General features: G+C 72.1%; 50 protein-coding genes, 1 pseudogene and 1 riboswitch (2 of these 52 cut by a window edge). Of the genes and pseudogenes, 27 read left to right on the top strand and 24 right to left on the bottom strand.

The window, feature by feature from the left end; all coding sequences use genetic code 11:
* Positions 1-251 carry the 3' portion of a rhomboid family intramembrane serine protease gene (locus J8403_RS31180; protein WP_211126083.1) on the top strand. Its footprint begins 484 nt before the window's first position, so the window shows 251 of its 735 coding nt (coding positions 485-735); its start codon lies off the left edge, out of view; the stop codon is at positions 249-251.
* Positions 248-529: an Lrp/AsnC family transcriptional regulator gene (locus J8403_RS31175; protein WP_093461169.1), complete on the top strand. Its 282-nt coding sequence runs from the start codon at positions 248-250 to the stop codon at positions 527-529. Before J8403_RS31180 ends, J8403_RS31175 begins: the two co-directional genes overlap by 4 nt.
* A gap of 211 nt (positions 530-740) precedes the next feature.
* On the opposite strand, the gene J8403_RS31170 is transcribed toward J8403_RS31175, so the two are convergent.
* The 6 genes from J8403_RS31170 to ctaE all read right to left on the bottom strand — a co-directional run bounded on the left by J8403_RS31170 (position 741) and on the right by ctaE (position 8,030).
* Complete coding sequence (locus J8403_RS31170) at positions 741-2,165, bottom strand: aminotransferase class V-fold PLP-dependent enzyme (protein WP_211126082.1); 1,425 nt, start codon at positions 2,163-2,165, stop codon at positions 741-743.
* Positions 2,166-2,370: 205 nt separating this feature from the next.
* Positions 2,371-2,489: riboswitch (SAM riboswitch) on the bottom strand.
* A gap of 115 nt (positions 2,490-2,604) precedes the next feature.
* Positions 2,605-3,678 carry an anthranilate phosphoribosyltransferase gene (gene trpD, locus J8403_RS31165; protein ID WP_211126081.1) on the bottom strand — a complete coding sequence of 358 codons (1,074 nt, stop codon included), beginning with the start codon at positions 3,676-3,678 and terminating at the stop codon, positions 2,605-2,607.
* A gap of 166 nt (positions 3,679-3,844) precedes the next feature.
* Complete coding sequence (gene qcrB, locus J8403_RS31160; protein WP_211126080.1) at positions 3,845-5,482, bottom strand: cytochrome bc1 complex cytochrome b subunit; 1,638 nt, start codon at positions 5,480-5,482, stop codon at positions 3,845-3,847.
* A complete protein-coding gene (qcrA, locus tag J8403_RS31155; RefSeq protein WP_211126079.1) occupies positions 5,479-6,534 on the bottom strand; it encodes a cytochrome bc1 complex Rieske iron-sulfur subunit in 1,056 nt (351 codons plus the stop codon). Before qcrA ends, qcrB begins: the two co-directional genes overlap by 4 nt.
* A complete protein-coding gene (gene qcrC, locus J8403_RS31150; RefSeq protein WP_211126078.1) occupies positions 6,531-7,340 on the bottom strand; it encodes a cytochrome bc1 complex diheme cytochrome c subunit in 810 nt (269 codons plus the stop codon). Before qcrC ends, qcrA begins: the two co-directional genes overlap by 4 nt.
* A gap of 69 nt (positions 7,341-7,409) precedes the next feature.
* Entirely contained in the window at positions 7,410-8,030 is a 621-nt protein-coding gene (ctaE, locus tag J8403_RS31145) for an aa3-type cytochrome oxidase subunit III (protein ID WP_211126077.1), read from the bottom strand.
* Positions 8,031-8,241: 211 nt separating this feature from the next.
* Between ctaE and J8403_RS31140 the strand changes: the two genes are divergently transcribed.
* Positions 8,242-8,643, top strand: a complete 402-nt coding sequence (locus J8403_RS31140; RefSeq protein ID WP_211126076.1) for a DNA-binding transcriptional response regulator — start codon at positions 8,242-8,244, stop codon at positions 8,641-8,643.
* A gap of 21 nt (positions 8,644-8,664) precedes the next feature.
* Here J8403_RS31140 and J8403_RS31135 read toward each other — a convergent pair whose 3' ends face one another.
* The 4 genes from J8403_RS31135 to ctaC all read right to left on the bottom strand — a co-directional run bounded on the left by J8403_RS31135 (position 8,665) and on the right by ctaC (position 13,188).
* Positions 8,665-9,915, bottom strand: a complete 1,251-nt coding sequence (locus tag J8403_RS31135; RefSeq protein WP_211126075.1) for a L,D-transpeptidase — start codon at positions 9,913-9,915, stop codon at positions 8,665-8,667.
* A gap of 179 nt (positions 9,916-10,094) precedes the next feature.
* Positions 10,095-10,493 carry a cytochrome c oxidase subunit 4 gene (locus tag J8403_RS31130; protein ID WP_208521924.1) on the bottom strand — a complete coding sequence of 133 codons (399 nt, stop codon included), beginning with the start codon at positions 10,491-10,493 and terminating at the stop codon, positions 10,095-10,097.
* Positions 10,490-12,229: an aa3-type cytochrome oxidase subunit I gene (gene ctaD, locus J8403_RS31125; RefSeq protein WP_211126074.1), complete on the bottom strand. Its 1,740-nt coding sequence runs from the start codon at positions 12,227-12,229 to the stop codon at positions 10,490-10,492. The genes J8403_RS31130 and ctaD overlap by 4 nt, the downstream gene beginning before the upstream one ends.
* Complete coding sequence (gene ctaC, locus J8403_RS31120) at positions 12,226-13,188, bottom strand: aa3-type cytochrome oxidase subunit II (protein ID WP_211126073.1); 963 nt, start codon at positions 13,186-13,188, stop codon at positions 12,226-12,228. The genes ctaD and ctaC overlap by 4 nt, the downstream gene beginning before the upstream one ends.
* A 1,365-nt stretch (positions 13,189-14,553) precedes the next feature.
* On the opposite strand from ctaC, the gene J8403_RS31115 reads away from it, so the two are divergent.
* Positions 14,554-15,972, top strand: coding sequence for a cysteine desulfurase/sulfurtransferase TusA family protein (locus tag J8403_RS31115; RefSeq protein WP_211126072.1), 1,419 nt, complete (start codon positions 14,554-14,556; stop codon positions 15,970-15,972).
* Between the two features lie 205 nt (positions 15,973-16,177).
* On the opposite strand, the gene J8403_RS31110 is transcribed toward J8403_RS31115, so the two are convergent.
* Positions 16,178-17,152, bottom strand: a complete 975-nt coding sequence (locus J8403_RS31110) for a carbohydrate kinase family protein (protein WP_211126071.1) — start codon at positions 17,150-17,152, stop codon at positions 16,178-16,180.
* Positions 17,153-17,322: 170 nt separating this feature from the next.
* Here J8403_RS31110 and J8403_RS31105 point away from each other — a divergent pair, with 170 nt between their 5' ends.
* Together J8403_RS31105 and J8403_RS31100 are read left to right on the top strand one after the other, a co-directional pair.
* Entirely contained in the window at positions 17,323-17,547 is a 225-nt protein-coding gene (locus J8403_RS31105; RefSeq protein ID WP_161561594.1) for a hypothetical protein, read from the top strand.
* Between the two features lie 91 nt (positions 17,548-17,638).
* Positions 17,639-19,153, top strand: a complete 1,515-nt coding sequence (locus tag J8403_RS31100; RefSeq protein WP_211126070.1) for a hypothetical protein — start codon at positions 17,639-17,641, stop codon at positions 19,151-19,153.
* 94 nt (positions 19,154-19,247) lie between these two features.
* Here the strand turns inward: J8403_RS31100 and J8403_RS31095 are convergent, their stop codons facing one another.
* Entirely contained in the window at positions 19,248-19,601 is a 354-nt protein-coding gene (locus tag J8403_RS31095; protein WP_020871998.1) for a HesB/IscA family protein, read from the bottom strand.
* A gap of 238 nt (positions 19,602-19,839) precedes the next feature.
* Here J8403_RS31095 and nadA point away from each other — a divergent pair, with 238 nt between their 5' ends.
* Positions 19,840-21,027 (top strand): quinolinate synthase NadA, encoded by a 1,188-nt coding sequence (gene nadA / locus J8403_RS31090; RefSeq protein ID WP_211126069.1) that lies wholly within the window; start codon positions 19,840-19,842, stop codon positions 21,025-21,027.
* Between the two features lie 344 nt (positions 21,028-21,371).
* Here nadA and J8403_RS31085 read toward each other — a convergent pair whose 3' ends face one another.
* The 4 genes from J8403_RS31085 to J8403_RS31070 all read right to left on the bottom strand — a co-directional run bounded on the left by J8403_RS31085 (position 21,372) and on the right by J8403_RS31070 (position 24,521).
* On the bottom strand, positions 21,372-22,049 hold the full coding sequence (locus tag J8403_RS31085) for a response regulator transcription factor (RefSeq protein ID WP_211126068.1): 678 nt from the start codon (positions 22,047-22,049) through the stop codon (positions 21,372-21,374).
* Positions 22,049-23,326: a sensor histidine kinase gene (locus J8403_RS31080; RefSeq protein WP_211126067.1), complete on the bottom strand. Its 1,278-nt coding sequence runs from the start codon at positions 23,324-23,326 to the stop codon at positions 22,049-22,051. Before J8403_RS31080 ends, J8403_RS31085 begins: the two co-directional genes overlap by 1 nt.
* A gap of 103 nt (positions 23,327-23,429) precedes the next feature.
* Positions 23,430-23,708: a PspA-associated protein PspAA gene (pspAA, locus tag J8403_RS31075; RefSeq protein WP_211126066.1), complete on the bottom strand. Its 279-nt coding sequence runs from the start codon at positions 23,706-23,708 to the stop codon at positions 23,430-23,432.
* Positions 23,709-23,747: 39 nt separating this feature from the next.
* Positions 23,748-24,521, bottom strand: a complete 774-nt coding sequence (locus tag J8403_RS31070) for a PspA/IM30 family protein (RefSeq protein ID WP_161561592.1) — start codon at positions 24,519-24,521, stop codon at positions 23,748-23,750.
* 259 nt (positions 24,522-24,780) lie between these two features.
* On the opposite strand from J8403_RS31070, the gene J8403_RS31065 reads away from it, so the two are divergent.
* Entirely contained in the window at positions 24,781-25,377 is a 597-nt protein-coding gene (locus J8403_RS31065) for a DUF3043 domain-containing protein (protein WP_211126065.1), read from the top strand.
* Between the two features lie 83 nt (positions 25,378-25,460).
* On the top strand, positions 25,461-26,171 hold the full coding sequence (locus tag J8403_RS31060) for a class I SAM-dependent methyltransferase (RefSeq protein ID WP_211128521.1): 711 nt from the start codon (positions 25,461-25,463) through the stop codon (positions 26,169-26,171).
* Between the two features lie 97 nt (positions 26,172-26,268).
* Here J8403_RS31060 and J8403_RS31055 read toward each other — a convergent pair whose 3' ends face one another.
* Positions 26,269-26,472 (bottom strand): hypothetical protein, encoded by a 204-nt coding sequence (locus J8403_RS31055; RefSeq protein WP_059143388.1) that lies wholly within the window; start codon positions 26,470-26,472, stop codon positions 26,269-26,271.
* A gap of 140 nt (positions 26,473-26,612) precedes the next feature.
* Between J8403_RS31055 and J8403_RS31050 the strand changes: the two genes are divergently transcribed.
* The 3 genes and pseudogenes from J8403_RS31050 (at position 26,613) to cobT (ending at position 30,024) form a co-directional block, all read left to right on the top strand.
* Positions 26,613-27,812, top strand: a complete 1,200-nt coding sequence (locus J8403_RS31050; RefSeq protein ID WP_211126064.1) for a bifunctional adenosylcobinamide kinase/adenosylcobinamide-phosphate guanylyltransferase — start codon at positions 26,613-26,615, stop codon at positions 27,810-27,812.
* 169 nt (positions 27,813-27,981) lie between these two features.
* Positions 27,982-28,341, top strand: a pseudogene (locus J8403_RS31045) (3-oxoacyl-ACP synthase); the annotation flags it as partial.
* 543 nt (positions 28,342-28,884) lie between these two features.
* Positions 28,885-30,024, top strand: a complete 1,140-nt coding sequence (cobT, locus tag J8403_RS31040) for a nicotinate-nucleotide--dimethylbenzimidazole phosphoribosyltransferase (protein WP_211126062.1) — start codon at positions 28,885-28,887, stop codon at positions 30,022-30,024.
* Between the two features lie 215 nt (positions 30,025-30,239).
* Here cobT and J8403_RS31035 read toward each other — a convergent pair whose 3' ends face one another.
* The gene (locus J8403_RS31035) at positions 30,240-30,995 is read right to left on the bottom strand and encodes an adenosylcobinamide-GDP ribazoletransferase (RefSeq protein ID WP_211128520.1); all 756 of its coding nucleotides are present in this window, start codon (positions 30,993-30,995) and stop codon (positions 30,240-30,242) included.
* Positions 30,996-31,461: 466 nt separating this feature from the next.
* Here J8403_RS31035 and J8403_RS31030 point away from each other — a divergent pair, with 466 nt between their 5' ends.
* The 6 genes from J8403_RS31030 (at position 31,462) to J8403_RS31005 (ending at position 41,462) form a co-directional block, all read left to right on the top strand.
* A complete protein-coding gene (locus J8403_RS31030) occupies positions 31,462-33,015 on the top strand; it encodes a leucyl aminopeptidase (RefSeq protein ID WP_211126061.1) in 1,554 nt (517 codons plus the stop codon).
* A 403-nt stretch (positions 33,016-33,418) separates the two neighbouring features.
* On the top strand, positions 33,419-34,807 hold the full coding sequence (gene lpdA / locus J8403_RS31025) for a dihydrolipoyl dehydrogenase (protein ID WP_014060097.1): 1,389 nt from the start codon (positions 33,419-33,421) through the stop codon (positions 34,805-34,807).
* A 52-nt stretch (positions 34,808-34,859) separates the two neighbouring features.
* On the top strand, positions 34,860-36,614 hold the full coding sequence (gene sucB, locus J8403_RS31020) for a 2-oxoglutarate dehydrogenase, E2 component, dihydrolipoamide succinyltransferase (RefSeq protein WP_211126060.1): 1,755 nt from the start codon (positions 34,860-34,862) through the stop codon (positions 36,612-36,614).
* A 125-nt stretch (positions 36,615-36,739) separates the two neighbouring features.
* A complete protein-coding gene (locus J8403_RS31015) occupies positions 36,740-37,363 on the top strand; it encodes a GntR family transcriptional regulator (protein WP_211126059.1) in 624 nt (207 codons plus the stop codon).
* Positions 37,364-37,455: 92 nt separating this feature from the next.
* Entirely contained in the window at positions 37,456-40,131 is a 2,676-nt protein-coding gene (aceE, locus tag J8403_RS31010) for a pyruvate dehydrogenase (acetyl-transferring), homodimeric type (protein WP_211126058.1), read from the top strand.
* Between the two features lie 365 nt (positions 40,132-40,496).
* Positions 40,497-41,462 carry a helix-turn-helix transcriptional regulator gene (locus J8403_RS31005; RefSeq protein ID WP_211126057.1) on the top strand — a complete coding sequence of 322 codons (966 nt, stop codon included), beginning with the start codon at positions 40,497-40,499 and terminating at the stop codon, positions 41,460-41,462.
* A gap of 228 nt (positions 41,463-41,690) precedes the next feature.
* Here J8403_RS31005 and J8403_RS31000 read toward each other — a convergent pair whose 3' ends face one another.
* Positions 41,691-42,611: an SDR family oxidoreductase gene (locus J8403_RS31000; RefSeq protein ID WP_211126056.1), complete on the bottom strand. Its 921-nt coding sequence runs from the start codon at positions 42,609-42,611 to the stop codon at positions 41,691-41,693.
* Positions 42,612-42,843: 232 nt separating this feature from the next.
* On the opposite strand from J8403_RS31000, the gene J8403_RS30995 reads away from it, so the two are divergent.
* Entirely contained in the window at positions 42,844-43,365 is a 522-nt protein-coding gene (locus J8403_RS30995; protein WP_211126055.1) for a DUF4240 domain-containing protein, read from the top strand.
* Positions 43,366-43,420: 55 nt separating this feature from the next.
* On the opposite strand, the gene J8403_RS30990 is transcribed toward J8403_RS30995, so the two are convergent.
* Entirely contained in the window at positions 43,421-44,014 is a 594-nt protein-coding gene (locus J8403_RS30990; protein ID WP_425519843.1) for a GNAT family N-acetyltransferase, read from the bottom strand.
* Between the two features lie 58 nt (positions 44,015-44,072).
* Here J8403_RS30990 and J8403_RS30985 point away from each other — a divergent pair, with 58 nt between their 5' ends.
* Positions 44,073-44,963, top strand: a complete 891-nt coding sequence (locus J8403_RS30985) for a TIGR01777 family oxidoreductase (protein ID WP_211126054.1) — start codon at positions 44,073-44,075, stop codon at positions 44,961-44,963.
* Between the two features lie 236 nt (positions 44,964-45,199).
* Positions 45,200-46,546: an NAD(P)/FAD-dependent oxidoreductase gene (locus J8403_RS30980; protein WP_211126053.1), complete on the top strand. Its 1,347-nt coding sequence runs from the start codon at positions 45,200-45,202 to the stop codon at positions 46,544-46,546.
* A 988-nt stretch (positions 46,547-47,534) separates the two neighbouring features.
* On the opposite strand, the gene J8403_RS30975 is transcribed toward J8403_RS30980, so the two are convergent.
* Positions 47,535-48,992 carry an MFS transporter gene (locus J8403_RS30975; protein ID WP_211126052.1) on the bottom strand — a complete coding sequence of 486 codons (1,458 nt, stop codon included), beginning with the start codon at positions 48,990-48,992 and terminating at the stop codon, positions 47,535-47,537.
* A gap of 296 nt (positions 48,993-49,288) precedes the next feature.
* On the opposite strand from J8403_RS30975, the gene J8403_RS30970 reads away from it, so the two are divergent.
* A complete protein-coding gene (locus J8403_RS30970) occupies positions 49,289-50,050 on the top strand; it encodes an ArsR/SmtB family transcription factor (protein ID WP_211126051.1) in 762 nt (253 codons plus the stop codon).
* 117 nt (positions 50,051-50,167) lie between these two features.
* Here J8403_RS30970 and J8403_RS30965 read toward each other — a convergent pair whose 3' ends face one another.
* Positions 50,168-51,865: an NsdA family TPR-like regulatory protein gene (locus J8403_RS30965; protein WP_211126050.1), complete on the bottom strand. Its 1,698-nt coding sequence runs from the start codon at positions 51,863-51,865 to the stop codon at positions 50,168-50,170.
* 204 nt (positions 51,866-52,069) lie between these two features.
* On the opposite strand from J8403_RS30965, the gene lipB reads away from it, so the two are divergent.
* The 4 genes from lipB (at position 52,070) to J8403_RS30945 (ending at position 55,150) form a co-directional block, all read left to right on the top strand.
* A complete protein-coding gene (gene lipB / locus J8403_RS30960; protein WP_211126049.1) occupies positions 52,070-52,894 on the top strand; it encodes a lipoyl(octanoyl) transferase LipB in 825 nt (274 codons plus the stop codon).
* Between the two features lie 165 nt (positions 52,895-53,059).
* Entirely contained in the window at positions 53,060-54,010 is a 951-nt protein-coding gene (gene lipA / locus J8403_RS30955; protein WP_211126048.1) for a lipoyl synthase, read from the top strand.
* 251 nt (positions 54,011-54,261) lie between these two features.
* On the top strand, positions 54,262-54,459 hold the full coding sequence (locus J8403_RS30950) for an SCO2195 family GlnR-regulated protein (RefSeq protein WP_014060111.1): 198 nt from the start codon (positions 54,262-54,264) through the stop codon (positions 54,457-54,459).
* Between the two features lie 10 nt (positions 54,460-54,469).
* Positions 54,470-55,150 carry a DUF4191 domain-containing protein gene (locus J8403_RS30945; protein WP_059143230.1) on the top strand — a complete coding sequence of 227 codons (681 nt, stop codon included), beginning with the start codon at positions 54,470-54,472 and terminating at the stop codon, positions 55,148-55,150.
* 113 nt (positions 55,151-55,263) lie between these two features.
* Here J8403_RS30945 and J8403_RS30940 read toward each other — a convergent pair whose 3' ends face one another.
* Entirely contained in the window at positions 55,264-55,731 is a 468-nt protein-coding gene (locus J8403_RS30940) for an RDD family protein (RefSeq protein WP_211126047.1), read from the bottom strand.
* Between the two features lie 254 nt (positions 55,732-55,985).
* Here J8403_RS30940 and glnA point away from each other — a divergent pair, with 254 nt between their 5' ends.
* On the top strand, positions 55,986-57,395 hold the full coding sequence (glnA, locus tag J8403_RS30935) for a type I glutamate--ammonia ligase (RefSeq protein WP_211126046.1): 1,410 nt from the start codon (positions 55,986-55,988) through the stop codon (positions 57,393-57,395).
* A 76-nt stretch (positions 57,396-57,471) separates the two neighbouring features.
* Here glnA and J8403_RS30930 read toward each other — a convergent pair whose 3' ends face one another.
* On the bottom strand, positions 57,472-57,671 hold the final stretch of the coding sequence (locus tag J8403_RS30930) for an Ig-like domain-containing protein (RefSeq protein ID WP_211126045.1). Its footprint extends 391 nt past the window's final position; 200 of the gene's 591 nt are visible here — the last part of the coding sequence; the start codon falls outside the window, past its right edge — the gene reads right to left on this strand; its stop codon occupies positions 57,472-57,474.

Here is a 57,671-nt window from a genome sequence, read left to right as displayed (position 1 = left end):
GAGCCAGGGTGACCAGTCTCTTTCCGTTTCTGTTCTTTCTGCCGCTGCGCTTTCCGGCCTGGGCGGTGCTGATCTTCTGGGTGGCCCTCCAGTGGCTGGCCGCCCGGCAGGCCGACGACCGCCCCGGCGTCGCCTATCTCGCCCATCTCGTGGGCTTCACGCTCGGCTTTCTCTACGCGTGGGGGCGGTTCGGGCGGAGAGCTAGAGTGGGCGGCGCAGCCAGGGCGAGTGAGGGAGAAAGCCAGCCGTGATCACTTCGATCGTGCTCATCAAGACCAGCGTGGACCGGATTCCGGAGACCGCCGAGAAGATCGCCGCGCTGGAGAACGTGAGCGAGGTCTACTCGGTCACGGGTGCGCACGATCTGATCGCGATGGTGCGGGTGACCCGGCACGACGACCTCGCGGACATCATCACCGGCCAGATCAGCAAGCTGCCGGGGGTGGCCTCCACCGAGACCCACATCGCCTTCCGGACGTACTCGCAGCACGACCTCGAGGCGGCGTTCGCGATCGGCCTGGACGGCTGAGCGCTCCGCGGAAGTGCCCCGAGATGCGGTCGTTCATCCGCGGCTGTGTCGTGGCTGGTCGCGCCCGTGCGGCGGAGCCGCACATCGACACAGCCCCGCGCCCCTTCGGGGCGCACCCGAACCGCAGCGGACGTCATCGAGGCCGCTTGGCGCCACGCCCCGGGGCCCGGAGGCCCCCCCGGCGCCCTGGGACTCAGTCCTGCCCTAGAACTCAGCCGCGGTCCGGGACGCAGCGGCCGTCCTCGGTGCGGTAGCTCCACCGGGCACCCTCGCGCACCAGCTCCTTCACGGCACCGACGAACCGCTCGACATGCTCGTCCGGGGTGCCCGCCCCGAAGCTGACCCGGATCGCGTTCAGCGAGCGCTCCCCCGGCGCGGCCTCCGGCGCACCGCACTCGCCCGGCTCGTCGGGCTCGCTGTCCAGCAGGGTGCGGACCAGCGGATGCGCGCAGAAGAGCCCGTCCCGCACGCCGATGCCGTACTCCGCGGAGAGCGCCGCCGCGAAGTGGGAGCTGTTCCAGCCCTCCACCACGAACGACAGCACACCGACCCGGGGGGCGTCGTCGCCGAAGAGCGAGAGCACCCGCACCTCGGGCACCTCGGCCAGCCCCGTCCGCACCCTCTCGATCAGCTGCCGCTCACGGGCGACCAGGCCCTCGAAACCGGCCTCGGTCAGCGCCTTGCACGCCGACGCGATCGCGTAGACGCCGATGACGTTCGGCGAGCCCGCCTCGTGCCGGGCGGCGGTGGTGTGCCACTCGACGTCGACACCACCGTCGTCCCTGCGCGTCACCTTACGGCTGGCGCCACCGCCCGCCAGATACGGCCGGGCCTCCCGCAACCAGTCCGCCCGCCCGGCCAGCACACCGGCGCCGAAGGGCGCGTACAGCTTGTGCCCGGAGAAGGCCACCCAGTCGACGTCCGCCTCCGCGATGTCCACGGGGTGGTGCGGGGCCAGCTGCGCGGCGTCCAGGACGATACGGGCACCGTGTGCGTGCGCGGCCTCGGCCAGCTCCCGCACCGGCCACAGCTCACCGGTCACATTGGACGCGCCGGTCACGCAGACCAGCGCCGGGCCCTTGGCGCGCCCGGCGAGCGCCTTCTCCAGCGTCTCCACCGCCTGCCGCGGGGAGCGCGGGGCGCTGAGGTAGCGGACGGTGACGTCCTCCCGCTGCTCCCAGGGCAGCAGCGAGGCGTGGTGCTCGGTCTCGAAGACGAAGACCTCGGTGCCCCGCGGCGCCACGGCGGCCAGGAGGTTGAGCGAATCGGTGGTGGAGCGGGTGAAGACGACCTGGTCGTCCTCGCGGCAGCCCAGGAAGGCGGCGACGTCCTTACGGCTGTTCTCGAAGAGGTCGGTGGACAGCTGCGAAAGGTAACCCGCCCCGCGGTGCACGCTGCCGTAGTAGGGCGCGTAGGCGGCGATGTCGTCCCAGACCCGCCGCAGCGCGGGGGCGCTGGCGGCGTAGTCGAGCGCCGCGTAGGTCACCTCGCCGCCGGTGACCAGGGGCACCAGGACATCGCTGCCCAGCACGGGCAGCGGCTCACAGCCGGCGACGGAGGACTCGGCGCAGGCGGCAACGGAGGAATCGGCGGCGACGGAGGCGGCGGAAGCGGTGGCAGCAGGGCGCGCGGACATGGCGAAGTCTCCCGGGAGGGTCGAAGGCGTGGGAATGCGTGACGCGCACGACGACGGCGGTGAGCCGGCCGTCAGGGCGCGGGAAATCGCTCGACGCACGGCACCACCGCGCGGAGCACACAAGGGGAAAACGGGCCGCTCGGCCCTAGCGCATTCGCTGCATCACGGAAGAACTCCCTCGACCACCAGGACCCCTAGTGCGAGGGGTCCGCGCTTGCCGCCGGCCTCGCTGCCTGGCGGCCTGGTCATCACCCGGGGCACCCCGCCACGGACGGAGGGTTGCCGGACAGCGGGCCGGGGCCGTAGTCGCTGTCACTCGTGACCTGGTCAGGAGTATGCCATGCCGGACGGCGGCGCCCATGCCCTGTCCGCATCCCGGACAGGACACGGACGGAACATGGGCGCCGTAAGGGCAACGCCTAACCGTTAAGGGCAACGCCTAGGCGTGGGTGGCCCGTACCCACCGTTCCAGGACGTCGCGCGCCGCGCCCGAGTCGATCGACTCGGCGGCCCGCGCCACACCCGCCGCGATCCGCTCCGCCAGGGGCTTGTCCCCCGGCTCCGGCTCGAGTGCCACCAGCGCCGCCGCCGAGTTCAGCAGCACCGCGTCCCGGACCGGGCCCCGCTCGCCCGCCAGCAGCCGGCGGGCCACATCGGCGTTGTACGAGGCGTCCGCGCCGCGCAGGGCCTCCACGGGGGCCCGCTCGATGCCCACGTCCCGCGGGTCGAGGGTCTCCTGGCGCACGGCGCCGCCCCGGACCTCCCACACCTGGGAGGTCGTGGTCACGGTCAGCTCGTCCAGCCCGTCGTCACCGCGCACGACCAGCGCGGTGGAGCCCCGCTCGGCCAGCACCCCGGCGATGATGGGCGCCATCCGGGCGTCGGCGACGCCGGTCGCCTGGCACTTCACCCGCGCCGGGTTGGTCAGCGGGCCGAGCAGGTTGAACGGGGTGGCGACGCCCAGCTCGCGGCGGGCCGAGGCGACATGCCGCAGCGACGGGTGGAACTTGACCGCGAAGCAGAAGGTGATCCCCGCCTCCTCCGCGACCTCGACCACCCGCTCCGGGGTGATGTCCAGGTTGACGCCGAGCTTCTCCAGCACGTCGGAGGCGCCGCTGGCGGAGGACGAGGCGCGGTTGCCGTGCTTGACGACCCGCGCGCCGGTACCGGCGACGACCAGCGCGGACATGGTGGAGATATTGACCGTCTTGGCGCGGTCGCCGCCGGTGCCGACGATGTCCACGGTCTCCCCGGGCACCTCGATCACCTTGGCGTGCTCGTACATGGCCCGCACCAGGCCGGCCACCTCGGAGACCGTCTCGCCCTTGGCGCGCAGCGCGATCGCGAAACCGGCGATCTGGGCGTCGGTGGCCTCGCCCCGCATGATCCGGTCCATGGCCCAGGCGGTGTCGTCGGCATCGAGGTCCCGGCCGGCGATCAGCGAGGTCAGTACGTCCGGCCAGGTGCGGGCCGTCGCGGTGCTGTCGCCTCCGGCGGGGGTCACAACGTCCATGGTCCGCTCCTGGATCCGTGGGGGTGGGCAGGGAAGGGGCCGCGCACGTCAGCGGCCCGCCGCCAGCCTATCGGCAGCACGACCGGGGCCCCGGCCGGACCGTGTGGTCCGGGCCGGGGCCCTGGTCTGTGGCGTCAGCTGACGTGCGAGAGCGGTACGGCGGAGATCAGTGGTGGCCGTGGCCGCTGGTGATCTCGTGGTACTCCTCGCGGGTCGGCTTGGGAATGACGTTGTCCTCGCCGTAGTAGCCCTTGGAGAGCTTCGAACGGATCCGCTGCGCGGGCGTCACCTTCCGCTTGACCCCGTTCTCGTCGGTCTCGGGGCCGATCTCGTAGGGCTCGGGCTGCTCGTGCTGGGTCAGGATGTGCAGCTGCTCCTGCGCGAGCGGCTCGTGGACCTCGACGAACTCACCGTGCGGCAGCCGCTTGATGATGCCGGTCTCCCGGCCGTGCAGCACCTTGTCGCGGTCGCGCCGCTGGAGGCCGAGGCAGATCCGCTTGGTGGCGATGAACGCCAGGACCGGGCCGACGAAGAAGCCGATCCGCACGAACCACGTGATCGAGTTGATCGACAGGTGGAAGTGGGTGGCCCACAGGTCGTTACCGCCACCGATCAGCATCACGAAGTACGCGGTCAGCCAGGCGACGCCGAAGGCCGTACGGGTCGGGGCGTTGCGCGGGCGGTCCAGGATGTGGTGCTCGCGCTTGTCGCCGGTGATCCAGGACTCGATGAACGGGTAGAGCCCGATCGCGAAGAGGACCAGCGGGAAGAGCACGATCGGGATGAACACGCCCAGGACGAGCGTGTGGCCCCAGGCGGTGATCTCCCAGCCGGGCATCACACGGACCAGACCCTCGGCGAAGCCCATGTACCAGTCGGGCTGGGCGCCGGTGGACACCTGGTCGGGCCGGTAGGGACCGATGGTCCACACCGGGTTGATGGTCGCGACCGCGGACAGGACCGCGATCACACCGAAGACCAGGAAGAAGAAGCCGCCCGCCTTGGCCATGTAGACCGGCAGCAGGGGCATGCCCACGACGTTCTTCTCGGTCTTTCCGGCCCCGGGGTACTGGGTGTGCTTGTGGTAGAAGACCAGGATCAGGTGCGCCACCAGCAGGCCGAGCATGATGCCCGGCAGCAGCAGGACGTGGACCGGGTAGAGCCTCGGGATGAGGTCCATGCCGGGGAACTCGCCGCCGAAGACGAACATCGAGATGTAGGTGCCGACCACCGGGATCGACAGGAACACACCCTCAATGAACCGCAGACCGGTGCCGGAGAGCAGGTCGTCCGGGAGCGAGTAGCCGGTGAAGCCGGTCAGCATGCCGAGGAAGAACAGCAGGAAGCCGAAGAGCCAGTTGATCTCACGCGGCTTGCGGAACGCACCGGTGAAGAACACGCGCATCATGTGCGTGAACATGCCGCACAGGAAGACCAGCGCGGCCCAGTGGTGGATCTGCCGGATCAGCAGACCGCCCCGCACCTCGAAGCTGATGTCGAGCGTCGAGGCGAACGCCTCGGACATCTTGACGCCCTGCATCGGGACGTACGGCCCGTGGTACGTGACCTCTTCCATGCTGGGGTGGAAGAACAGCGTCAGATACACACCCGTGAGGATGATGATGATGAAGCTGTAGAGGCAGACCTCGCCCAGCATGAAGGACCAGTGGTCCGGGAAGATCTTGCGCATATTGGCCTTGGCCAGGCTGTAGACGCCCAGCCGGCCGTCGGCCCAGTCGGCGACGCGCTCGCCCGCGGGCGCTTTGCCGCGGCGCTGCGCACCGCTGTCGCTCGTAGTACTCATCCGCGCTCCCAGTAAGCAGGACCGACGGGCTCCGGGAAGTCGCCCATGGCTTCGAGGTACCCCTGGTCGTTGGCCCTGATCCGCAGCTGCGGCAGCGCGTGACCGGCCGGACCGAAGATCACTCGGCCACCGTCGGAGAGGTCGAAGGTCGACTGGTGGCAGGGGCACAGGACGTGGTGCGTCTGCTGCTCATAGAGGTTGATCGGGCAGCCGACGTGGGTACAGATCTTGGAGAACGCGACGATGCCCTCGTGCGACCAGTCCAGCTCGCGCTTGTCCTTGATGTTCTCCGGCTGCAGCCGGACCAGCATCAGGGCCGCCTTGGCGATCTCCGTCTGGAAGTCGTGCTGCTCCTCGCTCATGCCCTCGGGCATGGCGAAGGTGAGCGAACCGACCAAGATGTCCTCGGGACGCAGCGGCTGCATGGTGTTGTAGTTCATCAGCCGCTTGCCCTTGGCCCACTTGGTGTGCCGCAGCTTGGTGCCCGGCAGCGGACCGAGGTCCCGCAGGAGCACGACGCCGGAGAGCGGCACCAGCGCGAGCGCGCCGAAGAGGGTGTTGCGGGCCAGCTTGCGCCGGCCGAAGCCGGACTCCTTGGCACCGGCCCGGAAGTCGTCGAGGACCTTCGACTTCACCTCGGGGCTGGCCTCGATGGGGTGCCGCTCGTCGGCGATCTCCTCATCGGACATCAGGGTGCGGGCCCAGTGGACCGCGCCCGCGCCGATGGTGAAGAGCGCGATGCCGAGCGTCACACCGAGCGCGAAGTTGAGCGCGCTGATGTGCCCGATCGGGAAGACGTAGATGTACTTGTCGACCGGGAGCGCCACATACGCGGCGATGAACGCGATCGTGGCCACCATCGAGACCGTGAAGAGCAGGGCGACGGTGCGCTCGGAGCGCCGCGCGGCCCGCTCGTCGATGTCCTGCACACGGTGCTCGTGCGGGGGCAGCCCCGGGTCGGCGAACGGGTCCTCGGCCAGCCTTACGGCGCTCTCGGCCCCTCGCTCTTCCGGCAGCTTGTCTTCTGCTTCTGAAATCTCGTGGCTACTCATGACTTCTTGGCCTTTGCGGTCCGGGCGGCGACCCAGATGGTGAGGACGATCATCGCGCCCATACCGAAGACCCAGCCGAACAGACCCTCGCTCACCGGGCCGAGCCCGCCGAGCTCGAGGCCACCGGGGGTCTTGCTCTTGTCGCTGTTGACCGTGTCGAGGTACGCGATGATGTCCTGCTTGTTCTTCTCCGGCATCACGGTGTCGGGGAAGTTGGGCATGTTCTGCGGGCCGGTCTGCATGGCCTCGTAGAGATGCTTGGGGCTGACCCCGTCGAGGCCCGGCGCGTACTTGCCGTTGGTGAGGGCACCACCCTTGCCGGCGAAGTTGTGGCACTGCGCGCAGTTCGTACGGAAGAGCTCTCCGCCCTTCGCCACGTCCGCGCCGTCCGGGCTGTACTGGCTCTTGGTGGGCGTCACCGGACCCGCACCGAGCGAGGCGATGTAGGCGGCGAGCTGCTCGATATCGGCGTCCGAGTAGATCTTCTTCTTCTTCGGCACCTGAGCGCCCGGCTGCTGCGCGGGCATACGGCCGGTGCCGACCTGGAAGTCCACGGCGGCGGAGCCGACGCCGACCAGGCTCGGGCCGTCAGAGGTCCCCTGACCGCCCGTGCCATGGCAGCTGGCGCAGCCGACGGCATAGAGCTTCTTGCCCTCCTCGATGGCGAGGGACTGGGCGGAGCTGTCGTCGGCCTTCGCCTCGCTCGGCGAAAACGCGGCGTACAGCCCCCCAGTGACCGCCAGCGCGAAGAGTAGGACGACGAGCGCAGCCAGCGGATGGCGCCGTCGTGCGGAGAGCTTTTTCACGGATTACCCCGGTGTCAGGATCTTCTGCGTCGATGCTGTTAAGGACGTGGTTCCGGTGCGGTGACCGGCTTACTTGATCATGTAGATCGTGGCGAAGAGGCCGATCCAGACGACATCGACGAAGTGCCAGTAGTAGGACACGACGATGGCCGCCGTCGCCTGCTGGTGGGTGAACCTCTTGGCCGCGTACGTCCTGCCCAGGACAAACAGGAAGGCGATCAGGCCGCCCGTCACATGCATGCCGTGGAAGCCGGTGGTCAGGTAGAACACCGAGCCGTACGGGTCGGAGGAGAGCGAGAGCCCATCCTTCTTGACCAGCTCGGTGTATTCGAAGATCTGACCGCCGATGAAGATCGCGCCCATGATGAAGGTGATCACGAACCAGGTGCGCAGCTTCTTCACGTCGCCGCGCTCGGCGGCGAAGACGCCGAGCTGGCAGGTGAGGGAGGAGAGCACCAGGATCGTGGTGTTCGTCGCCGAGAACGGGAAGTTCAGCGAGGACGCCATTTCCTTCCAGTGCTCGGCTCCGGTCACCGATCGCAGGGTGAAGTACATCGCGAAGAGGGCCGCGAAGAACATCAGCTCGGAACTCAGCCAGATGATGGTTCCGACGCTGGTGAGGTTCGGCCGGTTGACCGACGGGTGCGCGTGCCCGGTTTCTACTGCTGTTGCTGTCGCCACGACCGACATTATGTCGGTCGCTTATCCAGCGCTCACTCCCGGGGGTCCCGTTCGGAGTGTCAAGGACCGTGGCGAGGGCATCGACCCTGCTCGTCGGGGTTGTTCGGGACAGTCCCCCGAAGGAGGGAGAGATCCGTACGCCCCCTCCTCCGGACGGCTGTACGGGAGTAGCATCCGCCACAGGAGCCCGGCAGATCACTTACTTCGCCCGGAGGTCATGATGCGGCCGACCGCAACGGTGCTGGTCTACAGCGATGACGCGAGCACCCGCGAACAGGTGCGCCTCGCGGCCGGGCGGCGGCCCGCCGCCGATGTGCCACCGGTGGAATTCCTGGAGTGCGCCACCCTCCCCGCCGTTCTCTCGGCGCTGGAGGAGGGCGGCATCGACGTCTGTGTGCTGGACGGTGAGACGGCGCCCGCGGGCGGGATGGGCGTCTGCCGGCAGATCAAGGACGAGATCTTCCAGTGCCCGCCGGTGCTGCTGCTCATCGGACGCCCGCAGGACGCCTGGCTGGCCACCTGGAGCCGCGCGGAGGCCGCGGTCACGCATCCGGTGGACCCGGTGGCCCTGACGGACGCGCTGGCCGGGCTGCTCCGCAGGCGGCTCTCCGTGGGCGCCTGACCGCACCGTCCGCACCCCTGCTCAGACCTGGGGACGGAGCCGGGCGGAGTCGGCGGTCGTGGCGTCGGACTGGCCGCCGCCGGAGACGGCGCTGCCCTTGCGCCAGTCCGCCCAGGCCATGTTCCAGTCGCCGTAGCCGTTGCTGAACGGCGCCATGTCCTCTCCGTTGCTGTTCACGACCTGGACGATGTCGCCCAGGCGCACGGTGTTGAAGAACCACTCGGCGTTCGCCGTGCTCATGCCCGTACAGCCGTGGCTGACGTTGGCGTAGCCCTGCGAACCGGTGGACCAGGGCGCGGCGTGGACATATTCGCCACTCTTGGTCACCCGGGCGGCCCAGTAGACCATCAGGTCGTAGGAGCCGGCGCCGAGCCCGATGCTGGCGCCCGTCATCCGTACGGCGGATTCCTTGGCCAGCACCACCTTGATGCCGTTCCGGGTGTCGAATCCGGGCATACCGGTGGTGATCGGGATGGTCCGGATGGGCACCCCGTTCCGCTTCACCGTCATCTGATGGGTGCCGGAGTCGGTCAGGGCCTCCAGGCGGTCGCCGGTGGTCAGCCGCAGCGACTTGGCATCGCCGCCGTAGAGCCCGCCGCCGATCCTGATGCCCTTGAGGTTGGAGTGGGCCGTGATGGTGGCGTGGGCGGGCCAGTACTCCTGCGGGCGGTAGTGCAGGTTACGGCTGTCCACCCAGTGCCAGACGCCCTCCACCGCGGGCCGTGAGTCCACCTTCAGGGCGCGCTCGATCACGGCGCGGGCCGAGGGGTCCTTGACGGGCCGGCTCAGCTTGGCCGTGATGGGCTGCCCCACCCCGTACTCCCCCGCCTTGGGGCCGAAGGTGACCTTCAGCAGCCGGCGTGCGGAGCTGGTGGAGAAGTCGACGGTACGGCGGCCGGGAGCGCCGTTGGAGTCCTCTGTGGACACCTTCAGCGTGTAGTGGGCGCCGGCGGCCAGCGGCACCGTGCTGCGCCAGTGCTTGCCGTCCTCGGCCAGCTCGCCCCGGACGTAGCGGCCCGCGGCGTCGGTGGCCGTGACATCCGTGATCCGGCTGTCGTCGCCCTTGGCGGTCACTTCGAGCGGCTTGTCCGGATCGGCCTTGCGGCCGTCGCCGTCACCGCTGAACGAGATCTGGTCGGCGGCGTCGTACGGCTTGGCGGACAGCGGGTCGGGGGATCCCGCGCATCCGCTCACACCCGCTATCAGCGGCGCCACCAGCAGGGCGCAGGTCAGCACCGCCCGGCTTCGGAGTGATCGAGGTGTGTGGCTCATGGACTCAACGTAAGAACGGCGTCCGGGAACGGCGCGCGGAGTGAGGCAGCGGGGTGAACCGGCGGGCCGACCGGGGCCAACGGCCGGGCACCCGGCCGGCAACGCCGAGCGGGGCCCGGACACCTGGGGAGGTGTCCGGGCCCCGCTCGTTTCGCCGGTCGCGTCGGCCGACTGGCCGGTTACTGGTTGGCGTTCTCGCCGCGGTAGTACTCGAAGACCCAGCCGAAGAGACCGATCATGACGATCGGGGCCGAGAAGAAGAGCAGCCACCAGCCGAAGATCACGCCCAGGAAGGCCAGGGCGCCACCGACGGCCAGGGAGAGCGGCTGCCAGCTGTGCGGGGAGAAGAATCCCAGCTCACCGGCGTCGTCCGCGACATCCGCGTCCTTGTTGTCCTGCGCTCCGACATCCACCCGGCGCGCCGTGAAGGCCAGGTAGTAGCCGATCATGATGCTCAGCCCGAAGGCCAGGAAGAGCGCGGTGGTACCGGCCGGCTCCTTCGACCACACGCCATAGACGATCGCCATGACGAGGATGAAAACGGCCAGCCAGATGAACATCCGGCCTTGGACCTTCACTTGCCGGCCTCCTTACCACCCGCGAGGGCCTTGTCCTCGTCGGGCGCACCGTGGTTCTGGAGCTGGTCGAGCGCCGCGATCTCCGGGTGGTGCAGGTCGAACGCCGGGGATTCGGAGCGGATCCGCGGCAGGGTGAGGAAGTTGTGCCGCGGGGGCGGGCAGGAGGTCGCCCACTCCAGCGAACGTCCGTAGCCCCAGGGGTCGTCGACCTCGACCTTCTTGCCGTACTTGGCGGTCTTCCAGACGTTGTAGAGGAACGGCAGGATCGACAGGCCCAGCAGGAAGGAGCTGATGGTCGAGATGGTGTTCAGCGTGGTGATGCCGTCGGCCGCCAGGTAGTCGGCGTACCGGCGGGGCATGCCCTCGGCGCCCAGCCAGTGCTGCACCAGGAACGTGCCGTGGAAGCCCACGAACAGCGTCCAGAAGGTGATCTTTCCGAGCCGCTCGTCCAGCATCTTGCCGGTGAACTTGGGCCACCAGAAGTGGAATCCGGCGAACATCGCGAAGACCACGGTGCCGAAGACCACGTAGTGGAAGTGGGCCACCACGAAGTACGAGTCGGAGACGTGGAAGTCCATCGGCGGCGACGCCAGGATCACACCGGTCAGACCACCGAAGGTGAAGGTGATCAGGAAGCCGATCGCCCAGAGCATCGGGGTCTCGAAGCTCAGCGACCCCTTCCACATCGTGCCGATCCAGTTGAAGAACTTGATACCGGTCGGCACCGCGATGAGGAACGTCATGAACGAGAAGAACGGCAACAGCACTCCGCCGGTGACATACATGTGGTGGGCCCACACCGTCACCGAGAGACCGGCGATCGAAATCGTCGCGGCGATCAGGGAGATGTAACCGAACATCGGCTTCCGGGAGAAGACCGGAATGACCTCGGAAATGATGCCGAAGAACGGCAACGCGATGATGTACACCTCTGGATGGCCGAAGAACCAGAAGAGGTGTTGCCAGAGCAACGCGCCGCCATTGGCCGCGTCGAAGACATGTGCCCCGAATTTTCGGTCCGCCTCCAGGGCGAACAGCGCGGCGGCCAGCACCGGGAAGGCGAGCAGCACCAGCACCGCGGTCAGCAGCACGTTCCAGGTGAAGATCGGCATGCGGAACATGGTCATGCCCGGAGCGCGCATGCAGATGATCGTGGTGATGAAGTTGACCGCACCGAGGATCGTGCCGAAGCCGGAGAGGGCCAGACCCATGATCCACATGTCCGCGCCGACACCCGGCGAACGGACCGCGTCCGACAGCGGGGAGTAGGCGAACCAGCCGAAGTCGGCCGCGCCCTGCGGGGTCAGGAACCCGCCCACCGCGATCAGCGAGCCGAAGAGGTACAGCCAGTACGCGAACATGTTCAGCCGCGGGAACGCCACATCGGGCGCACCGATCTGCAGCGGCATGATCCAGTTCGTGAAGCCCGCGAACAGCGGGGTGGCGAACATCAGCAGCATGATCGTGCCATGCATGGTGAACGCCTGGTTGAACTGCTCGTTCGACATGATCTGCGTGCCCGGACGGGCCAGCTCGGCGCGCATGAAGAGCGCCATCAGGCCGCCGATGCAGAAGAACGCGAACGACGTGACGAGGTAGAGCGTGCCGATCGTCTTGTGGTCCGTGGTGGTCAGCCACTTGACGACGACATTGCCCGGCTGCTTCCGACGCACCGGAATCTCCCGCGCTTGCGCAGCGGTCGTACCGGCACCCTGGGGTTCGTTGAGGATGCTCACTGGATCTTGGTCTCCGCGTTCTTGGCGGCGTCCGTCTGCTCAATGCCCGCCGGGATGTAGCCGGTCTGGCCCTTCTTCGCCAGGTCCTTGAGGTGCTGCTGGTAGCGCTCCGGCGACACGACCTTGACGTTGAAGAGCATCCGGGAGTGGTCGACGCCGCACAGCTCGGCGCACTTGCCCTTGAAGGTGCCCTCGCGGTTCGGGGTGACCTCGAAACGGTTGGTGTGACCCGGGATGACGTCCATCTTCATCAGGAAGGGGACCACCCAGAACGAGTGGATGACATCGCGGGACGTCAGGATGAACTGGACCGACTCGCCCTTGGGCAGCCACAGGGTCGGGCCCGGGTTGCCGGTCTGCGGGTTCCGCTCACCGGGGGTGCCGGCCTCGTAGACGCCCTCGGCGCCCTTGGGGACGGCGTTGAGCATGCGCTGGGGGATCGAGGAGATCTCCTTGGCTTCCTGCTTCGGACTGGCGGTGCTCCCGTCCACGTTCTCCATGTAGTTGAAGCCCCAGCTCCACTGATAGCCCACCACGTTGACCACGTGGTCGGGCTTCTTGGAGGTCTTGAGGAGCGCGTTCTCATCGCGTGCGGTGAAGTAGAACAACACCGAGACGATGATGATCGGGACCACGGTGTACAGCGCCTCGATCGGCATGTTGTACCGGGTCTGCGCCGGAACCTCGATCTTGGTCCTGCTGCGACGGTGGAAGATGACCGCCCAGATGATCAGGCCCCAGACCAGGACGCCCGTGGCGAGCGCTGCCGCCCACGAGCCCTGCCACAGGGAGAGGATCCGCGGCGCCTCCTCCGTGACGGGGGTAGGCATTCCGAGGCGGGGGAAGTCCTTTGATGTGCAACCGGTGGCGGTCGCCAGGACCAAGCCCGCGGCCAGCGCCTGCAGCAGCTTCCGCCGCACCGGGCGCCGCGACGAGCGGTCGGAGCCGTTGGGACTCACGTAGCGCCTTCCCGAGAGTCTCGCCCGCGCGGTCGGCCGCGGCCGTCTTCTGGTCGGTCGCCGGCCCAGTGCGGGCAGGGGTTTGGATGTTTATGCGGACCAAACCCTACTGGACGCCATTTGGGGTCGCGCGGGGAGGGTGCCCAACGCGCCGGGGCGCTCCACGAAGGGGTGGAATCCCGGGCTCCGGCCGCGATTTCCGGGCCGGGTCCACCCCGAACTCCGGCCCAGGTTGGGGGCCCGGCCGCGGGCCCGGCCGCGGGCCCGGCCGCCGCCGGGGGTGACCCCTGCTCCGGCCCCGGTACGACCTCGGCTCCGGGCGCCGATGCGGGCCCGGTTGCCGCCGGGGGTGACCCCTGCTTGGGGCCCGGCGCGGGCCCGGCCGCGGCCGGGAGTGACCCCTTGCTTGAGGCCCGGCGCGGGCCCGGCTGCGGCCGGGAGTGACCCCCGCTTCGAGCCCGGCGCGGGCCCGGCCGCGGCCGGGGCTGACCCCCGCTTGAGGCCCGGCGCGGGCCCGGCTGCGGCCGGGAGTGACCCCCGCTTCGAGCCCGGCGCGGGCCCGGCTGCGGGACCGGCTGCCGCCGGGGGTGACCCCTGCTTCGAGCCCAGCGCGGGCCCGGCCGCGGCCGGGGCTGACCCCCGCTTGAGGCCCGGCGCGGGCCTGGCTGCGGTCGGGAGTGATCCTCGCTTCGAGCCCAGCGCGGGCCCGGCTGCGGGACCGGCTGCCGCCGGGGGTGACCCCCGCTTCGAGCCCAGCGCGGGCCCGGCTGCGGGACCGGCTGCCGCCGGGGGTGACCCCCGCTTCGAGCCCGGCGCGGGCCCGGCTGCGGCCGGGAGTGACCCCCGCTTCGAGCCCGGCGCGGGCCCGGCTGCGGCCGGGAGTGACCCCCGCTTCGAGCCCGGCGCGGGCCCGGCTGCGGCCGGGAGTGACCCCCGCTTCGAGCCCGGCGCGGACCCGGCTGCGGCCGGGAGTGACCCCCGCTTCGAGCCCAGCGCGGGCCCGGCTGCGGGACCGGCTGCCGCCGGGGGTGACCCCTGCTTCGAGCCCAGCCCGGACCCGTCCGGCTGCGGGCCCGGCTGCGGCCCTGGCCTCGGCGGGGTGCGATCCCCGCTCCGGCCGCGGAGCCGAAGCCGATGCGGCCCTCGGCGCCGGTCACGATATGACCTTCTCCGGTCCCGGCTTCGGCGCCGGTTCGGCCCGCCTCCGATCCCGGCGCGACCTGGCTCCGACCGCGGCGCGGCCCTCGCTCCGGTCGCGGTGCGGGCCTGGCTCCGGTTCCTGCACGTCCCCGGCTTCGGCACCGGAGGTGCCCCTCGCGGGCCGCGGCCGTCCGTTTGCCGGTCTCGCCGACTAGCGTTCCGTATGTGCCCTACTTCGACATGGCCTCGTCCGCTCCCCTGCACCCCGTCGCCCGGCAGGCGCTCCTCGCCGCGCTCGACGAGGGGTGGGCCGACCCCTCACGCCTCTACCGGGAGGGACGGCGGGCCCGGCTGCTGCTGGACGCCGCACGGGAGGCGGCCGCCGAGGCGGTCGGGTGCCGCCCGGACGAGCTCGTCTTCACTCCTTCGGGGACGCGCGCGGTGTACGGCGGTATCGCGGGGGCGCTCGCGGGTCGCCGACGCGCCGGCCGCCGTCTGGTCGTCTCCGCCGTGGAGCACTCCTCGGTGCTGCACACGGCGGCCGCGCACGAGGCGGACGGCGGTACGGTCACCGAGGTCCCGGTGGACCGTACGGGACGGGTCGCCCCGGGTGCGTACGCGACGGCCCTGCGGGAGGCCCCGGACGGGGTGGCGCTGGCCTGTCTGCAGTCCGCCAACCATGAGGTCGGCACCCTGCAGCCGGTGGCCGAGGCGGCCGAGGAGTGCGCGGCGGCGGGCGTACCGCTGCTGGTGGACGCGGCGCAGTCGCTCGGCTGGGGTCCCGTAGAGGGCAATTGGTCGCTCTTGGCGGCAAGTGCCCACAAATGGGGCGGACCTGCGGGAGTGGGGCTGCTCGCGGTGCGCAAGGGGGTGCGCTTCCGTACGGTCCCGCCCACCGACGAGCGGGAGTCGGGCCGCTCCCCCGGGTTCGAGAACCTCCCCGCCATCGTCGCCGCGGCCGCCTCGCTGCGGGCCGTCCGGGCGGAGGCCGCCGCGGAGGCGGAGCGGCTGCGGGGGCTGGTGGACCGGATCCGGGCCCGGGTGCCGGAACTGGTCCCGGACGTCGAGGTGGTCGGCGATCCGGAGCGGCGGCTGCCGCATCTGGTGACCTTCTCCTGTCTCTATGTCGACGGAGAGGCGCTTCTCCATGAGCTGGACCGCGCGGAGTTCTCGGTCTCGTCCGGCTCCTCCTGCACCTCGTCCACGCTGACCCCGAGTCATGTGCTGCGGGCCATGGGGGTGCTGTCCGAGGGCAATGTCCGGGTCTCGCTTCCGCACGGTACGGCCGAGACGGAGGTGGAGCGGTTCCTGGAGGCGCTGCCGGGGGTGGTGGCGCAGGTGCGGGAGCGCCTGGGTGCGCCGAAGCCCGCCGAGACCGCCGAGCCCGCCGTCGCCCCGGAGCCCGAGCCCGAGCCCGATGTCGCGCTGGTGGTCGACTCGCTCGGCAAGCGGTGCCCGATTCCGGTGATCGAGCTGGCCAAGGTGATCGGCCAGGTGCCGGTGGGCGGTGTGGTGGTGGTGCTGTCCGACGACGAGGCGGCCCGGCTGGACATCCCGGCCTGGTGCGAGATGCGGGGCCAGAGCTACGAGGGCGAGCGGACGGCCGACCGGGGCGTGGCCTACCGGGTGCGACGCCGCGCCTAGAGAACGGCGGGGCGGCAGCGGCGCCGGCGGGGCCAAGGGGCGCCGGCGGGACCCGTAAGAGCCATAGCCGCGGCGGGGCCCACGACGCTACGGCGGACCGTAGGAGCCACAGCCGCGGCGGGGCCCACGACGCTACGGCGGACCGTAGGAGCCACAGCCGCGGCGGGGCCCAGGGAGCGACGGCCCCCTGGGCGCCCAGCGGGGTTCAGGGGAGGTGGGGCGCGATCTCGCCCGCCGCCTCATGGCCGTACGCCTTGGCGAAGCGCTCCATGAAGTGGCCCCGGCGCAGCTCGTACTCCTGGGTGCCGACCGTCTCGATGACCAGCGTCGCCAGCATGCAGCCCACCTGGGCGGCGCGCTCCAGCGAGAGGTTCCAGGACAGGCCGGAGAGGAAGCCCGCGCGGAAGGCGTCGCCGACGCCGGTCGGGTCGGCCTTCTGGTCCTCCTCCGGGCAGCCGACGACGACGGGCTCCTCGCCCTCGCGGTCGATGCGCACGCCCTGCGCGCCCAGCGTGGTGACCCGGGTGCCGACCTTGGAGAGGATCTGCTCCGCGGTCCAGCCGGTCTTGGTCTCGATCAGCGCGGCCTCGTACTCATTGGTGAAGAGGTACTCCGCGCCGCCGATCAGCAGCCGGATGTCCTCCCCGTCCATGCGGGCGAGCTGCTGGGAGGGGTCGGCGGCGAAGGGGATGCCGCGCGAGCGGCACTCCTCGGTGTGCCGGACCATGGCCTCCGGGTCGTCCGCGCTGATCAGCACGAGGTCGAGGCCGCCGGCGCGCTCCGCGACCGGCTGCAGCTCGATCTGGCGGGCCTCGCTCATGGCGCCGGTGTAGAAGGACGCGATCTGGTTGTGATCGGCGTCGGTGGTGCAGACGAAGCGCGCGGTGTGCTTGACCTCGGAGATATGGACGGACGCGGTGTCCACACCGTGCCGGTCTAGCCAGGCGCGGTAGTCGGCGAAGTCCTCACCGGCCGCGCCGACCAGGATCGGGCTCAGGCCGAGCACGCCCATGCCGAAACAGATGTTGGGGCCGACTCCCCCACGGCGGACATCGAGCGTGTCCACCAGGAAGGAGAGGGAGACCGTATGCAGCTGATCGGCGACCAGCTGATCGGCGAAGCGGCCGGGGAAGGACATCAGATGGTCGGTGGCGATGGAGCCGGTAACGGCAATACGCACGGAGTCGCTCCTGCGGGGCGGAGAGATCGGACGCTTCACGCTATCTGCTCAGCCCGGTCCATACGAATGGAAGAAACTACCCAATAGTAGGGCTTTCTTCACCGACACCGGCTGAATACGGTGCGTGGACGGGGGTACGCGTCGGCGACTCCCATGGACCAGGAGGCATCATGCCCCAGCACCTCAGCCCCGCCCTTCCCGCCACCGGAGCCATCGAGCCCGAGTATCTGGAGGAGCTGCGCGGCGACGGTGCCCGGATGGCGCCGCACTGGGCGGTCACCGTATCGCCTCCCGCCAGGCATGTTTCACCGGTCGCCCCCTCCCGCATCCGGGGGATCAGCGTACCCGCGGCATCGGCCGATCTGCTGGCCGGCATGTCGGACTACGGCGACTGAAGGAACCGGGCGCGCCCCGGCTCCGTCTCATCGGCATCTCCTCGCGAGGGATGGGACCGTAGAACGTGAGCGGAGCCAAAGGAGCGAAACGGTGAGCACCGAGGACACCGACACCCCGCAGACCCCCGACGACACTCCCCGACCGCGCCGGCGCTCGCCGCTGGCCGTCGTATCGGTGGCGGCCGCGGTGCTGGTCGCCGGAGGTGGCGGCGCCTACTGGGCCTCCACCGCGGCGGATGGCGGCACCCGGGGTCCGGGTGCGGCGGGCGAGGACGGAGCGCCCAAGCCCCTCGCACTGGACGCCTACGCCTCTCCGGGCGGCGAGCGAGGAGGGAACGAGGGCATCGCGCCCGGCGAGCCCGATCCGCACGGCGGCCGCTACGTCGTCACGGGCAAGCTGCCGGACGGGCCGAAGGAGGCCCCGGTCTATCTGACCGACCCGAAGGTCACCAAGGCCGATGTGGCGCGGCTGGCGAAGGCGCTGGACGTCGCCGGCAGCCCCCGCGCCGACCACGGGTACTGGAAGGTCGGCGGCACCCCGGACGCGAGCGGCCCGACGCTGCGGGTGAGCCGGACCGGACCGGGCAGCTGGTCGTACTCGCGCTATGGGTCGCCGGGCGGTACGTCCTGCGTCCACCCGGACGGGAAACCCGACGCGAAGCCGGAAGCGAAGCCGGAAGCGAAGCCGGACCCGAAGAAGGCCGGGCGGACCGACAAGGGCGACGGGGCGGACGGGGCCGACAAGAGCTGCCCGACCTACCGCGACGGCGACAAGCGCGGTGACAACGGCGCCGCCGAGGGCCGCGAGGCGGCCGTGTCCGAGGAGAAGGCCCAGCACACCGCCGAGCCGGTGCTCGAGGCGCTCGGGCTGTCGGACGCGAAGCTGGACGCGAGCGGCCTCTACGGCGCCGTGCGGATGGTCAACGCCGATCCGAAGGTGGGCGATCTGCCCACCTACGGCTGGGGGACCAGTCTGCAGGTCGGCGCCGACGGCCAGCTGGTCGGCGGCAGCGGCACGCTGGCGAAGCCCAAGGAGGACGACACCTATCCGGTGCTCAGCGCGGAGCAGGCGCTGGAGCGGCTCAACTCGACGTCGGCCAAGGGCGATGGCCCGTCGGGCAAGGTGGATGTGCGCAAGGTGACGTTCGGCCTCGCCTCGCACATGGTGGACGGCCGGCGGGCGCTGGTGCCGTCGTGGATCTTCGAGACCAAGCCGACCGGGACCAACCGGGTGGCGGTCACCCTCCCCTACCCCGCGGTGAAGCCGGAGTTCATCAAGAAGGCCCAGGAGCCGGGCCACTCCCCGTCGACCCGGCCGGGCAAGGGGAACCGGACCTCCAAGCCGGATGACATCACCTCGTACCGCGTGGACGGCAAGACCCTGACGCTGCGCTTCTGGGGCGGTGTCTGCAACACCTACTCGGTCTCGGCGAAGGAGACCTCCAAGCAGGTGACGCTGGAGCTCAAGAGCAAGCCGACCCATCCGGGGCGGGCCTGCATCCTCGTCGCCAAGCAGCTGGACCGGAAGGTGACGCTGAAGGAGCCGCTGGACGGCCGGAAGGTCGTGGACGGCTCCACCGGCGAGACGGTGCCGCTGCGTAAGTGAGCGGGCGACCCGAGCCGGGGCGGAACATGCGGAAGGGGGCGGGCCCGATGGGCCCGCCCCCTTCCGTTTCGCTGTTTTCCGCCGCGCCGGGGGCTCAGCTGAAGGAGTCGCCGCAGGCGCAGGAACCCGTGGCGTTCGGGTTGTCGATGGTGAAGCCCTGCTTCTCGATGGTGTCGACGAAGTCGATCGAGGCACCGCCCAGGTACGGGGCGCTCATGCGGTCGGTCACGACCTTGACGCCGCCGAAGTCCTTGACGACGTCGCCGTCGAGCGAGCGCTCGTCGAAGAAGAGCTGGTAGCGCAGGCCGGAGCAGCCGCCGGGCTGGACGGCGACGCGCAGCGCGAGGTCGTCGCGGCCCTCCTGCTCCAGCAGGCTCTTGACCTTCGACGCGGCGGCGTCGGACAGGATGATGCCCTCGCTCGCGGTGGTCTCGTCCTGAACGGTCATCTGCTTCTCTCCCGGGTCGTACGGACTACTTGCCGTCGGAACCAACCAACGGCGTCCCGGATTCATTCCGGGCCCAGCGCTTATCTCCCGCTGTCCTTCATGCTCGCATACGGCTGGACGCACCGGAATGCGTCACATCGACACAATGCCTCTCGTCAAAGTGACGTGAAGCGGCTATGATAGATAGCGTCATTCTGACGATTAGGGTTCCCAGCGAAGTCCCAGCGAAGAAAGAAGGGTGCGTGACGTGACCACCGCCCAGCCCCTCGACGTGCAGCCGACCCCGCTCGCTCTGCTGCTTCTCGGCCGGGAGGCCGACCCCCGCAGCGAGCGCGGCGTGGAATGCCCGGGAGACCTTCCGGCGCCCTCCGACCCGGATCTGGTGGCCCGCGCCCGCGCGGCCAAGGAGAAGCTCGGGGACAAGGTCTTCGTGCTCGGTCACCACTACCAGCGCGACGAGGTCATCGAGTTCGCTGATGTCACCGGTGACTCCTTCAAGCTGGCCCGGGACGCGGCGGCGCGGCCGGACGCGGAGTACATCGTCTTCTGCGGTGTGCACTTCATGGCCGAGTCCGCCGACATCCTCACCACCGAGGCCCAGCAGGTCGTCCTCCCCGATCTGGCGGCCGGCTGCTCGATGGCCGACATGGCCACGGCCGAGCAGGTCGCCGAGTGCTGGGAGGTGCTGACCGAGGCGGGCGTCGCGGAGGCGACGGTGCCCGTCTCGTACATGAACTCCTCGGCCGACATCAAGGCGTTCACCGGCAAGCACGGCGGCACGATCTGCACGTCCTCCAATGCCGAGCGGGCGCTGGAGTGGGCGTTCCAGCAGGGCCAGAAGGTGCTGTTCCTGCCCGATCAGCACCTCGGGCGCAATACGGCGGTCCGCGACATGGGCATGTCGCTGGAGGACTGCGTCGTCTACAACCCGCACAAGCCGAACGGCGGGCTCACCCCCGAGCAGCTGCGCGCCGCGACGATGATCCTGTGGCGCGGCCACTGCTCGGTGCACGGCCGCTTCTCGCTGGACTCGGTCAACGATGTGCGCGAGCGGATACCGGGTGTGAACGTGCTGGTGCACCCCGAGTGCAAGCACGAGGTCGTGGCGGCGGCCGACTACGTGGGCTCGACCGAGTACATCATCAAGACCCTGGAGGCCGCCCCCGCCGGTTCGAAGTGGGCGATCGGCACGGAGTTGAATCTCGTACGGCGCCTGGCCAATCGTTTCGCCGACCAGGGCAAGGAGATCGTCTTCCTCGACAAGACGGTCTGCTTCTGCTCGACCATGAACCGGATCGATCTGCCGCATCTGGTCTGGGCGCTGGAGTCGCTGGTGGCCGGCAAGGTGGTCAACCGCATCCAGGTCGACGAGGAGACGGAGCACTTCGCCAAGCTGGCCCTGGAGCGGATGCTGGCGCTGCCGTAGGGGGCGTTGGGTTTCGGCGATGGGGGTGGGCGCCCCGGGTGGCGCCTGCGGCGGGCCTTTCCCCTCCCCGCCCCCTCCCACAACTGGGGCTCCGCCCCAGACCCCGGAGCCCGGGCCAGAGCCCCGGTTCCGGAGGCTGGGGCAGAGCCCCTGTCCGGGGCCTGGGGCAGAGCCCGGGACCGGGCGGGGGCAGACTCCCCTCCGGGGCCCAGGGCAGAGCCCCGGTCCGAGACCCGGGGCGGACTCCCGTCCGGGATCCGGGGCAGAGCCCCAGACTCCGGGGGCTGGGGCGGAGCCCCGGTTTCGGGGAGGGGCGGGGAGGGGAAAGGTTCGCCGGGCGGGCGCTAGGCGCCTGCGCGGACCAGGCCCGTCTCGTAGGCGATCACCACCAGCTGGGCGCGATCGCGGGCGCCCAGCTTGGCCATCGCGCGGTTGACATGCGTCTTGACCGTGAGCGGGCTGACCTCCAGCCGGGCGGCGATCTCGTCGTTGGACAGCCCGCCCCCGACCTGGACCAGGACCTCGCGCTCGCGGACGGTGAGGGCGTCCAGCCGTGAGGCGTCATAGGCGCCCTCGTCGCCGCTCCCGTCGCCCTGGGCCAGGAAGCGGGCGATCAGCCCCTTGGTCGCGGCCGGGGACAGCAGCGCCTCGCCGGCGGCCGCGATGCGGATCGCCGCGAGCAGCTCATCGGGTTCGGCGCCCTTGCCGAGGAAGCCGCTGGCCCCCGCGCGCAGCGAGTCCACCACGTACTCGTCGACCTCGAAGGTCGTCAGCATGACCACCCGGACGTCCGCCAGCTGCGGATCCTCGGTGATCATGCGGGTCGCGGCCAGTCCGTCCGTACCGGGCATCCGGATGTCCATCAGGACGACGTCGGCGCCCCGGGTACGGGCGATCTCCACCGCCTGCGCGCCGTCGGACGCCTCCCCCACCACCTCCATGTCCGCCTCGGAGTCCACCAGAACGCGGAACGCACTGCGCAGCAGCGCCTGATCGTCCGCGAGCAGCACCTTGATCGTCATCAGTCCCCTCCCCTACGCGGCTGCAGAGGAAGTCTCACCCGCACCCGGAAACCGCCCTCGGGCAGGGGTGCCGCCTCGCAGCTGCCGCGCAGCGCGGTCACCCGCTCGCGCATGCCCAGCAGACCGTGTCCGCCGCCGCCGGTCTCCTCCCCGGGTGCCGGGGGCTCCCCCTCCGGCCCCTCGGGCCGCGTCCCCGCCCCGTCGTCCTCGACCGTGACCTCCAGGGCGCTCCCGGCGGCGCCCCCGACCCGGGCGATGCGGACCTCGGCCGTGGCCCCGGGCCCGGCGTGCTTGTGCACATTGGTCAGCGCCTCCTGGACGACCCGGTAGGCCGTGAGGTCCACCGAGCCCGGCAGCGGGCCCAGCGACTCCGGCGGCTGCGCCCGGACCCGGACCCGCATCCCGGCCCGTACGAAGCCGTCCACGAGCTGGTCCAGGACGGCGAGGCCGGGAGCCGGTTCGGTGGGGGCGGCGGGGTCGCCGTACTGCCGCAGCAGGCCGACCGTGGCGCGCAGCTCGTCCAGCGCCGAGCGGCTCGCCTGCCGTACGTGGGCGAGTGCCTCCTTGGCCTGGTCCGGGCGGTTGTCCATGACATGGGAGGCGACCCCGGCCTGGACGTTGACGAGCGCGATGTGATGCGCCACGACATCGTGCAGCTCCCGGGCGATCCGCAGCCGCTCCTCGGCGACCCGGCGGCGCGCCTCCTCCTCACGGGTGCGCTCGGCGCGGACCGCCCGCTCCTCGATGGCGGCGATGTACGCGCGCCGGCTGCGCACCGCGTCACCGGTGGCCGCGGCCAGCCCGGCCCAGGCGAACAGGCCCCAGTTCTCCTGCGAGTACCAGGGGTTGAGCGCGAAGAGCATCCCGGCCCCGGTGAGCAGCACGGCCGTGGCGGCGCCGAGCCGCCAGGTGGTGGGCCGGTCGGTGCGGGTCGCGGCGGTGTAGAGCGCCACCACGACCCCGAACACGATCGAGGTGCGCGGCGGGCCCACGTCATTGGTGACGATCTCGACGAGGGTGAGGGCGACGGTGAAGGCGAGCACCCCGCGCGGCAGATCGCGGCGGAAGATCAGCGAGCCGGCGACGAGCACGGCCAGCAGCACGAACAGGGGGCCCAGCGACTGGTGGCGCATGCGCGGACCGGCCACCGCGCCGATCAGGATCAGCGCGAGGACCCCGATCGCCACCAGGGTGTCCAGGGCGCGGGGGTGGGCACACAGCCAGCGGTGCGGACGGGCCAGACCCGGCCCGACGGCGAGGGGAGTCACGGAATCCAACGGTAAGGGCCGCCGCGGGCCGCCCGGTTTCCTGGGCGGCCCGTACCCGGCCGGTGAGGGGAGGCACGACCTGTGCTGGAGTGTGGTCCGGGGGTGCGTCGCACTAGCCCGGAATGAGGCCGTCGTCCTTGAGCATCGCCTTGACTTCCTCGAGGGTCGCGTCCGCCGCGGGGAGGATCAGCTCGGACGGCTGGAGCGCGTCGTCGGGCAGGGGCTCACCGGCCGAGCGCACCGCGTCCAGCAGCGCGCCCAGGGTCTTCCGGAAGCCCTCGTGATCACCGCCCTCGATCTCGGCGAGCAGTTCGTCGTCCAGCCTGTTCAGCCCGGGCAGATGGCTCTCGGCCACCCGCACCTGGCCCTCCCCCATGATCCGTACGATCATGACGACCTCCTCGGAGACCTCGCCCAGGCGGGGCGCGGGCTACTGCTTGTCGAACTTGTGCGGGGTCTGGGACTGCTGGGCCTCGTCCGTCTTGCCGCCCTCGATCGCCTGCTGCGGGCTGCCGCCGGCCAGCTCGGCCTTCATCCGCTGCAGCTCCAGCTCCACGTCCGTACCGCCGGAGATCCGGTCGAGCTCGGCCGCGATGTCGTCCTTGGCCATGCCGGACTGGTCGTCCAGGGCGCCGGAAGCCAGCAGCTCGTCGATCGCGCCCGCGCGGGCCTGCAGCTGCGCCGTCTTGTCCTCGGCACGCTGGATCGCCATGCCGACGTCGCCCATCTCCTCGGAGATGCCGGAGAACGCCTCGCCGATCCGGGTCTGCGCCTGGGCCGCGGTGTAGGTGGCCTTGATGGTCTCCTTGCGCGTGCGGAAGGCGTCGACCTTGGCCTGCAGCCGCTGGGCGGCCAGGGTCAGCTTCTCCTCCTCGCCCTGCAGCGTCTGGTGCTGGGTCTCCAGATCGGTGACCTGCTGCTGCAGTGCGGCACGGCGGGAGAGCGCCTCGCGGGCCAGGTCCTCCCGGCCGAGCGCGAGCGCCTTGCGCCCCTGGTCCTCCAGCTTGGTGGACTGCCCCTGCAACTGGTTGAGCTGCAGCTCCAGGCGCTTGCGCGAGGTCGCCACGTCGGCAACGCCACGCCGCACCTTCTGGAGCAGCTCGAGCTGTTTCTGGTACGAGTAGTCAAGGGTCTCGCGCGGGTCCTCGGCCCGGTCCAGGGCCTTGTTGGCCTTCGCGCGGAAGATCATCCCCATACGCTTCATGACACCGCTCATGGGCCTCGCGCGCCCCCTTCTGACGGACGTGTGACTCCGGCACTCCAACAGACCCAGCCTACGGGGCCTGCTTCCATTACCGCACTGTTGGAGCCCGCCCGCGCTCCTCCTGCAGGACGATCAGCGGGCGGGAGCCTCCGGCGCAAGGAGGAGTGTGTCCCCTGTGTCCCGATACGGCGGGACGCCGTTGCCCGATCGTTCCCCCTGAGGCTGGGGCGCACACTCCGCAACCCGTACCCTTGGCCCTGTGTTCCGAAGCCGTTCCAAGGATGAGCAGGCCGCTACCACCAAGGTGACCGCGGACCAGCCGCAGCAGACCCGTGACCCGCAGGCGCCCAAGGGCCGCCCCACTCCCAAGCGGAGCGAGGCCCAGACGCAGCGCCGCAGCCTGGCGAAGACGCCGGCCAACCGCAAGGACGCCTCCAAGCGTGCCCGCGAGGCCCGCCGCGCCGATCTGGCCAAGCAGCGCGAGGCGCTGGCCGGGGGCGACGAGCGGTATCTGCCGGCCCGCGACAAGGGTCCGGTGCGGCGCTTCGCCCGCGACTTCGTGGACTCGCGGTTCTCCGTCGCCGAGTACTTCCTGCCGCTCGCGGTGGTCATCCTGATCCTGAGCATGATCCAGGCCGGCGCCATGCAGAGCTATGTGCTGCTGCTGTGGATGGTGGTCATCGTCCTGATCGTGGTCAACTCCATCTTCTTCGGCTTCCAGCTCAAGCGGCAGCTGCGGCAGCGCTTCCCCGACGAGAATCTGCGCGGCGCGGTGGCGTACGCCCTGATGCGCACCCTCCAGATGCGCCGGCTGCGGCTGCCCAAGCCGCAGGTCAAGCGCGGAGAGCGGCCCTGAGCGGCAGACCCTCCGGCTTCACCGGCGGGGCGCCCGGCTGGCTGAGCCACCTCGGGGGCCTGCGGAACACCGTCCGGCAGGCGCTGGTCGCCCGCCAGCTCGATGAGCAGATCACCGCCCGCTTCCCGGTGGGACAGCGGCTGCGGGTGCTCGACGTGGGCGTCGGCCAGGGCACCCAGGCCCTGCGGCTGGCCCGCGCCGGCCATGAGGTCACCGGGCTGGAGTCCGACCCCACCATGCTGGAGGCGGCCCGCACCGCGCTCGCCGACGAGCCCGAGGGCATCCGACGACGCGTACGGCTCCTCGAGGGCGACGGCCGGGAGACCGGGGCACACTTCCTGCCCGGCGCCTTCGATGTGGTGCTGTGCCACGGGGTGCTGATGTACCTGCCAGAACCGGATCCGCTGCTCGCCGGTCTCGCCCGGGTGCTGGCCCCCGGCGGTCTGCTCTCCCTGCTGGTGCGCAACGGTGACGCGCTGGCGATGCGGCCGGGGCTGGCCGGGGACTGGGGCACGGCGCTGACCGCCTTCGACTCCCCCTCGTACACCAACCGGATCGGGCTGCCGGTGCGCGCCGACCGGCGTGAGGAGCTGGCCGAGACCCTGACCGCGATCGGCGCGCCGCTGCACGCCTGGTACGGCGTGCGGGTCTTCACCGACCTGGCCCCCGACCACGCGGAGCCGCCCGGCTCCCCGGAGTGGGAGCGGCTGCTGACCGCCGAGGAGCGGGCCGGCCGTACCGATCCGTACCGCGCGGTGGCGGCGCTGCTGCATCTGTGCGGGGTGCGGGGCTGATCCGACGACGGGGTGGCGGTGGGCGCCGCCACCCCGCGCGGGTCCTCCTGTTCGGCGCGCTTGTCCGTCAGGTGCGCTTGTCCGTCAGGTGTTCTGGCTACTCGCCGCGCAGGCTCATCGGACCGTAGATCTTCGTACCGTCCTCGAAGAGCGTCACCTGCTCCGCGCCCCCTTCGAGGAGCGCCCGCCACTCCTCACCGATCCACGACTCCGCGTCCCCCTGGGTCGGGAACTCCTCCGGCTGCACCGCGGGCTTCGTCTCCGCCCCGTCGGACTTCTCGAACCGCCATGTCCAAGCCATTCCAGCCTCCTCCATCCCGCCGGCCCACAGGTGATACCCGCCGGTCCACAGGTGATGTCTGCCCGCAGCCTAGGTGACTGATCACTCCGTACGGGGTGGCCCCGCGCGACCCGTGGGATCGGACGCGAGACGATCGGGGCGTGGAACTCACTCTTCTGGGCACCGGAGCCCCCGACGGGCTGCCCCGCCACGGCTGCCCCTGCGCCTCCTGTGCCGCCGCCGTCGGCGAGGAGGCGCGGGCCGCCACCTCGCTGCTGATCGACGGCGCGCTGCTGATCGACCTCACCCCGGGGGCTGCCTTCGCCGCCGCGCGGGCCGGCCACTCACTGGCCGGCGTCCGGCAGGTGCTGCTCTCCCATCCGCACGCGGGCCCGGCCGTCGAGTTCCCGGCCGGGCTGCCGGCGCCGGGGCGGGTGCCGGACGGCCGTACGCTGTCCCTGATCAGCGGCCATCGGGTGCGGGCGGTCGCGCTGGACTCCCCCGGTACCGGCTACGAGGTCACCGGCCCCGACAGCACCCGGCTGCTCTACCTCCCGCCGGGCGCCGCCGCCGCGGGCCTCGCCGACCCGGCCGAGCCGTACGACATGGTGCTGCTCGATGTGCTGGGCCGCCCCGACGCCCTGGCCGCCCTGCGCGCCTCGGGCGCCGTGGGCGCCACCACCGATGTCCTGGCCGTCCACCTCGACCACACCACCCCACCGGGCCGGGAGCTGCACCGCCGTCTGGCCACGGCGGGGGCGCGGGCGGTGCCGGACGGGCGGACGCTGATCGTCGGCGAGTACTCCGCGGTACCGGATCTGCCGCGCCGCACACTGGTGCTGGGCGGCGCCCGGTCCGGCAAGTCCTTGGAGGCGGAGCGGCGGCTGGCCGCGTTCCCCGACGTCCTGTACGTCGCCACGGGCGGCACCCGCGCGGGCGACCCCGACTGGGCCGCCCGCGTCGCCGCCCACCGCGAGCGCCGCCCCGGCTCCTGGCGCACCGCCGAGACCTGCGATCTGACACCGCTGCTCGCCGAGGACGGCCCACCGCTGCTCATCGACTGCCTGGCGCTGTGGCTGACCGACGCGATGGACTCCGTGAACGCCTGGGACGACGAGAAGTGGACGAACGGCGGTGAACGCGCCCTCCGCGAGCGGGTGTCCGCTCTGGTCGCCGGGGTCCGCGCCACCAGCCGTACGGTGGTCGCGGTGAGCAACGAGGTCGGCTCCGGCGTCGTCCCCGCGACCGCCTCCGGCCGCCGCTTCCGGGATGAACTGGGCCGGTTGAACGCGATGTTCGCCGAGGAGTGCGAGCAGGTGCTGCTGGTGGTGGCCGGGCAGCCGCTGCCGCTGCGCGGCTGAGCCATGCCGTGGCCGGGTCCCGGCTGCCCGGGGCCCTGGGCCACCCGAGTTGAAACCAGGGACGGATCCCGGAGCGCCCGAAGCGGGACCCGGACCGGATCCCGGATGAGCCGGGCCGGATCCCGGGCGACCCGAGCCGAGGCCGGGGCGGGGCGCCCACCATGAGACCGCCCCGGACGTGGGCGCCATCGTCGCGGCCATGCGGGACGCCCACCGCCGCGCCGGGGTCAGCCCGCACGACATCGGCCTGGTCCTCGCCCACGGCACCGGCACCGCGCTCAACGACCCGACCGAGACCGCCGCCCTGGACACGGTCTTCGCCGGTGCCGCCCCGGGCCCGCTGATGACCGTCATCAAGAGCGCCATCGGGCACACCTCCGGCAGCGCGGCGCTGATGAGCCTGCCCGCCCGGGCCGGGCGGCTCGGTGGGGTGCGGCTTTCGTCTCGCGCCTTCGGCGCTTGTGAGCAGCGGGGCGGGGGTGTGGGGGGCGCGGGCTGCGCCGCCGGCCGCCGGGCCGGTGGGAGTTGACGCTGTGGCGGCGTCCCGACTCGGCAGCCGGGTCCCTCCGGACTGCGGGGAGTGGGTGCAACCGGCGGGGGTCCGAGCCCGGCGGCCCGCGGTTCCGCCGGACTGCGGCCGCTGAGTGCCCGGTCGGCGCGCGGCCCCTCCAGGTACCCCCTTAAAAAACGCTTGATCTGAAGCAACTAATTTGTCAAGCAATTTCCCAAGGGGTACCCAGCCCCCGGCGGTCGGGCGGTCCGGCAGTCCGGCCCTGCGGCAGCCCGGCACCGATCCCGGAGCCCGAGCGCCAGTGCCGCCACCGGCCCTCACACCCCACCGGCCTACGCCCGGCGACGCGGCCGCACCCTCGACCCCCTGCCCCGCTGCTCAATTGCGCCGAAGGCGCGAGACGGTGCCGCGGACAACCGAGCCGAACAGCCCGACGGCAGGCACCGGCGCCAGCCCCGGGCGAGCACCGGCGCCGGCACCAGCCGGCCTCAACCGCCGGGCCCCGTACCTCAACCGCCGGGCCCCGTACCGCAACCCGCCCCGCCCGGTAGGGTTCACCAGGTGAGTGCTCTCAATCTCGATGACTTCGTCGACCTGATCGAGCGCCCCGACGGGGGCATCCGGCGTGACGCCGAGGAGCGCCGTGAGCGGCTCGCGCTGCCGCCGGGCGCGCTCGGGCGGCTGGACGAGCTGGGCGAATGGCTCGCCGCCGCGCAGCAGCGGGTGCCGGTCAAGCCCGTCGAGCGGCCGCGCGTCATCCTCTTCGCAGGCGACCACGGCATCGCCGACCTCGGTGTCTCCGCCCGCCCCGCCGGGAGCGCCCACCGCCTGGTCCGCGCGGTGCTCGACGGCGAGAGCCCGGCCACCATCCTCGCCGCCCGCCTCGGCGCGTCCGTCCGGGTCATCGACATGGCGCTGGACTGCGACCCCGAGGAGCTCCCGGAGGAGGTCACCCGCCACCGCGTACGCCGCGGCTCCGGCCGGCTCGACGTCGAGGACGCGCTCACCCTGGACGAGGCCGAGCAGGCCTTCCGCACCGGGATGGCCATCGCCGACGAGGAGGCCGACTCCGGCGCCGACCTCCTCGTCCTCGGTGACCTCAGCGTCGGCGGCACGACCGCGGCGGCCACGCTGATCGCCGCGCTGTGCGGTACGGACGCGTCCGTGGTCACCGGCCGCGGCGGGGCCGCGATCGACGACCTCGCCTGGATGCGGAAGTGCGCCGCGATCCGCGACGGGCTGCGGCGGGCCCGCCCGGTGCTCGGCGATCAGCTCCAGCTGCTGGCCACGGTCGGCGGTGCCGACCTCGCCGCGATCACCGGATTCCTGCTGCAGAGCGCCGTGCGCCGCACCCCCGTGATCCTCGACGGCGTCGTCTCGGCGGCCTGCGCGCTGGTCGCCCAGCGGGTGGCGTTCCGCGCCCCCGACTGGTGGCTGGCCGGCCAGGCCAGCGGCGAACCCGGCCAGGAGAAGGCCCTCGACCGCATCGCCCTCACGCCGCTGCTCGACCATGGCGTCACGGTCGGGGAGGGCACGGGGGCGTTGCTCGCGTTGCCGCTGGTGCGGGCGGCGGCGGCGCTGCATGCGGAACTCCCGGAGCGCTCGGAAGGCTCCGAGGGCCCGGGGCCCTCGGAGACCCCGGCGGACGCCGAGGCCCCGGAGGCCCCGGAGGCCCCGGAGGCCCCGAAGACCAACGGCTAGGGGCGCCCGGGGGCGCGATACGCGGCTCCGCCGCGTGGCAGGGGCTCCGCCCCTGGACCCCGCTCCTCAAACGCCGGAGGGGCTGGATTGCGTGGGGTCTGGGGCGGAGCCCCACCACGCGGCGGAGCCGCATATTGATGCTGCGGGAAGGGACGGGGAGGGGCACAACCCGCCGCAGGCGGCACGAACCGTCGGGCATCCCCTACGTTCACGGCCTACCCGAAGGTCAGGACCACCAGGGCCACCGTGGCGGCCGTCTCCGCGAGCGCGCCGAAGACATCGCCGGTCACCCCGCCGAGCCGCCGCCGGCAGTGCTGCAGCAGGAGTTCGGCCGCCGCAAGCGCGGCCAGCGCGGCGAAGGCGTGCCGGACGACGGCGTACGGACCGAAGGGGACGGCCACCACCGCACAGCCGACCACCACCACCGCCGCCACCACACCGGCGGAACGCCACGGCACCGTGCCCGCGACCGCCGCGCCCAACCCCTCCGGCCGCGCCGCCGGAACGCCCACGCGGGCCGCGAGCGTCAGGGCGCAGCGCGCGGCGACACCGGCCACGGCCGCCCCGACCGCGCCGTGCGCCCAGCTCTGGCCGTAGAGCTGGGCCAGGGCCGCCACTTGGCCGAGCAGGACGAACAGCAGCGTGATCACGCCGAACGGCCCGATGTCCGAGCGCTTCATGATGCGCAGCGCGTCCTCGGCCGGTTTGCCACTGCCGAGCCCGTCCGCGGTGTCGGCGAGCCCGTCGAGATGGAGGCCGCGGGTCAGTACGGCGGGTATCGCGGCGGTGGCCACGGCCGCCAACAGCGCCCCACCGCCCAGGAACAGCAACACCCCACCCACCGCGGCAGCACACAGCCCCACGGTCAGCCCGGCCAACGGCGCGCTCAACATCCCCGCGTGCGCCGCCTCCCGGTCCCAGCGCGTGCCCCGTACGGGCAGCACCGTGAGCGTGCCGAAGGCGAAGCGGATTCCGTCGGCCCAGGGGGCACGTGGCGCGTGCGCGGGCGGCGGATCGTAGGCGGGGCGCGGCGGATGCCCGGGCCGGTCAGGGTGCTCCGACTCCTCGGAGGGCCCGGAGCTTTCCGCGCTCTCGGGCCGGGGCTCGGACTCGGGCCGGAGCTCGGGCCGAGGCTCGGACTCGGGCCGGAGCTCGGGCCGAGGCTCGGACTCGGGCCCGGCCTCCGGCGGGCGTGCGGACGGCTGCGCTTGCGACTGCGGCGGCTCCGGCGTGGTGTCCATCGCGCGGAAGGCTATCCCGGCCACCTCCATCCGGTAAGCCCGAGGGCGCACCCCTGTTGGGCCGAGCCGCGGGGTGTCGACCGAGGCGCCCCGGAGGCGAACCGAGCCTGAAAAAGACAGCAGGCATACGATGCGGAGGGGCGCGGCCTAAAACCCATATCGGCCGACGAACTATCGGAAGAGGGACCCGACCACTGTGACTGCTCTGACTCTCAGCACCTCGTCCGCCGCGGCACTGCGCGCGGACGCCGTCGTCGTCGGTGTGGCGAAGGGGGCCAAGGGCCCCGTCGTCGCCGCCGGCGCCGAGGCCGTGGACAAGGCGTTCGGCGGAAAGCTGGCCGCCGTTCTGGAGACGCTCGGCGCGACCGGCGCCGAGGGCGAGGTGACCAAGCTGCCCGCCGCGTCCGGCCTCAAGGCCCCGGTCGTGCTGGCGGTCGGGCTGGGCGACGTCCCGGCCAAGGACGACGGCTATGACGCCGAGACACTGCGCCGGGCCGCGGGGGCGGCCTCCCGCGCGCTGTCCGGTTCGAAGAAGGGCGCGTTCGCGCTGCCGATCGAGGACGTGGCGAGCGCCGCCGCCGTCGCCGAGGGCGCGCTGCTCGGGGCGTACACGTACGACAAGAGCAACGGCAACGGCAGCGCCAAGAACACCAAGAGCGCCAAGAACGCCGCGGACGACAAGAAGAACAACGGCCCGCTCGCCGAGGTCGCCCTGGTCGGTGGCAAGCCGCGCGACAAGGCGTACAAGGCGGCCGCCGAGCGCGCCACCGCCCTGGTCGAGGAGATCAACCGCGCCCGCGACCTGATCAACACCCCGTCCAACCTCCTCAACCCGGCCGACTTCGCCGCCGAGGCGGTCGCGGCCGCCAAGGAGCACGGTCTCAAGACCGAGGTGCTGGACGAGAAGGCGCTCAAGAAGGGCGGGTACGGCGGCATCCTCGGCGTGGGCCAGGGCTCGGAGGCCCCGCCGCGGCTGGTGCGGATCGCGTACACCCACCCCAAGGCGGAGAAGACGCTCGCCCTGGTCGGCAAGGGCATCACCTACGACTCGGGCGGCATCTCCCTCAAGCCGGCCGGTCACAACGAGACGATGAAGTGCGACATGAGCGGTGCCGCCGCCGTGTTCGCCACCGTCGTCGCCGCCGCCCGGCTGGGTCTGCGGGTCAACCTCACGGGCTGGCTGGCGCTGGCCGAGAACATGCCGTCGGGTTCGGCCACACGCCCCGGCGATGTGCTGTCGATGTACGGCGGTAAGACCGTCGAGGTGCTGAACACCGACGCCGAGGGCCGGCTGGTGCTCGCCGACGCGATCACCCGCGCCGGTGAGGAGAAGCCGGACGCGATCGTGGACGTGGCGACGCTGACCGGTGCGATGGTGCTCGCGCTGGGCAACCGCACGTTCGGGATCATGACGAACGACGAGGCCTTCCGCACCTCGCTGCACGAGATCGCGGAGGAGGCCGGTGAGCAGTCCTGGCCGATGCCGCTGCCCACCCACCTGCGCAAGGGCATCGACTCGCCGGTCGCCGATCTGGCGAACATGGGCGAGCGCATGGGTGGCGGTCTGGTGGCCGGCATCTTCCTGAAGGAGTTCGTGGCGGACGGGATCACCTGGGGCCACCTGGACATCGCGGGTCCGGCCTTCAACGAGTCCGGTCCGTTCGGCTACACCCCCAAGGGCGGCACGGGGGCCGCGGTCCGCACCCTGGTGCGGCTGGCCGAGCGCGCCGCCGACGGCGACCTCGGCTGAGCCGAGCGCAACACAGCGACGCAGCGGCGCAGCACCACCACAGCGACGCGACGCAGCACTACACCGCAGAACCGCAACGCAGCACCGCGCCGCAACGCAGCGGCGCCCCGCGACAACGCATCGCGACCGCCGGCCCCTAGGGCCGAAAGTCCCGTCGATTTCGCCCTCAACGAAATCGACGGGGCTCCGCGTTCCGGATACGCAGGAGTAACCCCTGAACTGGGGTCTGGAGATTTCTCACACAGCGGCCCCGCGTCCCGTCCCCTCCCAACAAGTGCGAAGATGTTGTCCCGGCAGGACAGGGCCCCCGACACCAGGGCCGCCGACGCAAGAAGCGGCCGAATACACACGCCGCCCGGCCGACCAAGGCCGGCCCCGGCGCACCATGCATGGAGGACGTGACGTGGCGAACGACGCCAGCACCGTTTTCGACCTAGTGATCCTCGGAGGCGGTAGCGGCGGTTACGCCGCTGCCCTGCGCGCGGCGCAGCTGGGTCTGGACGTCGCCCTGATCGAGAAGGACAAGCTGGGCGGCACCTGTCTGCACCGTGGCTGCATCCCCACCAAGGCTCTGCTGCACGCCGGTGAGCTCGCCGACCAGGCCCGTGAGGGCTCGGAATTCGGCGTGAAGACCACCTTCGAGGGCATCGACATCGAGGGTGTGCACAAGTACAAGGACGGCGTGGTCTCGGGCCTGTACAAGGGTCTGCAGGGTCTGATCGCCTCCCGCAAGGTCACCTATGTGACGGGTGAGGGCCGGCTGTCCTCCCCGACCTCTGTCGATGTGAACGGCGAGCGTTACACCGGCCGCCACATCCTGCTGGCCACCGGTTCGGTGCCCAAGTCCCTTCCCGGCCTGGAGATCGACGGCAACCGCGTCATCTCCTCCGATCACGCCCTGGTGCTGGACCGCGTGCCGAAGTCCGCGGTCGTGCTGGGCGGCGGCGTCATCGGCGTCGAGTTCGCCTCCGCGTGGAAGTCCTTCGGGGCCGACATCACCATCGTCGAGGCGCTTCCCCACCTCGTCCCGGTCGAGGACGAGAGCAGTTCCAAGCTGCTGGAGCGCGCCTTCCGCAAGCGCGGCATCAACTTCTCCCTCGGCTCCCGCTTCTCCGGCGTCGAGTACACCGCCGACGGCGTCAAGGTCTCGCTGGAGAACGGCAAGACCTTCGAGGCCGAGCTGCTGCTGGTGGCCGTCGGCCGGGGCCCGGTCTCGCAGGGCCTGGGCTACGAGGAGGCCGGGGTCGCCATGGACCGCGGCTATGTCCTGGTCGACGAGTACATGCGGACCAACGTGCCGACCATCTCCGCCGTCGGTGACCTGGTCCCCACCCTTCAGCTGGCCCACGTCGGCTTCGCCGAGGGCATGCTGGTGGCCGAGCGGCTGGCGGGCCAGAACCCCGTTCCGATCGACTACGACGGCGTGCCGCGGGTGACCTACTGCCACCCCGAGGTCGCCTCCGTCGGCATCACCGAGGCCAAGGCCAAGGAGCTGTACGGTGCGGACAAGGTCGTCGCCCTGAAGTACAACCTCGCGGGCAACGGCAAGAGCAAGATCCTCAAGACCGCGGGCGAGATCAAGCTCGTGCAGGTACGGGACGGTGCCGTCGTCGGCGTCCACATGGTCGGTGACCGGATGGGCGAGCAGGTGGGCGAGGCTCAGCTGATCTACAACTGGGAGGCGCTGCCCGCCGAGGTCGCGCAGCTCGTCCACGCCCACCCCACTCAGAACGAGGCGCTCGGCGAGGCCCACCTGGCCCTGGCCGGCAAGCCGCTGCACTCCCACGACTGATCATCCCGAGCGCGAACCATCCGCAAAGATCGTTAAGGAGCAACCGAACACCATGGCGGTTTCCGTAACCCTGCCGGCGCTCGGCGAGAGCGTGACCGAGGGCACCGTCACCCGCTGGCTCAAGGCCGAAGGTGAGCGCGTCGAGGCCGACGAGCCCCTGCTCGAGGTGTCGACCGACAAGGTCGACACCGAGATCCCGGCCCCTTCGGCCGGTGTGCTGACGTCCATCAAGGTGGCCGAGGACGAGACGGTCGAGGTCGGCGCCGAGCTGGCCGTTATCGACGACGGTGGCGCGGCTCCGGCCGAGGCCCCCGCCCCCGCGGCCGAGCCCGCTCCGGCGGCTCAGCCCGAGCCCGCCCCGGCGCCCGCCGCCGAGGCCCCTGCCCCCGCACCCGCCCCTGCCGCCGCCGCTCCGGCCGGTGGCGCCGAGGGCACCGATGTGGTTCTGCCCGCGCTGGGCGAGTCGGTGACCGAGGGCACCGTGACCCGCTGGCTCAAGGAGGTCGGCGAGTCCGTCGAGGCCGATGAGCCGCTGCTCGAGGTCTCCACCGACAAGGTCGACACCGAGATCCCGGCCCCGGTCGCGGGCACCCTGCTGGAGATCCTGGTCGGCGAGGACGAGACCGCCGAGGTCGGCGCCAAGCTCGCCGTGATCGGTGCCGCCGGCGCCGCTCCGGCCGCCGCGCCCGCCCCGGCCGCCCCGGCCCCCGAGCCGGTCCAGGAGGCCCCGGCGCCCGCCCCGGCCCCGCAGGCCCCGAGCGCCCCCGCGCCGCAGGCCGTCACCCCGGAGCCGGTCGCTCCCGAGCCGGCGCCGGCCGCTCCGGCGCCCGCCCCGGCTCCGGCGGCGGCTCCGGCCGCCCCCGCTCCCGCGGCCCCCGAGGCCGAGGGCGCCTACGTCACCCCGCTGGTGCGCAAGCTGGCCGCCGAGAACAACGTGGACCTGTCCACCGTCAAGGGCACCGGCGTCGGCGGCCGCGTCCGCAAGCAGGACGTCATCGCCGCCGCGGAGGCCGCCAAGGCCGCCGCCCAGGCCCAGGCCGCCCCGGCCGCCGCCGCGCCGAAGGCCGCCCCGCAGGCGGCGTCCCCGCTGCGTGGCCAGACCATCAAGATGCCGCGGATGCGCAAGGTCATCGGCGACAACATGATGAAGGCCCTGCACGAGCAGGCGCAGCTGACCAGCGTGGTCGAGGTGGATGTCACCAAGGTCATGCGGCTGCGCGCGCAGGCCAAGGACGCGTTCGCGCAGCGCGAGGGCGTCAAGCTCTCGCCGATGCCGTTCTTCGTGAAGGCCGCCGTCCAGGCGCTGAAGGCCCACCCGGCCGTCAACGCCCGGATCAACGACGACGGCACCATCACCTACTTCGACGTGGAGAACGTCGGTATCGCGGTGGACGCCGAGAAGGGCCTGATGACCCCGGTCATCAAGAACGCGGGTGACCTCAACATCGCCGGTATCGCCAAGAAGACGGCGGAGCTGGCGGGCAAGGTCCGCTCCAACAAGATCACCCCGGACGAGGTGTCCGGCGCCACCTTCACGATCAGCAACACCGGCTCGCGCGGTGCGCTGTTCGACACGATCATCGTGCCCCCGAACCAGGTCGCCATCCTGGGCATCGGCGCGACCGTCAAGCGCCCGGTGGTCATCGACCACCCGGAGCTGGGCGAGACCATCGCGGTGCGCAACATGACGTACGTGGCGCTCTCCTACGACCACCGCCTGGTGGACGGTGCCGACGCGGCCCGTTACCTGACGGCCGTCAAGGAGATCCTGGAGACCGGTGAGTTCGAGGTGGACCTCGGTCTCTGAGCCCTCCGAGGATCCCTCCGAGGCATTGCCGCGCCCCGCACGGGCTTTCCGTGCGGGGCGCGGTTTTCGTTACCGCAGTGCCGGGATAATGGCTACTGTTCACCGCTGGTTCTAAGGAGTTCCCCATGGCCGCGCCCGTCGTCCACTCGCTGCGCGAACAGATCCGCGAGCACATCGTGGAGGGCATCGTCAGCGGCCGCTGGAAGCCGGGCGAGCGGATCGTGGAGCGCAGGATCGCCACGGAGCTGGAGGTCAGCCAGACGCCCGTACGGGAGGCGCTGCGGGAGCTGGAGTCGCTGCGGCTGATCGAGTCGGTTCCCAACAAGGGCGTCCGGGTCCGGAATCTGACCGCCTCCGACCTGGAGGAGATCTATCCGGTTCGGGCCGGGCTGGAGCAGATCGCGGCGGAGCTGGCCGCGCCCGTGCTGGCCGAGGACACCTCCGCCCTGGAGCCCGAGGTGCGGGGGCTGTACGAGGCGGACCGCACGGCCGACGCGGAGGCGCAGGTGCGGCACACCGTGGCGTTCCACCGCGAGCTGGTGCGGGCGTCGGGCAACAGCGTGCTGCTGCACACCTGGGAGTCGCTGGGCATCGAGATCTGGACGACGCTGTCGATCCGCTGGCTGGGCACCGTCCAGGAGTCGTACGCCGAGGAGCACCAGGCGGTGGTGGACGCCTTCAAGCGGCGGGACCCGAGGGTCGGCGAACTGGTCAAGGAACATGTCCTCGGCTGTGCACCGCGTGCCTAGTTTCGCGGCACGGAATGCCAATTTCGCCTTACGGAGCACTTTTTCCTTGGCAGAGCTTTGATCGATCATCGATCAGACCTACAGTCTGTTTCATGACCGATCTCGCACGCACGCGGCCGAGTGCGCTCGACCAGCTTCCCGACCGTGACCCCGAGGAGACCGCCGAATGGGGCGCCTCCCTGGACGCCGTCGCGCAGGCGGCCGGGTCACACCGCGCCTCGTATCTCATGCGCCGCACCCTGGAGCGCGCCGAGAGCACCGGGCTCGCCCTGCCGCCCCTGCTGGAGTCGGACTACGTCAACACCATCCCGACCGCCGCCGAGCCCGCGTTCCCGGGCGACGAGGCCATGGAGAGCCGCATCACCGCCTGGAACCGGTGGAACGCGGCGGCGATGGTCACCCGCGGCAGCCGTGACGGCCTCGGCGGTCACATCGCCACTTTCGCCTCCGCCGCCTGGCTCTACGAGACGGGCTTCCAGCACTTCTTCCGCGGCAAGGAGGCGGACGGCAGCGGCGACCAGCTCTACATCCAGGGCCACGCCTCCCCCGGCATCTACGCCCGCGCCTTCCTCGACGGACGGCTGACCGAACACCACCTGGACCACTTCCGCCGCGAGGCGGGCGGGGAGGGGCTGCCGTCCTATCCGCATCCGCGGCGGATGCCGTGGCTGTGGGAGTTCCCCACCGTCTCGATGGGGATCGGCCCGATCTCCGCGATCTACCAGGCCCGCTTCAACCGCTATCTGGCGGCGCGCGGCATCAAGGACACCGCGAACTCCCACGTCTGGGCCTTCCTGGGCGACGGCGAGATGGACGAGCCGGAGTCGACGGCCGCCCTGGCGCTGGCCGGGCGCGAGGGCCTGGACAACCTCACCTTCGTCATCAACTGCAATCTGCAGCGGCTCGACGGCCCGGTGCGCGCCAACTTCAAGATCGTGCAGGAGCTGGAGGCCCAGTTCCGCGCGGCGGGCTGGAACGTGGTCAAGTCGCTGTGGGGCTCCGCCTGGGACGAGCTGTTCGCGCTGGACACCTCGGGCGCGTTGGTCCGCCGGCTGCGCGAGGTCCCCGACGGCCAGTTCCAGACGTACGCGACCCGTGACGCCGCCTACATCCGCGAGCACTTCTTCGGCGCCGAGCCGGAGCTGGCCCGGCTGGCCCAGCAGCTCACGGACGCCAAGCTCACCGAGTGCTTCCACACCTCGCGCGCGGGCCATGAGCCGCGCAAGGTGTACGCGGCCTACCGCGCCGCCATGGAGCACAAGGGCGCCCCGACCGTGGTGCTCGCCCAGACCGTCAAGGGCTGGACGCTGGGCCCCGGCTTCGAGTCGCGCAACGCCAACCACCAGATGAAGAAGCTGACCGGCAAGGAGTTCCGCGCCATGCGGGACCTCCTCGAACTCCCCATCCCGGACAGCAAGCTGGACGACGGCCTCGTCCCCTACGTCCACCCCGGCCCCGACTCCCCCGAGGTCCGCTACCTCCAGGAGCGCCGCGCGGCCCTCGGCGGCCCCGCCCCGGCCCGCAAGGTCCACGCGGTGGCCCTGCCCGAGCCGTCCGCGAAGCCGTTCGAGGCGCTCGCCAAGGGCTCCGGCAGCCAGGAGATCGCCACCACCATGGCCTTCGTCCGGCTGGTCAAGGACCTGATGCGGGACAAGGAGACGGGGCGGCGCTGGGTGCCGATCGTGCCGGACGAGGCGCGGACCTTCGGCATGGAGTCGCTCTTCCCCACCGCCGGGATCTACTCCCCGCTCGGCCAGACCTACGACCCGGTCGACCGCGATCAGCTCCTGTACTACAAGGAAGCGCAGAACGGTCAGATCCTCAACGAGGGGATCACCGAGGCCGGTTCGATGGCCGACTTCACCGCCGCCGCGACGTCGTACGCGACCCACGGCGAGCCGATGATTCCCTTCTACATCTTCTACTCGATGTTCGGCTGGCAGCGCACCGCCGACCAGATGTGGGCGCTCGCCGACCAGCTCGGCCGCGGCTTCCTCATCGGCGCCACCGCCGGCCGTACGACGATGACCGGCGAGGGCCTGCAGCACGCCGACGGCCACTCCCCGCTGATCGCCTCCACCAACCCGGCGGCGCTCGCCTACGACCCGGCGTTCGCGTACGAGATCGGCGTGATCGTGCGGGAGGGTCTGCGGCGGATGTACGGCCCCGAGGCCGAGGACGTCTTCTACTACCTGACCGTCTACAACGAGACCAAGGTCCAGCCGCCGATGCCTGCGGGCGAAGGCGTCGAGGAGGGCATCCTCAAGGGCCTGTACCGCTACCAGGAGGCCACGGCCCCGGCCGAGGACTCCCCCCGCATCCAGCTCCTCGCCTCCGGCACCGCCATCCACTGGGCGCTGGAGGCCCAGAAACTCCTCGCCGACGACTGGGGCGTGGCCGCCGACGTGTGGTCCGCCACCTCCTGGAGCGAGCTGCGCCGTGACGCCCTGTCCTGTGACGCGGCGCAGCTCAGTGGCGAAGACCGGGTCCCGTACGTCACCCGTGCCCTGGCAGGCGCACCGGGCCCGGTCCTCGCCGTCAGCGACTGGATGCGTGCGGTCCCCGACCAGATCAGCCAGTGGGTCGAGCAGGACTGGTACTCGCTGGGCACGGACGGCTTCGGCCTCTCCGACACCCGCGAGGCCGCCCGGCGCCACTTCGGCGTGGACGCCCCGGCCATCGTGGTGGCCGCGCTGTCCCGGCTGGCCCGGCAGGGCGTCGTACGGACCACCGCGCCCAAGGAGGCCGCGGAGCGGTACGGCATCTGACGACGCCGGCGCAGGGGCCCGGGCCACGCGGCCCGGGCCCCTGCGCGCGCGCTGCCGCCGCGCGGTCAGCCACCGTTCCAGCCCCTCCGGCGTTCCCCGAATCCAGCCCCTCCGGCGTTCAGCCCGTATCCAGCCCCTCCGGCGTTTGAGGAGCGGGGTCCGGGGCGGAGCCCCGGCGGGGGCCGGGGCCGGGCCCCCACGCGGCGGAGCCGCATCTCGTCAGGTGCCGGGAAGGGGCGGGTAGGGGAAGACCCGCCGGACACCCGGGGCCCCCGCCCCCGAGCCGCCGCTCCCGCGCGGCACCCGGCCGACGGGCCGCGCACGACGATCCGCCGCCCGCCCGCAGCGCACGGCATCATGGGGCCGTGCGTGCTGCCCGGCTCATCAAGATGGTGCTTCTGCTCCAGGCTCGCCCCTCGATCACGGGGGCCGAGCTGGCACGTGAGCTGGAGGTCTCGGAGCGCACCGTGACCCGGGACGCCGCCGCGCTCTCCGAGGCGGGGATCCCGGTCTACGCGGACCGGGGCCGGGCCGGTGGCTACCGGCTCATCGGCGGCTACCGCACCCGGCTGACCGGCCTCGGGAGGACCGAGGCCGAGGCGCTGTTCCTCTCCGGCGTCCCCTCCGCGCTGCGCGAGATGGGGCTCGCGGACGCCGCCTCCGCCGCCCGGCTGAAGGTGTCCGCCGCGCTGCTCCCGGAGCTGCGGGACGCCTCCCACACGGTGGCCCAGCGGTTCCATCTCGACGCCCCGGGCTGGTGGCGGGAGCCGGAGGCGCCGGAGCTGCTGCCGAGGATCGCCGACGCGGTCTGGGACGATCTGCGGATCACCGTGCGCTACCGGCGCCGGGACGCGGAGGTCCGGCGGGAGCTCGAACCGTACGGGCTCGTGCTCAAGGCGGGCGTCTGGTACCTCGCGGCCCGCACGGAGGGCGGCTTCCGGGTGTACCGGGTGGATCGCTTCACGGCCGTCGAACCGGACGGCACCCACTTCGTCCGGGACGAGGACTTCGACCTGCCCGGCTTCTGGGGGGAGCGGGCCGATCAGTTCGCCCGCTCGATCCTGCGGGAGAAGGCCGTCGTACGGCTGACCCCGGCCGGTGCCCGGGCGCTGCCGCATGTCACGGACCGGACGGCGGCCGAGGAGGCCGTACGCGAGGCCGGGGAGCCGGACGGGCAGGGGCGGCTCACCATCACCCTGCCCGTCGAGTCGTACGAGGTCGCCCTCGCCCAGCTGCTCGGGCTCGGCCCGGAGGCGGAGGTGCTGGGGCCGCCGGAGCTGCGCGCGCTCTTCGCCGAGACGGCGCGCCGCACGGCGGAGCGCTACGAGTGACCGCAGTGCGCTGCGGGCGCCCGCGGCGCTCTACCGGTGGTGGCCGCGCGCCCCGCTCGTAGAGCCGCCTCCAACAGCACCCCCGTCCGTAGAGCGCCGAGACGTCGCCCCGGACTCCGCCGAGCGCGGCCTCGGTACGGCGCCGAGCCATTGCCCGGGACGCCGGGCCCGGCCCCGGCAAGGCTCCGTGCCCTCGCCCTCGCGCTCGCCCTCGCGCTCGCCCTCGAGCTACCGGTAGTCGGCGGCCGTGCCCGCCTTGCCTCCGAAGACCACGTCCCGGAAGTAGCCGAGGACATCCGGCCGGGAGCCGTCCCGATCGGTGAAGCCGTAGACCTTGGCCAGCTCCCCGCTGAAGACGGACTTCCCGTTCCAGCGCGCCCGGTCCGGGTCGGCGGCGAGCGCGGCGACCGCCCGTCCGACGAAGTACGGCGACTCGGCGATGGCGAAGTGCGGCTCCCCCTCCACCGCGTCGCGCCAGTTCTCCTCCGTCACCCCGAAGTGGTCCAGCATCTGCTCGGAGCGCAGAAAGCCCGGCGAGACGCTCACCGCCGTGCCGTCGAACTCCTTCAGCTCCTCCGCGAGCCCGAAGGCCGTGCGGATCGGGGCGTTCTTGGCGAGGTCGTAGAAGAGGTTCTCGCGGTAGGTCTTGTTGAACTCCTCGTTGCCGTCGGTCACCTCGACCACCAGCCCGCCCGGGTGCCGGATCAGCAGCGGCAGCGCGTAGTAGCTGGTGATGAGGTGGGTCTCGACGCCGAGCCGGAGCATCCGCAGCCCGCCCGCGAGATTGGTCTCCCAGCTCTTCTTACCGAACTCGATCAGCGCCTCACCGCCCCATACGTCGTTGACCAGGACGTCCAGCCGGCCCTGCTCCCGGTCGATCCGCTCCACCAGCGCCCGGACCCGCTCGGGCTCCAGATGGTCGGTCGGCACCGCGATGCCCGTGCCGCCCGCGGCCGTGATCAGCTCCGCCGTCTCCTCGATGGTCTCCGTGGCCCGCCCCACCTCGCTGACGCTCTCCCGTGTGGTGCGGCCCGTCGCGTAGACGGTGGCCCCGGCCGCCCCCAGTTCGACGGCCATCGCCCGGCCCGCGCCGCGCGTCGCCCCCGCGACGAGCGCGATCCTGCCCGCCAGTGCGCCCTGTGTGCTCACGTCCCTATGTCCTCTCGGTGCGGATGCCCTGTGGGTGACCCGGGTTGATCCGGTTCGAACCATGTTGATCCGGGTTGAGCCGGGTTGACCCGGGTCGGCCCAGGTCGACCTTGGCAGGGAAATACGACACCCGCTGTCGGGTATGACGAAGCGGCCGCATCCGGCGCGTTCCGCGTGCGGGGGTGCGCGGGAGGGCCGATCCTGGTCCCGTGATGATGGACGAGGTCCCGTGATGATGGACGAAACGGAGTTCTGGGGGCTGGTCGACAGCGCTCGGGAGGTCGCGGACGGCGACCCCGAGGACCAGTCCGACCTGCTCGTCGACCAGCTGTCACAACTCGACCCCGACGCGGTGCTGGACTTCGCCCGGCACTTCGAGGCCCGCTCCAACCGGGCGTACCGCTGGGATGTGTGGGGCGCCGCCTGGGTGCTGCTCGGCGGGGTCAGCGACGACGCCTTCGAGGCGTTCCGCTTCTGGCTGATCGGCCAGGGCCGGGAGATCTTCGAGGGGGCGCTGCACGATCCGGACGCGCTCGCCGACCTGCTCGAGGACTTCGATGAGCAGGTGGACGGCGACTGCGAGGACCTGGGGTACGCGGCGGACGAGGCGTATGAGCGGCTGACCGGGGCGCCCCTGCCGGAGCTGGGGATCTCCCCCGCACCCCGGGAACCGATCGGGGAGCCCCTGGACTTCGAGAGCGAGGCGGTGCTGGCGGAGCGGTATCCCCGGCTGTGGGAGCGCTTCAGGGGCTGATCCTCGCCAGCGCCTCACCAGCCTCTCAGCGGTCCAGTTCTCAGCGATCCAGTTCTCAGTGGTCCAGCGAGCGCCCCATCAGCACGTCGTCCACGTACTCCCCCGCCAGCAGGAACTCCCCCGGCAGCACGCCTTCCACCGCGAACCCCTCCGACGCGTACAGCCGCCGTGCCGGGGCGTTGTGGCCCAGCACCCGCAGGGTGATGCGGGTCGCGCCCTGCCGCCGCGCCTCCTCCTGCGCGGCGCCGAGCAGCGCCCGTGCCACGCCCTTGCCCCGCGTCCGCTCGTCCACCGCGAGCCCCTGGATCTGGCGGACATGCGCGTTGCAGGCCAGCGGGGTCGACGGCACGAGCCGTATATAGCCGACGGGGCATCCGCCGAGCTCGGCCACGAGGATGTGCTCGACGCGGTTGTGCTGGGTGAAGAAGGGGTCGTACGGCGGCTGCGGCTTGGGCTGTACGGAATGCAGCACCGACCAGGTGCTGCGGTCCAGCTCGGCCAGCGCCGTCTCGTCGTCGAGCACGGCGGGGCGGATGATCAACTCGGGCTGCCGGGACGCCTGGGGTCGGCCGGAGGGTTGAGGCAGACCGGACGCCCGAGGCAAGCCGGACGGCTGGGGCGGGCCGGAGGGCTGGGACATGCGAGTCACTGTGCCACGCCCGCCTGTTGTCCGACATCCCTCCCGTGATCGAGGGCAGGATGGGGCCATGCGTATCGCGGTCACCGGCTCCTCCGGGCTCATCGGCACGGCACTCGTCCGCTCGCTGCACGAGGACGGCCACCAGGTGGTGCGCCTGGTGCGGCGTCCGCCGCAAGCAGCGGACGAGGTGGAGTGGGACCCGAAGCGGGAGTGGGTGGACACCAAGGGGCTGATGGGCTGTGAGGCCGTGGTCCATCTCGCGGGCGCGGGGGTCGGCGACCGGCGCTGGACCGACGCGTACAAGAAGGAGATCCGGGACAGCCGGGTGCTGGGCACCGCCGCCCTCGCCGAGGCGATCGCCTCGCTGGACACCCCGCCGCGGGTGCTGGTGAGCGGAAGCGCGGTCGGGTTCTACGGTGACACCGGGGAGCGCGCGGTCGATGAGAGTGCGCCCCCCGGCCACGGTTTTCTTCCGGATCTCTGCCAGGACTGGGAGGAGGCGGCGGCCGCGGCACAGGAGGCGGGCGTCCGTACGGTCTTCACCCGGACCGGGCTGGTGATCTCCGCCGAGGGCGGGGCGTGGGGGCGGCTCTTCCCGTTGTTCAAGCTGGGCCTCGGCGGGCGGATGGGCAGCGGCCGGCAGTACTGGAGCTTCATCTCGCTGCGGGACCATGTCGCCGCGCTGCGCCACATCCTCGACACGCCCGAGCTCACCGGCCCGGTCAACCTCACCGCGCCGGCGCCGGTCACCAACCGCGAGATCACGGCGGCGATGGGCCGCGTGCTGCGCCGCCCCACGCTCTTCACGGTCCCCGCGCCCGCCCTGCGGATCGCCCTGGGCGAGATGTCCGGTGACGTCCTCGGCAGCGTCCGGGCCATCCCCCGCCGCCTCCTGGACTCCGGCTTCACCTTCACCCACCCGCATGTGGACGAGGCCATCAAGGCGGCGCTGCCGTAGGAGAGTTGGCGCCCCTCGACGCCCCTCGACGCCCCTCGCACTCCCCCGGTCGCGCATCACTCGATGACGTGTGCGACCGGTGTGCGCCCGTGCCCGGTCGATGCGCGTCTGGCATCGACCGTTTTTGTCCGTACTGTCAAGACCGTCTCGCGAGCCGTCACGCGGGACCCACGTATCCGGGCCGCCGGCCGGGGCAGCAGCCCCTGTGACGGACGCACCGACCTCGGGGAGGACACGTGCTCAAGCGCGCGCACCGCACGGATGTCGTCATCGTCGGCGCCGGGCTCGCGGGGCTGGCCGCGGCTCATCGGCTGACCGACGCGGGAGTGGCGGTCACGGTACTCGAGGCCGCGCCCCGCGTGGGCGGACGAATGACGACCGACACCGTCGACGGCTTCCGGCTGGACCGGACCGGTCACCTGATGAACACCTCCTTCCCGGAGCTGCGGCGCACTCCGGGGCTCGGCGCCCTCGCCCTGCGCCCCTTCGCCCAAGGAGTGCTGGTCCACAACGAGGGGCGTACGCACCGGGTGGACACCCCCCGGAGCATGAGGGGCGCATTCACCTCGGCACGCGCCCTCGCCAACGCCGCCCGCGCGCCGCTCGGCAGCGGGCTCGACCAGGCCCGACTCGGTGCCGCGCTCGGCAGGCTCGCCGCCCTGCCCGCGGACCGCCTGCTCGCCCGCCCCGACCGGCCGGTCTCCGAGACCCTGGGGGGGCGGGGCCTACCTGCTCGTACGGTCGAGGGGGTGCTGCGTCCGCTGCTCGTCTCGCTGCTGAGCGACCCGGACCTCACCACCTCCAGCCGCTGCGCCGACCTCGCGCTGCGCGGCTACGCACGCGGCCGCCTCTGCCTTCCGGCGGGCGGCGCGTCCACCGTCCCCGAGCTGCTCGCGGCCGCGCTGCCGCCGGGGACGGTCCGTACGGGCGTCCGGGCCGTATCGGCCTCCACCACCGCCGTCGCCACCGCCGAACACGGCGAGATCGGCTGCCGTGCGGTGCTGGTGGCCACCGGTGCGCACGACGCGGCCGAACTCCTGCCCGGGCTGCGGGTACCGGCCTTCCACCCGGTGACCGTGACGCACCACACCGCCGACCGGCCGCCGCTGAGCGAACCCGCGCTGATACTCGCCGCGGGCGGCCGGGGCCCGGTCGCCCACACGATGGTGGCCAGCGAGGTCGACCCCTCCCGCACCCCGCCCGGCCGGGTGCTGATCACCTCCACGGTGCTGGGCGCCTCGGCCGCCCTGCCCGCCGCCGAACTCGACCGGGCCGTCAGGGCCCAACTGGCGGCGGTGTACGGCACGTCGACCGCGGGCTGGGAGCTGCTGGCCACGCACCACGACCCGTACGCGGTCCCGGCCATGCCCGCCCCGCACGACCCGCGCCGCCCGGTGCGGCTGCTGTCGGGCCTGTACGTCTGCGGCGACCACCGGGACTCCAGCACGGTCCAGGGCGCCCTGGCCTCCGGCCGCCGGGCGGCCCGAGCGGTCCTCAGCGACTTCGGCGCCCCACCGGACGCCGGATCCGACACGACCGCCGGCAACACGGGCACCAACTCCGTCCCCGCGGCGGCGGCCTGAGCGGCGGCATGCGCGTCGGGACAGGGCACGGCTGAGGCTCCGGCTCCGGGCTCCGCAGCCTGCGGCCCGGGGCAAGGGGCACCCGCGGCTGCGGCTGCCTGACCGGCGGCATGCCTGCGGTGCACGGCGGCTCAGGCTCAGGCTCCGGGTTACGCGGCCTGGGGCAACGGGCACCCGCGGCGGCGGCGACCCGACGCCCCACAGCCTGCCGTGCGAGGCGGCTGAGGCCCAGGCCCCGGGTTACGCGGCCCGCGGCCCGCGGCAAGGGGCACCCGCGGCGGCGGCTGCCTGACCGGCGGCATGCCTGCGGTACACGACGGCTCAGGCTCAGGCTCCGGGTTACGCGGCCTGGGGCAACGGGCACCCGCGGCTGCGGCGACCCGACGCCCCGCAGCCTGCCGTGCACGACGGCTGAGGCCCAGGCCCCGGTCACGCGGCCTGGCGGCTCGCGGCCCGCGGCCCGCGGCCCGGGCAACGGCCACCGGCCGCCACGGTGACCTGACCCAGGGCATCTCTACGGTGCCCGGGGGCCGAGGCTCAGCCTCCGGGTCTCGCGGCTCGCGGCCCGGGGCAACGGGCACCCGCCGCCACAACTGCCTGACCCGCGAGCGATCCCGCGGTGGCCCAGCCACTGAGGCCCAGGTTCCCGTGACGGCTCGCGGCAGGGTGCGGCAGGGCAGAGACCGGCACCCGCGCCACGGCAGCCTGAGCGGCGTCCCCCCTGGGGTGCACGGCAGAGTGCAGGCTCGCTGGGCCCAGGCACCGTTTCGGCTCGCGGCCCGGGCACCCGGCACACACCACCGCCCGGCTGCCGCACGACGGGGGCCGGGCCTACTCACCCCCGGCGCGGCGCCGACGAGCGCGTGCCGCTCGACGGACCGCGCCCCGACGGACCGCGCCCCGACGGCCCGCGCCCCGACGGCCCGCCCCTCGGCGGCTACGCCCCACGTGGCGTACGCGTACGGCCACGCCCCACCTGGCGTACGCGTCAAGACGCCTCAGTGGCAGAGGGGTTGCGCGCCGCGCGGGCGGCGGCGGGCCCCGAGACCGCCGCGAGCACCGCACCCCCCAGGAAGCATCCGGCCGCGATCACGGCGGACAGCCGCATCCCGGCGTAGAAGGCGGAGCTCGCGGACGCCGCGGCGAGCGTCCCGAACAGCGCCACGCCGATGGCGCTGCCCAGCTGCCGCGCCGCGTTGAACGCGCCCGACGCCGCGCCGCGCACCTCGTGCGGCGCGGCCTCCATCGCCGCGATCGTCGCCGACGGCATGGTGAACGAGGTGCCGAACCCGGCCAGCAGCAGCGGCACGACCAGCAGCGCATACGGCGTATGCGGTCCCACGGCCGCCCAGCCGAGCAGCCCCACCGCCCCGGTCAACAGCCCGGCCACGGCCGGGACATGGGTGCCCACGCGCGCCGCGACCCGCCCGGACAGCGGCGAGGCGGCCGCGACCAGCGCGCCCATCGGCAGCAGCGCCAGACCGGTGGCGAGCGGGTCCCAGCCCCGGTGGCGCTGGAAGTAGAGGGTGGTGAGGAAGAGCAGCCCGTAGAAGCCGAGGTTGAGCAGCACCCCCACGGCCAGGGCGGCCGGGAACCGGAAGCCGGTCAGCAGCCGCGGCGGCAGCGCGGGCGCCGCCGCGCGCCGCTCCAGCCACAGGAACAGCGCCCCCGCGAGCGGCGCGGCCGCGAGGGCGCCGAGCACCAGCGGGTCGGTCCAGCCGCGCCCTCCCGCCTCGTTCAGCCCGGCCGTGAGGGCGGCCACCGCGATGACACCGGTGAGCTGGGCGGCGAGGTCCAGCGGCGGACGCTCCCCGCGCGGACGCGGGCGCGGGCGCCTGCCGGGCACATGACGGATGGTGAGCCAGACGGCGAGCACGCCCAGGGGGAGGTTGACGAGGAACACGGTCCGCCAGCCCACGCCCCACACCAGCACCCCGCCGAGCACCGGACCGGCCGCGGCGGCGACCCCCGCGATGCCACCCCACACCCCGAACGCCCTGGCGCGCGCGGCCGGTTCGGGGTGCAGCGCCCCGAGCAGCGCGAGCGAGGCGGGCACCATGGTCGCCGCCCCGGCCCCCTGCGCCAGCCGCGCGCCGACCAGAACGGCGGCGGTCGGCGCGAGCGCGCACCCGGCGGAGGCCACCGTGAACAGCCCGAGCCCGGCGAGGAACACCCGCCGATGGCCCAGCCGGTCCCCCAGCCCGCCACAGAACAGCAGCAGCCCGGCGAAGACCAGCGTGTACCCGTCCACGATCCACTGCAGCGCCCCCTGCCCGGCCGCCAGCCCGGCGCCGATGCGGGGCACGGCCACGTTGACGACGGTGACGTCGAGGATGACCAGGAAGTACCCGAGGCAGATCGCGAGCAACGGCACCCGCCGCACGGCGGCCGCCACGGGCGGAGCCGAGGATCCCGAGGTCCGATGCGTGGAGTGGTACGTCCTCATGCCTCCACCCTCGCCCCTGATCCCTTCGGCACAGCCCGAAGCGTGGCGTGCCCAGGCGCGCGCGGAACGGGGACGACGAACCGCATCGGACGCCCCCGGCCCGGCCCGGCCAGGTCCGGCCCGAAGCGCGTGCGCCCGCCGGAGGCACACGGCCCGCGGCCGGAGGCGCGTACGGCGAGGCGTCCAGCCCCAAGCGCGCAGCGCGAGGCCGTCCTCCGGCCGTATCGGCGAGGTGCGCGCGGGCGACCGCCCACGCTTCGTCCGCCGCCGAAACGACCTCGGCCTACGCTGGACGCATGGCCACCACCACGGACGCCCGTGACGCCGACATCGCCCGCGCCGCCGCCGCGATCGCCGATCCGTCTCGCGCCCGCGTTCTGCAGGCGCTGTTGGAGGGCCGCGCCCTGCCCGCGAGCGTGCTGGCCACCGAGGCCGGGGTCAGCGCCTCCACCGTGAGCGGGCATCTGGCCAAGTTGCTGGAGGCCGGGGTGGTGCGGGTCGAGCCGCACGGGCGGCACCGCTACTACCGGCTGACCGGCCCCGCCGTCGGCGAGGCCCTCGAGGCGCTGGCCCGGATCGCCCCGCCGCTACCGGTCACCTCGCTGCGCCAGAGCACCCACGCACACGCCCTGCGCCGGGCGCGTACCTGCTACGACCATGTCGCGGGCGCCCTCGGAGTGGCCCTGATGGCGGCGCTCCTGGAACGCGGGGTCCTGGAGGGCGGCGACGGACGCTTCCACCCCGAGGCGACGGAGAGCGACCGGCTCTCCGCCCCGGGCAACGACACCACGTACCGGCTGACGGACCCGGGGCGCGCGGAGCTGGCGGCGTTCGGCGTGGACGCGGACGGGCTCCCCGCGCGCCGCCCGCTGATCCGCTACTGCGTGGACTGGACCGAGCAGCGCCACCATCTGGCCGGGGCGCTGGGGGCCGCCCTGACGGACCGGCTGTTCGCGCTGGACTGGATCCGCCGTGGCAGCCGCCGCCGCGTGATCCACCTGACCGACGCGGGCCGCACCGGCCTGGAGCGCACCTTCGGCATCGTCGTGGACGCCTGACCACACCACACCCAGCCCAGGCACCGTACGCACGCCGGGACGCGCCGCCCCGCCCCCTGAGCCGGCACCGCCCCGCGGCCGCGCCCCACACCCCCCCCCACACTCACACCCCCGCCCCTACCCCAGCGCCGCCACCCGCTCTCGGTAGCCGCGGACCGGGGCCGCGTCTCGGTAGGGCTCCAGGCGGCGTTCGAAGTCGCGTACGTACTCCACCGCCCGCACCGACCGCATCTCCGATGCCTGCTGGGCCGCCTCCGCGGCCAGTTGGCATGCCTGTTCCAGCTCGCCTAGGCCCAGCCGCGCGCTCGCCAGGACCACCCGGCAGAAGAGCCGGCTGCGCGCGAAACCGGCGCCGTGGAGCTGCAGGGAGCGCTCCGCGTGCTGGGCGGCGGCCCGGTACTGCTGCAGATCGCGGTGGCAGTGGCCGAACTCGTCGGCCAGCTGCGCCTCGTCGAAGAGCCGCGCCCAGTACGGCACCTCGTCCCCCGGCCGGGCCGTCTCCAGCGCCCGCTCGGCGCGGGCGAGCGAGGCGGTGCACGCGCGCACCTCGCCCAGCACACCATGGCCGCGCGCCTCGATCGCGTGCAGCAGCGACTGCAGCACCGGCGGGGCGCCGCCGCCGACCCCCTGCTGGGCCACCCTGGCCAGCTGCACGGCCTCCCGTCCATGGCCGAGATAGACGGCCTGGCGGCTCATCGTCACCAGCACATAGCTGCCGTACGTACGGTCCCCGGCCGCCTGTGCCAGCCGTAGCGCCTGGACGAAGTAGCGCTGCGCCAGGCCGTGGGCGGCGATGTCGAACGAGGTCCATCCGGCCAGCCGGGTCAGATCGGCGACCGCGCCGAACAGCCGCCGCCCGGTCGCCTCGTTGTACGAGCCGCGCAGCATCGGCTCGCCCTCGTGCTCGAGGTAGCGCACCAGGGCCTGGCGGGCGTGGCCGCCGCCGTACGTCTGGTCGAGCGCCGCGAACAGCTCGCCGACCGAGCGCAGGGCCGCGATGTCGCCGGAGGTCACCCGGTAGCCCGGTGCGCGCCGGTCGCGGTCGTGCCGGCGCTGACGGGGCAGCGGCGCCCGCCCCTGGGCGCCGTGAGCACCGTGGCCGCCGTGGGCGCCGTGAGCACCGTGGGCGCCATGGGCACCATGAGCGACGTGGGCGCCCTGCGCGCCCACAGGGCCGTGCGCGCCCTGGACGGCCGCGCGCCCCGGCGCCACCCCGGCCGCCCCGGCCGGGCCACCCGCCCGGCCCCCCTGCGCGGGCAGCCGCCCGGCCGTGGCCCCGGCCCCGGTACCGACCCCCGCCCCCGGCCCCGTCCCGGCTCCCACGGCCGCCCCCGCCGGGGCGGCGCCCGCTGGTGGCTCACCGCGCGCCACCCGGTCATCGGGCCGCCCGATCAGCCAGTCACGGCTCGGGACGACCAGCCCCGCCGGGGTGAAGGCGATCTTCCGCAGCTCCGCATGGCTTCCGGAGTCCTTCCGCCACAGCCCGCTGACGATGTCCACCGCCTCCTGCGGGGTGGCGGCGAACTCCAGCCCCGCGTAGACGGGCGCGCAGGCGTCCAGGCCCAGGTCCTGGGCGGTCAGCCGACGCCCTAACCGCCGGGTGAACACCTCGGCGATCAGCGCCGGGGTGGTGCCGCGTGGCTGCTGTCCGCGCAGCCACCGCGTCACCGATGTCTTGTCGTACCGCAAGTCCAGACCGTGCTCCAGCCCGAGCTGGTCCACCCGCCGGGCGAGCCCAGCGTTGGAGAAGCCAGCCTCGGCGATGAGCGCGGCGAGCTGACGATTGGGAATGCGCTGCGGGGGTCGTTCCGTCATCAGCTTGCCGGTCTCCCTGATCGCTCTGTGGAACGGCGCGAATGTAACCGCCGCTAGAGGGCTGATCGCGGCCGTCGGGCGGCATTCATCCGATCGTGTGAGAACGGGCCGGGTGAGGACGTAAGGGGACACGGTCGTACAGTGGCGGGGGCGCCGCCGCGAGGCTCCGCCCCCCATCGCACGTGGGCCGAGAAGGAGCTTGCCGTGACCGCCGTGACCACTGCTACGCCGGGGTCGGTCCCCGGTTCACCGGCGCTGCGCTACGTCCACCTGGGCTTCGGCGCGGACGCCGTGGACTACGAGGAGGCGTGGCAGGAGCAGCGCCGGGTGCACGCCGCCCGCTTCGCGGACGAGATCCCCGACACCTGCCTCATGCTGGAGCACCCCCCGGTCTACACGGCGGGCCGGCGCACGGCCGACAGCGAGCGCCCCCTGGACGGCACCCCGGTGGTGGACGTGGACCGCGGCGGCAAGATCACCTGGCATGGCCCCGGTCAGCTCGTCGGCTATCCGATCCTCAAGCTGCCGCGCCCGGTGGACGTCATCGCGCATGTCCGCCGCCTGGAGGAGGCGCTGCTGCGCACCTGCGCGGAGTTCGGCGTGGAGACGACCCGGGTGGAGGGCCGCAGCGGGGTGTGGGTGCTGGGCGACCCGGTGGAGCAGCGCCCCGCGCTCGGCGGGCTGAAGCTGGACTTCGACCCGCGGCTGGAGGACGAGGAGTTCGACGCACGGCTGAACGGGCCGGAGTACGCCCCGTCCAACGCCGGGCAGCGCCGTGAGGACCGCAAGCTGGCCGCCATCGGGGTGCGGATCGCCAAGGGCGTGACGATGCACGGCTTCTCGCTCAACTGCAATCCGGACAACACCTGGTTCGACCGGATCGTGCCGTGCGGTATCCGGGACGCGGGTGTGACCTCGCTCTCGGAGGAGCTGGGCCGGGATGTGCCGATCTCCGAGGTGCTGCCGGTCGTCGAGCGGCATCTGCGGGACGTCCTGGAGTCCTCCGTCCCGCTGCCGCGGGCGGTCTGACCCTCCCGGCGTCCGGGAATGCGGCCTCGCCCCTATCGGTTGCCCTGGACGTAAATGCGTACGAACCACGGGCGTACTCTGGTGACCGCCGACGATTCGAAAGCCCGCCGGCAAACTCGCCACGCCGAGCCGCCAAGCAGAGCCAAGCAAAGAGGAGTGCCGGACGTGTCCGCAGTCGCACCCGACGGACGCAAGATGCTGCGCCTGGAGGTCCGGAACAGCCAGACCCCCATCGAGCGCAAGCCCGAGTGGATCAAGACCCGGGCGAAAATGGGCCCCGAGTACACCGAACTGCACGGCCTGGTGAAGCGCGAGGGCCTGCACACCGTGTGCCAGGAGGCGGGCTGTCCGAACATCTATGAGTGCTGGGAGGACCGCGAGGCGACGTTCCTCATCGGCGGCGACCAGTGCACCCGGCGCTGCGACTTCTGCCAGATCGACACCGGCAAGCCGCAGGCGCTGGACCGCGACGAGCCGCGCCGGGTGGCCGAATCCGTACGCACGATGGAGCTGAAGTACGCGACCATCACCGGTGTGGCCCGTGACGACCTGGAGGACGGCGGCGCGTGGCTCTACGCGGAGACCGTCCGCCAGATCCACTCCCTGATGCCGGACACCGGTGTGGAGCTGCTGATCCCGGACTTCAACGCGGTCCCCGAGCAGCTCGCCGAGGTCTTCTCGTCCCGTCCCGAGGTGCTCGCGCACAACGTCGAGACGGTGCCGCGGATCTTCAAGCGCATCCGTCCCGGCTTCCGCTACGAGCGCTCGCTCGAGGTGATCACCAAGGCGCGCGAGGCGGGTCTGGTCACCAAGTCCAACCTGATCCTGGGCATGGGCGAGGAGCGCGAGGAGATCAGCCAGGCGCTGCAGGACCTCCATGACGCGGGCTGTGAGCTGATCACCATCACCCAGTACCTGCGGCCGTCCGCCCGGCACCATCCGGTGGAGCGCTGGGTCAAGCCCCAGGAGTTCGTGGAACTCAAGGAGGAGGCCGAGGAGATCGGCTACGCGGGTGTGATGTCCGGCCCGCTGGTCCGCTCCTCGTACCGGGCCGGCCGTCTGTACCAGCAGGCCATCGAGCGCCGCAATGTCGCCGCGGCCTCCCCGGCGGTCTGAGTCTGAGTCACACTCCGTCACGTACCGTGCTCCGTTCGGCCGTGTGAGCAACACGCTGTGTGATTGCGAGCACACACATATCCGAAGGCTCTGAGAACGCCGCAGGTCAAGGGCGGGATACGGGCCGTAGCAGGGCTTCATCGGTGTTTGACCGGCCAGTCACGCACTGGTAACACCATTGGGTAACGATTGAGCCACGCACTGCTTATACGTTGTGCGTAGCGATCATCCGCCGCTTCCGAGGGGTATCCATGCCGGCTGCGCCCGTCCGCCCGTCCGTCACCGACGCGCTCCTCGTCCTGGAGGGTCTGCTGCTGCGGGGCGGGCAGCGCACCGCCCGCCGCAACGCCTGGACGGCCGTGCTCGAGGACCGCCGTCGGGCCAAGGACCGGGACGAGGCCGAACACGTGCTGGAGGCCGTGTCCACCAGTACCTCCCAGGCCACGTAAACTTCGCTGTATGGCGAGGAAGGAAACATCCGAGAACCCCGGGCGGCTGAAGCAGATCGCCCTGACCTACAAGATGACCAAACGGGTCGACCCGAAGGTCACTCTTGTCGTCGCCGGCGTGGGGATCGTCACCTTCGGTGTCCTTCTCGCGATCGGCTTCCTGATCGGCCACCCGATCTTCGCTGGCATCCTGGGCTTCGTCCTGGCGTTCCTCGCGATGGCGATCATTTTCGGCCGCCGGGCCGAGCGGGCCGCCTTCGGACAGATGGAGGGCCAGCCGGGCGCGGCGGCGGCGGTGCTGGAGAACGTGGGCCGCGGCTGGTCGGTGACCCCCGCGGTGGCCATGAACCGGAACCAGGACGTCATCCACCGCGCGGTGGGCAAGGCGGGCGTCGTGCTGGTCGCCGAGGGCAACCCGAACCGGCTCAAGAGCATGCTGGCCGCCGAGAAGAAGAAGATGGCGCGCATCGTCGCGGAGGTTCCGGTCCACGATGTGATCGTGGGCTCCGGCGAGGGCCAGGTCGAGATCAAGAAGCTCCGCACCACGCTGCTGAAGCTGCCGCGGGTGCTGCCGGGCGCACAGGTCACGGTGGTCAACGACCGCCTGCGCGCACTGGGCGACCTGATGAGCAACATGCCGATCCCGAAGGGTCCGATGCCCAAGGGGATGCGGATGCCGAAGGGGCGCTGAGCCCTCCCCGTACCGAAACGGATAGGAAACGGCGGCCCGGACATCGAGTCCGGGCCGCCGTTTCGTGTGTTACGCCGTTGTACGCAATCCGTACGGGTGTGATCCCGCGGCGCTCAGACCCTGATCTGCACCGCGCGGGAGAGCCGGTCGTGCAGCCCGCGGGTGTCGCGGTCCCAGACCACCGCCGGGATGACCAGCACCACCAGCACACTGCGCAGCACGGCCTTCGGCAGGCTCAGCCGCACCCCGCCCTCGCCGATGACCCGCAGCTTCAGCAGCAGCTTGCCGGGGGTGGCGCCGACGGTGCCCACCGTGACCAGGCTCAGCACCAGGAAGACCAGCAGCGCCCAGTTCCCGGCGACCTGGGCGTCGCGGCCGGACAGCAGGGCGTAGGAGACGAGCAGGCACAGGGCCCAGTCGATGAAGAGCGCCCCGAAACGGCGGCCCAGCGGCGCTATGGCGCCCGGTCCGCTCTCGGGGAGCCCGAGCCCCTGGCCCCGGTAGCCGAAGTCGACGCCCATGTCCTCGGCGGCCGCGCGGGGCCCGGAAAGCCACGATCCGATTGCTTGCCTCTTGTCCACCCGTCTACGTTACTGCGACCGCATACGTTCCCCGGGCCTGGCCCCCGCCCGCCGGCCCCGGGCAGGCCGTTCGGTGCCTTTTCCGAGGCCACGAGGTCTCCGTAACCCCCCTCCGGCCGGTTAACCTGGGTGAAACAAATGGGTCATGCCCGGGAAATCCCGTCTGCCTATGGTCGGCGACAGCGCGCCACCGCACATGGACTGCGCGACCGGACAAATCCCCGTCCCACCGCGGCCGGGCTAGGAGGAGTTGGATGTTCCAGAACGCCGACGACGCTCGGAAGTACATCTCGGACGAGGACGTCAAGTTCGTCGACGTCCGCTTCTGCGACCTTCCCGGCGTCATGCAGCACTTCACCGTACCGGCGGAGGCGTTCGACCCGAACGAGGAGCTGGCCTTCGACGGCTCGTCGATCCGCGGCTTCCAGGCCATCCACGAGTCGGACATGGCCCTGCGCGCGGACCTCTCCACGGCGCGTGTCGACCCGTTCCGCCGGGACAAGACCCTCAACATCAACTTCTTCATCCACGACCCGATCACGGGTGAGCAGTACAGCCGCGACCCGCGGAACATCGCCCGGAAGGCCGAGGCGTACCTCGCCTCCACCGGCATCGCGGACACCGCGTACTTCGGCCCGGAGGCGGAGTTCTACGTCTTCGACAGCGTGCGCTTCGAGACCAAGGCGAACGAGGCCTTCTACCACATCGACTCCGAGGCGGGCGCCTGGAACACCGGCGCGCTGCAGGACAACCGTGGCTACAAGGTCCGCTACAAGGGCGGCTACTTCCCCACCCCGCCGGTCGACCACTTCGCCGACCTGCGCGCCGAGATCAGCCTGGAGCTGGACAAGGCCGGGCTCCAGGTCGAGCGCCAGCACCACGAGGTGGGCACCGCCGGCCAGGCCGAGATCAACTACAAGTTCAACACCCTGCTGGCCGCGGCCGACGACCTGATGCTGTTCAAGTACATCGTCAAGAACGTGGCGTGGCAGAACGGCAAGACCGCGACCTTCATGCCGAAGCCGATCTTCGGTGACAACGGCTCGGGCATGCACGTCCACCAGTCGCTGTGGCAGGGCGGCTCCCCGCTCTTCTACGACGAGCAGGGCTACGCGGGCCTCTCGGACACCGCCCGCTACTACATCGGCGGCATCCTCCGGCACGCCCCGTCGCTGCTGGCCTTCACCAACCCGACGGTGAACTCCTACCACCGCCTGGTCCCGGGCTTCGAGGCGCCGGTCAACCTGGTGTACTCGCAGCGCAACCGCTCCGCCGCGATGCGTATCCCGATCACCGGCTCCAACCCGAAGGCCAAGCGCGTCGAGTTCCGCGCCCCGGACTCCTCCGGCAACCCGTACCTGGCCTTCTCCGCCCTGCTCCTCGCGGGTCTGGACGGCATCAAGAACAAGATCGAGCCGGCCGAGCCGATCGACAAGGACCTCTACGAGCTCGCCCCCGAGGAGCACGCGGGCGTCCCGCAGGTCCCGACCTCCCTCCCGGCCGTCCTCGACTCCCTCGAGGCCGACCACGAGTTCCTCCTCCAGGGCGGGGTCTTCACCTCCGACCTGATCGAGACCTGGATCGACTACAAGCGCACCAACGAGATCGCGCCGCTGCAGCTGCGTCCGCACCCGCACGAGTTCGAGCTGTACTTCGACGTGTGATCCGTACCGGCTCCGGCCGGGCCCCCGCCGCCGCCCCGATGGGCGGGGGCGGGGGCTCGGCGTTTGTGCGGAGGGGTCACGCGGCGGCGTTGACCGTCTGGGTGTCGGTGCCGGAGGACGGCAGGAAGCCGGTGTCGCCGTTGTAGAGGGCGACCACGGGGTGGGTGCCGACGCCCAGGGTGTTGAGGGACAGCGTCGCGACGCCCCCCGACAGTGGCTGGACGAACGCCCCGCCGCCGGGGCCGCCGATGATGAAGGTGACCGTGCCGGTCGGGA

This window comes from Streptomyces yatensis, from assembly GCF_018069625.1.
GTDB lineage: Bacteria > Actinomycetota > Actinomycetes > Streptomycetales > Streptomycetaceae > Streptomyces > Streptomyces yatensis.
The sequence above is the reverse complement of the archived record's forward strand: the minus strand, read 5'-3'. Positions and strand labels throughout refer to the sequence as shown.

Bases quoted from the DNA above. Each gene is read 5' to 3' on its own strand.
- J8403_RS31170 (WP_211126082.1), bottom strand. From the start codon at position 2,165: ATGTCCGCGCGCCCTGCTGCCACCGCTTCCGCCGCCTCCGTCGCCGCC.
- trpD (WP_211126081.1), bottom strand. From the start codon at position 3,678: ATGGACGTTGTGACCCCCGCCGGAGGCGACAGCACCGCGACGGCCCGC.
- qcrB (WP_211126080.1), bottom strand. From the start codon at position 5,482: ATGAGTACTACGAGCGACAGCGGTGCGCAGCGCCGCGGCAAAGCGCCC.
- qcrA (WP_211126079.1), bottom strand. From the start codon at position 6,534: ATGAGTAGCCACGAGATTTCAGAAGCAGAAGACAAGCTGCCGGAAGAG.
- ctaE (WP_211126077.1), bottom strand. From the start codon at position 8,030: ATGTCGGTCGTGGCGACAGCAACAGCAGTAGAAACCGGGCACGCGCAC.
- J8403_RS31140 (WP_211126076.1), top strand. From the start codon at position 8,242: ATGCGGCCGACCGCAACGGTGCTGGTCTACAGCGATGACGCGAGCACC.
- J8403_RS31135 (WP_211126075.1), bottom strand. From the start codon at position 9,915: ATGAGCCACACACCTCGATCACTCCGAAGCCGGGCGGTGCTGACCTGC.
- J8403_RS31105 (WP_161561594.1), top strand. From the start codon at position 17,323: ATGCCCCAGCACCTCAGCCCCGCCCTTCCCGCCACCGGAGCCATCGAG.
- J8403_RS31095 (WP_020871998.1), bottom strand. From the start codon at position 19,601: ATGACCGTTCAGGACGAGACCACCGCGAGCGAGGGCATCATCCTGTCC.
- J8403_RS31085 (WP_211126068.1), bottom strand. From the start codon at position 22,049: ATGACGATCAAGGTGCTGCTCGCGGACGATCAGGCGCTGCTGCGCAGT.
- pspAA (WP_211126066.1), bottom strand. From the start codon at position 23,708: ATGATCGTACGGATCATGGGGGAGGGCCAGGTGCGGGTGGCCGAGAGC.
- J8403_RS31070 (WP_161561592.1), bottom strand. From the start codon at position 24,521: ATGAAGCGTATGGGGATGATCTTCCGCGCGAAGGCCAACAAGGCCCTG.
- J8403_RS31055 (WP_059143388.1), bottom strand. From the start codon at position 26,472: ATGGCTTGGACATGGCGGTTCGAGAAGTCCGACGGGGCGGAGACGAAG.
- sucB (WP_211126060.1), top strand. From the start codon at position 34,860: ATGGCGGTTTCCGTAACCCTGCCGGCGCTCGGCGAGAGCGTGACCGAG.
- J8403_RS31015 (WP_211126059.1), top strand. From the start codon at position 36,740: ATGGCCGCGCCCGTCGTCCACTCGCTGCGCGAACAGATCCGCGAGCAC.
- aceE (WP_211126058.1), top strand. From the start codon at position 37,456: ATGACCGATCTCGCACGCACGCGGCCGAGTGCGCTCGACCAGCTTCCC.
- J8403_RS30995 (WP_211126055.1), top strand. From the start codon at position 42,844: ATGATGGACGAAACGGAGTTCTGGGGGCTGGTCGACAGCGCTCGGGAG.
- J8403_RS30985 (WP_211126054.1), top strand. From the start codon at position 44,073: ATGCGTATCGCGGTCACCGGCTCCTCCGGGCTCATCGGCACGGCACTC.
- J8403_RS30975 (WP_211126052.1), bottom strand. From the start codon at position 48,992: ATGAGGACGTACCACTCCACGCATCGGACCTCGGGATCCTCGGCTCCG.
- J8403_RS30970 (WP_211126051.1), top strand. From the start codon at position 49,289: ATGGCCACCACCACGGACGCCCGTGACGCCGACATCGCCCGCGCCGCC.
- J8403_RS30965 (WP_211126050.1), bottom strand. From the start codon at position 51,865: ATGACGGAACGACCCCCGCAGCGCATTCCCAATCGTCAGCTCGCCGCG.
- J8403_RS30950 (WP_014060111.1), top strand. From the start codon at position 54,262: ATGCCGGCTGCGCCCGTCCGCCCGTCCGTCACCGACGCGCTCCTCGTC.
- J8403_RS30945 (WP_059143230.1), top strand. From the start codon at position 54,470: ATGGCGAGGAAGGAAACATCCGAGAACCCCGGGCGGCTGAAGCAGATC.
- glnA (WP_211126046.1), top strand. From the start codon at position 55,986: ATGTTCCAGAACGCCGACGACGCTCGGAAGTACATCTCGGACGAGGAC.